The 52,764-nt window shown below is 60.4% G+C and carries 56 protein-coding genes, 1 tRNA gene and 3 pseudogenes (1 of these 60 only partly in view); 30 read left to right on the top strand and 30 right to left on the bottom strand.

The features are described 5' to 3' along the window. The 3 genes and pseudogenes from J3P79_RS08520 to J3P79_RS08530 all read left to right on the top strand — a co-directional run. Positions 1 to 221, top strand: partial view of a ribonuclease E inhibitor RraB gene (locus J3P79_RS08520; RefSeq protein ID WP_039593689.1) — the 3' portion only. Its footprint begins 121 nt before the window's first position; 221 of the gene's 342 nt are visible here — the last part of the coding sequence; the start codon falls outside the window, past its left edge; it ends in the stop codon at positions 219 to 221. A 288-nt stretch (positions 222 to 509) separates the two neighbouring features. Further along, positions 510 to 641 (top strand): annotated as a pseudogene (locus J3P79_RS08525) (hypothetical protein); the annotation flags it as partial. Beyond that, positions 624 to 773: pseudogene (locus J3P79_RS08530) on the top strand (transglutaminase family protein); the annotation flags it as partial. The pseudogenes J3P79_RS08525 and J3P79_RS08530, both read left to right, overlap by 18 nt. A gap of 47 nt (positions 774 to 820) precedes the next feature. Here J3P79_RS08530 and J3P79_RS08535 read toward each other — a convergent pair. Next, positions 821 to 1,633, bottom strand: coding sequence for a c-type cytochrome (locus J3P79_RS08535; RefSeq protein WP_434609667.1), 813 nt, complete (start codon positions 1,631 to 1,633; stop codon positions 821 to 823). A 611-nt stretch (positions 1,634 to 2,244) separates the two neighbouring features. Here J3P79_RS08535 and J3P79_RS08540 point away from each other — a divergent pair. The 3 genes from J3P79_RS08540 to J3P79_RS08550 all read left to right on the top strand — a co-directional run bounded on the left by J3P79_RS08540 (position 2,245) and on the right by J3P79_RS08550 (position 6,437). After that, complete coding sequence (locus tag J3P79_RS08540) at positions 2,245 to 3,450, top strand: acetyl-CoA C-acetyltransferase (RefSeq protein WP_434609669.1); 1,206 nt, start codon at positions 2,245 to 2,247, stop codon at positions 3,448 to 3,450. Positions 3,451 to 3,475: 25 nt separating this feature from the next. Then, positions 3,476 to 5,620, top strand: a complete 2,145-nt coding sequence (locus J3P79_RS08545; RefSeq protein WP_434609671.1) for a 3-hydroxyacyl-CoA dehydrogenase NAD-binding domain-containing protein — start codon at positions 3,476 to 3,478, stop codon at positions 5,618 to 5,620. Between the two features lie 85 nt (positions 5,621 to 5,705). Next, a complete protein-coding gene (locus tag J3P79_RS08550; protein ID WP_434609673.1) occupies positions 5,706 to 6,437 on the top strand; it encodes an amidotransferase in 732 nt (243 codons plus the stop codon). On the opposite strand, the gene J3P79_RS08555 is transcribed toward J3P79_RS08550, so the two are convergent. The 3 genes from J3P79_RS08555 to J3P79_RS08565 form a co-directional block, all read right to left on the bottom strand. After that, positions 6,415 to 7,386: a magnesium and cobalt transport protein CorA gene (locus J3P79_RS08555; protein ID WP_434609675.1), complete on the bottom strand. Its 972-nt coding sequence runs from the start codon at positions 7,384 to 7,386 to the stop codon at positions 6,415 to 6,417. The genes J3P79_RS08550 and J3P79_RS08555 overlap by 23 nt on opposite strands. A 136-nt stretch (positions 7,387 to 7,522) precedes the next feature. Next, positions 7,523 to 8,245 (bottom strand): 1-acylglycerol-3-phosphate O-acyltransferase, encoded by a 723-nt coding sequence (locus J3P79_RS08560; protein ID WP_434609676.1) that lies wholly within the window; start codon positions 8,243 to 8,245, stop codon positions 7,523 to 7,525. Between the two features lie 187 nt (positions 8,246 to 8,432). After that, complete coding sequence (locus tag J3P79_RS08565; RefSeq protein WP_434609678.1) at positions 8,433 to 9,122, bottom strand: crotonase/enoyl-CoA hydratase family protein; 690 nt, start codon at positions 9,120 to 9,122, stop codon at positions 8,433 to 8,435. Between the two features lie 307 nt (positions 9,123 to 9,429). Here J3P79_RS08565 and J3P79_RS08570 point away from each other — a divergent pair. The 3 genes from J3P79_RS08570 to J3P79_RS08580 all read left to right on the top strand — a co-directional run bounded on the left by J3P79_RS08570 (position 9,430) and on the right by J3P79_RS08580 (position 11,410). Beyond that, positions 9,430 to 9,519 (top strand) — tRNA-Ser (locus tag J3P79_RS08570). A gap of 233 nt (positions 9,520 to 9,752) precedes the next feature. Further along, positions 9,753 to 10,775, top strand: coding sequence for a UV DNA damage repair endonuclease UvsE (uvsE, locus tag J3P79_RS08575; RefSeq protein ID WP_434609680.1), 1,023 nt, complete (start codon positions 9,753 to 9,755; stop codon positions 10,773 to 10,775). 152 nt (positions 10,776 to 10,927) lie between these two features. Beyond that, positions 10,928 to 11,410 (top strand): nuclear transport factor 2 family protein, encoded by a 483-nt coding sequence (locus tag J3P79_RS08580; RefSeq protein ID WP_434611405.1) that lies wholly within the window; start codon positions 10,928 to 10,930, stop codon positions 11,408 to 11,410. On the opposite strand, the gene J3P79_RS08585 is transcribed toward J3P79_RS08580, so the two are convergent. Beyond that, positions 11,382 to 12,359, bottom strand: coding sequence for a DMT family transporter (locus tag J3P79_RS08585; protein ID WP_434609682.1), 978 nt, complete (start codon positions 12,357 to 12,359; stop codon positions 11,382 to 11,384). The genes J3P79_RS08580 and J3P79_RS08585 overlap by 29 nt on opposite strands. A gap of 172 nt (positions 12,360 to 12,531) precedes the next feature. After that, positions 12,532 to 12,643: pseudogene (locus tag J3P79_RS08590) on the bottom strand (nucleotidyltransferase family protein); the annotation flags it as partial. An 87-nt stretch (positions 12,644 to 12,730) separates the two neighbouring features. Here J3P79_RS08590 and J3P79_RS08595 point away from each other — a divergent pair. Continuing rightward, complete coding sequence (locus J3P79_RS08595) at positions 12,731 to 13,219, top strand: GNAT family N-acetyltransferase (RefSeq protein WP_434609685.1); 489 nt, start codon at positions 12,731 to 12,733, stop codon at positions 13,217 to 13,219. 54 nt (positions 13,220 to 13,273) lie between these two features. Beyond that, a complete protein-coding gene (locus J3P79_RS08600) occupies positions 13,274 to 13,429 on the top strand; it encodes a hypothetical protein (RefSeq protein WP_434609687.1) in 156 nt (51 codons plus the stop codon). Here J3P79_RS08600 and J3P79_RS08605 read toward each other — a convergent pair. After that, positions 13,416 to 13,610 (bottom strand): hypothetical protein, encoded by a 195-nt coding sequence (locus J3P79_RS08605; RefSeq protein WP_434609689.1) that lies wholly within the window; start codon positions 13,608 to 13,610, stop codon positions 13,416 to 13,418. The two genes, J3P79_RS08600 and J3P79_RS08605, sit on opposite strands and share 14 nt — an antisense overlap. 18 nt (positions 13,611 to 13,628) lie before the next feature. Next, positions 13,629 to 14,315: an HD domain-containing protein gene (locus tag J3P79_RS08610; protein ID WP_434609691.1), complete on the bottom strand. Its 687-nt coding sequence runs from the start codon at positions 14,313 to 14,315 to the stop codon at positions 13,629 to 13,631. A gap of 243 nt (positions 14,316 to 14,558) precedes the next feature. Here J3P79_RS08610 and J3P79_RS08615 point away from each other — a divergent pair, with 243 nt between their 5' ends. From J3P79_RS08615 to J3P79_RS08635, 5 genes are all read left to right on the top strand, one after another. After that, positions 14,559 to 15,731, top strand: a complete 1,173-nt coding sequence (locus J3P79_RS08615; protein WP_434609693.1) for a zinc-dependent alcohol dehydrogenase — start codon at positions 14,559 to 14,561, stop codon at positions 15,729 to 15,731. Between the two features lie 289 nt (positions 15,732 to 16,020). Further along, positions 16,021 to 18,210, top strand: coding sequence for a response regulator (locus tag J3P79_RS08620; RefSeq protein WP_434609695.1), 2,190 nt, complete (start codon positions 16,021 to 16,023; stop codon positions 18,208 to 18,210). A 659-nt stretch (positions 18,211 to 18,869) separates the two neighbouring features. Then, entirely contained in the window at positions 18,870 to 19,280 is a 411-nt protein-coding gene (locus J3P79_RS08625) for a glycine zipper domain-containing protein (RefSeq protein WP_434609697.1), read from the top strand. Between the two features lie 121 nt (positions 19,281 to 19,401). Continuing rightward, positions 19,402 to 19,575, top strand: coding sequence for a hypothetical protein (locus J3P79_RS08630; protein WP_196304790.1), 174 nt, complete (start codon positions 19,402 to 19,404; stop codon positions 19,573 to 19,575). A gap of 39 nt (positions 19,576 to 19,614) precedes the next feature. Then, a complete protein-coding gene (locus J3P79_RS08635) occupies positions 19,615 to 19,818 on the top strand; it encodes a hypothetical protein (RefSeq protein ID WP_434609699.1) in 204 nt (67 codons plus the stop codon). 62 nt (positions 19,819 to 19,880) lie between these two features. On the opposite strand, the gene J3P79_RS08640 is transcribed toward J3P79_RS08635, so the two are convergent. After that, positions 19,881 to 20,369 carry a hypothetical protein gene (locus tag J3P79_RS08640; protein ID WP_434609701.1) on the bottom strand — a complete coding sequence of 163 codons (489 nt, stop codon included), beginning with the start codon at positions 20,367 to 20,369 and terminating at the stop codon, positions 19,881 to 19,883. 112 nt (positions 20,370 to 20,481) lie between these two features. Between J3P79_RS08640 and J3P79_RS08645 the strand changes: the two genes are divergently transcribed. After that, positions 20,482 to 21,177 (top strand): HAD-IA family hydrolase, encoded by a 696-nt coding sequence (locus J3P79_RS08645; protein WP_434609702.1) that lies wholly within the window; start codon positions 20,482 to 20,484, stop codon positions 21,175 to 21,177. Positions 21,178 to 21,216: 39 nt separating this feature from the next. Here the strand turns inward: J3P79_RS08645 and J3P79_RS08650 are convergent, their stop codons facing one another. Continuing rightward, positions 21,217 to 21,969: a 3-oxoacyl-ACP reductase family protein gene (locus J3P79_RS08650; protein ID WP_434611408.1), complete on the bottom strand. Its 753-nt coding sequence runs from the start codon at positions 21,967 to 21,969 to the stop codon at positions 21,217 to 21,219. 120 nt (positions 21,970 to 22,089) lie between these two features. Between J3P79_RS08650 and J3P79_RS08655 the strand changes: the two genes are divergently transcribed. Next, positions 22,090 to 23,013 (top strand): LysR family transcriptional regulator, encoded by a 924-nt coding sequence (locus J3P79_RS08655; RefSeq protein WP_434609704.1) that lies wholly within the window; start codon positions 22,090 to 22,092, stop codon positions 23,011 to 23,013. Between the two features lie 75 nt (positions 23,014 to 23,088). Here J3P79_RS08655 and J3P79_RS08660 read toward each other — a convergent pair whose 3' ends face one another. Together J3P79_RS08660 and J3P79_RS08665 are read right to left on the bottom strand one after the other, a co-directional pair. After that, entirely contained in the window at positions 23,089 to 23,817 is a 729-nt protein-coding gene (locus tag J3P79_RS08660) for an aspartate/glutamate racemase family protein (RefSeq protein ID WP_434609705.1), read from the bottom strand. A 95-nt stretch (positions 23,818 to 23,912) separates the two neighbouring features. Further along, a complete protein-coding gene (locus J3P79_RS08665) occupies positions 23,913 to 24,656 on the bottom strand; it encodes a phosphoadenylyl-sulfate reductase (RefSeq protein WP_039593713.1) in 744 nt (247 codons plus the stop codon). A gap of 174 nt (positions 24,657 to 24,830) precedes the next feature. Here J3P79_RS08665 and thrH point away from each other — a divergent pair, with 174 nt between their 5' ends. After that, the gene (thrH, locus tag J3P79_RS08670) at positions 24,831 to 25,448 is read left to right on the top strand and encodes a bifunctional phosphoserine phosphatase/homoserine phosphotransferase ThrH (RefSeq protein WP_434609707.1); all 618 of its coding nucleotides are present in this window, start codon (positions 24,831 to 24,833) and stop codon (positions 25,446 to 25,448) included. Between the two features lie 42 nt (positions 25,449 to 25,490). Here the strand turns inward: thrH and pabB are convergent, their stop codons facing one another. From pabB to J3P79_RS08690, 4 genes are all read right to left on the bottom strand, one after another. After that, complete coding sequence (pabB, locus tag J3P79_RS08675; protein WP_434609709.1) at positions 25,491 to 26,834, bottom strand: aminodeoxychorismate synthase component I; 1,344 nt, start codon at positions 26,832 to 26,834, stop codon at positions 25,491 to 25,493. 171 nt (positions 26,835 to 27,005) lie between these two features. Next, positions 27,006 to 27,992, bottom strand: coding sequence for an alpha-L-glutamate ligase-like protein (locus tag J3P79_RS08680; protein WP_039593716.1), 987 nt, complete (start codon positions 27,990 to 27,992; stop codon positions 27,006 to 27,008). Continuing rightward, a complete protein-coding gene (locus tag J3P79_RS08685) occupies positions 27,992 to 29,524 on the bottom strand; it encodes an inactive transglutaminase family protein (RefSeq protein WP_434609710.1) in 1,533 nt (510 codons plus the stop codon). The genes J3P79_RS08680 and J3P79_RS08685 overlap by 1 nt, the downstream gene beginning before the upstream one ends. Before the next feature lie 5 nt (positions 29,525 to 29,529). Next, entirely contained in the window at positions 29,530 to 30,066 is a 537-nt protein-coding gene (locus tag J3P79_RS08690) for an ATP-dependent zinc protease family protein (RefSeq protein WP_434609711.1), read from the bottom strand. A 277-nt stretch (positions 30,067 to 30,343) separates the two neighbouring features. Between J3P79_RS08690 and J3P79_RS08695 the strand changes: the two genes are divergently transcribed. From J3P79_RS08695 to prpF, 5 genes are all read left to right on the top strand, one after another. Continuing rightward, positions 30,344 to 31,057, top strand: a complete 714-nt coding sequence (locus J3P79_RS08695; protein WP_434609713.1) for a GntR family transcriptional regulator — start codon at positions 30,344 to 30,346, stop codon at positions 31,055 to 31,057. Then, the gene (gene prpB / locus J3P79_RS08700; protein WP_434609715.1) at positions 31,054 to 31,944 is read left to right on the top strand and encodes a methylisocitrate lyase; all 891 of its coding nucleotides are present in this window, start codon (positions 31,054 to 31,056) and stop codon (positions 31,942 to 31,944) included. The genes J3P79_RS08695 and prpB overlap by 4 nt, the downstream gene beginning before the upstream one ends. A 41-nt stretch (positions 31,945 to 31,985) precedes the next feature. Continuing rightward, complete coding sequence (prpC, locus tag J3P79_RS08705; RefSeq protein WP_434609717.1) at positions 31,986 to 33,113, top strand: bifunctional 2-methylcitrate synthase/citrate synthase; 1,128 nt, start codon at positions 31,986 to 31,988, stop codon at positions 33,111 to 33,113. Positions 33,114 to 33,312: 199 nt separating this feature from the next. Further along, on the top strand, positions 33,313 to 35,904 hold the full coding sequence (gene acnD / locus J3P79_RS08710; protein ID WP_434609719.1) for a Fe/S-dependent 2-methylisocitrate dehydratase AcnD: 2,592 nt from the start codon (positions 33,313 to 33,315) through the stop codon (positions 35,902 to 35,904). Between the two features lie 53 nt (positions 35,905 to 35,957). Next, positions 35,958 to 37,148, top strand: a complete 1,191-nt coding sequence (gene prpF, locus J3P79_RS08715) for a 2-methylaconitate cis-trans isomerase PrpF (protein WP_434609721.1) — start codon at positions 35,958 to 35,960, stop codon at positions 37,146 to 37,148. Between the two features lie 58 nt (positions 37,149 to 37,206). Here prpF and J3P79_RS08720 read toward each other — a convergent pair whose 3' ends face one another. From J3P79_RS08720 to soxR, 10 genes are all read right to left on the bottom strand, one after another. Further along, positions 37,207 to 38,100, bottom strand: coding sequence for a metal ABC transporter substrate-binding protein (locus J3P79_RS08720; RefSeq protein WP_434609722.1), 894 nt, complete (start codon positions 38,098 to 38,100; stop codon positions 37,207 to 37,209). Beyond that, positions 38,101 to 39,000, bottom strand: coding sequence for a metal ABC transporter permease (locus J3P79_RS08725; RefSeq protein WP_434609724.1), 900 nt, complete (start codon positions 38,998 to 39,000; stop codon positions 38,101 to 38,103). It abuts the gene before it with no gap. Then, positions 39,000 to 39,752 carry a metal ABC transporter ATP-binding protein gene (locus J3P79_RS08730; RefSeq protein ID WP_434609726.1) on the bottom strand — a complete coding sequence of 251 codons (753 nt, stop codon included), beginning with the start codon at positions 39,750 to 39,752 and terminating at the stop codon, positions 39,000 to 39,002. Before J3P79_RS08730 ends, J3P79_RS08725 begins: the two co-directional genes overlap by 1 nt. Beyond that, positions 39,749 to 40,678: a metal ABC transporter substrate-binding protein gene (locus tag J3P79_RS08735; RefSeq protein WP_045156551.1), complete on the bottom strand. Its 930-nt coding sequence runs from the start codon at positions 40,676 to 40,678 to the stop codon at positions 39,749 to 39,751. The genes J3P79_RS08730 and J3P79_RS08735 overlap by 4 nt, the downstream gene beginning before the upstream one ends. 36 nt (positions 40,679 to 40,714) lie before the next feature. Further along, positions 40,715 to 41,290 (bottom strand): DUF6162 family protein, encoded by a 576-nt coding sequence (locus J3P79_RS08740; RefSeq protein WP_434609728.1) that lies wholly within the window; start codon positions 41,288 to 41,290, stop codon positions 40,715 to 40,717. Further along, a complete protein-coding gene (locus J3P79_RS08745) occupies positions 41,287 to 41,613 on the bottom strand; it encodes a hypothetical protein (protein ID WP_434609730.1) in 327 nt (108 codons plus the stop codon). Before J3P79_RS08745 ends, J3P79_RS08740 begins: the two co-directional genes overlap by 4 nt. Further along, positions 41,610 to 42,152: a thiamine pyrophosphate-binding protein gene (locus J3P79_RS08750; protein WP_434609732.1), complete on the bottom strand. Its 543-nt coding sequence runs from the start codon at positions 42,150 to 42,152 to the stop codon at positions 41,610 to 41,612. Before J3P79_RS08750 ends, J3P79_RS08745 begins: the two co-directional genes overlap by 4 nt. After that, positions 42,149 to 43,363 (bottom strand): PepSY-associated TM helix domain-containing protein, encoded by a 1,215-nt coding sequence (locus tag J3P79_RS08755; RefSeq protein WP_434609734.1) that lies wholly within the window; start codon positions 43,361 to 43,363, stop codon positions 42,149 to 42,151. The genes J3P79_RS08750 and J3P79_RS08755 overlap by 4 nt, the downstream gene beginning before the upstream one ends. A 247-nt stretch (positions 43,364 to 43,610) precedes the next feature. Continuing rightward, positions 43,611 to 44,069, bottom strand: a complete 459-nt coding sequence (locus J3P79_RS08760; protein WP_434609736.1) for a VOC family protein — start codon at positions 44,067 to 44,069, stop codon at positions 43,611 to 43,613. Between the two features lie 109 nt (positions 44,070 to 44,178). Continuing rightward, positions 44,179 to 44,643: a redox-sensitive transcriptional activator SoxR gene (gene soxR / locus J3P79_RS08765; RefSeq protein WP_434609738.1), complete on the bottom strand. Its 465-nt coding sequence runs from the start codon at positions 44,641 to 44,643 to the stop codon at positions 44,179 to 44,181. 82 nt (positions 44,644 to 44,725) lie between these two features. On the opposite strand from soxR, the gene J3P79_RS08770 reads away from it, so the two are divergent. The 5 genes from J3P79_RS08770 (at position 44,726) to J3P79_RS08790 (ending at position 49,370) form a co-directional block, all read left to right on the top strand. After that, positions 44,726 to 45,139 carry an antibiotic biosynthesis monooxygenase gene (locus tag J3P79_RS08770; protein ID WP_434609740.1) on the top strand — a complete coding sequence of 138 codons (414 nt, stop codon included), beginning with the start codon at positions 44,726 to 44,728 and terminating at the stop codon, positions 45,137 to 45,139. Between the two features lie 68 nt (positions 45,140 to 45,207). Next, positions 45,208 to 45,474: a hypothetical protein gene (locus J3P79_RS08775; RefSeq protein WP_434609742.1), complete on the top strand. Its 267-nt coding sequence runs from the start codon at positions 45,208 to 45,210 to the stop codon at positions 45,472 to 45,474. Positions 45,475 to 45,571: 97 nt separating this feature from the next. Further along, positions 45,572 to 46,186, top strand: coding sequence for a LysE family translocator (locus tag J3P79_RS08780; RefSeq protein ID WP_434609743.1), 615 nt, complete (start codon positions 45,572 to 45,574; stop codon positions 46,184 to 46,186). Positions 46,187 to 46,347: 161 nt separating this feature from the next. Beyond that, positions 46,348 to 47,502: a cysteine desulfurase family protein gene (locus tag J3P79_RS08785; RefSeq protein WP_434609745.1), complete on the top strand. Its 1,155-nt coding sequence runs from the start codon at positions 46,348 to 46,350 to the stop codon at positions 47,500 to 47,502. A 59-nt stretch (positions 47,503 to 47,561) separates the two neighbouring features. After that, positions 47,562 to 49,370, top strand: coding sequence for an aminopeptidase P family protein (locus J3P79_RS08790; RefSeq protein WP_434609747.1), 1,809 nt, complete (start codon positions 47,562 to 47,564; stop codon positions 49,368 to 49,370). Positions 49,371 to 49,379: 9 nt separating this feature from the next. Here the strand turns inward: J3P79_RS08790 and J3P79_RS08795 are convergent, their stop codons facing one another. Both J3P79_RS08795 and J3P79_RS08800 read right to left on the bottom strand, forming a co-directional pair. Next, positions 49,380 to 49,970: a 2-hydroxychromene-2-carboxylate isomerase gene (locus J3P79_RS08795; RefSeq protein ID WP_434609748.1), complete on the bottom strand. Its 591-nt coding sequence runs from the start codon at positions 49,968 to 49,970 to the stop codon at positions 49,380 to 49,382. A gap of 33 nt (positions 49,971 to 50,003) precedes the next feature. After that, positions 50,004 to 50,732, bottom strand: a complete 729-nt coding sequence (locus J3P79_RS08800; RefSeq protein ID WP_434609750.1) for an SDR family oxidoreductase — start codon at positions 50,730 to 50,732, stop codon at positions 50,004 to 50,006. A gap of 88 nt (positions 50,733 to 50,820) precedes the next feature. On the opposite strand from J3P79_RS08800, the gene J3P79_RS08805 reads away from it, so the two are divergent. Next, positions 50,821 to 51,390, top strand: a complete 570-nt coding sequence (locus J3P79_RS08805; protein ID WP_434609751.1) for a TetR/AcrR family transcriptional regulator — start codon at positions 50,821 to 50,823, stop codon at positions 51,388 to 51,390. Positions 51,391 to 51,397: 7 nt separating this feature from the next. Here the strand turns inward: J3P79_RS08805 and J3P79_RS08810 are convergent, their stop codons facing one another. Together J3P79_RS08810 and rhtA are read right to left on the bottom strand one after the other, a co-directional pair. Beyond that, positions 51,398 to 51,679: a hypothetical protein gene (locus J3P79_RS08810; protein ID WP_434609752.1), complete on the bottom strand. Its 282-nt coding sequence runs from the start codon at positions 51,677 to 51,679 to the stop codon at positions 51,398 to 51,400. 166 nt (positions 51,680 to 51,845) lie between these two features. Next, entirely contained in the window at positions 51,846 to 52,733 is an 888-nt protein-coding gene (gene rhtA / locus J3P79_RS08815) for a threonine/homoserine exporter RhtA (RefSeq protein ID WP_434609754.1), read from the bottom strand. Positions 52,734 to 52,764 lie beyond the last annotated feature (31 nt).

Here is a 52,764-nt window from a genome sequence, read left to right on the forward strand (position 1 = left end):
GGGCGCGCAGGGCGGCAGGTCATTTTCGGGGGGAATCGTTGAATGCGCAGATCAGCGCTAGGGACGATGGAGCCTGGTCGCTCGAACTGAGCCGGGTGATGTACGCCACTTATGATGACATCGGCGACTTCGAGTTGAACTTTGAAGCCGTGGTCGAGCCCTTGGGTGGCATTATCGAGGGGTGGGGCGTCAAGCAGGAGATCCGCCGCCTGCAGGCCTGATACCTTTTCCCTGCATCACAGCAGCGGCTGACCTTCGTGTCGGCCGTTTTCATGTCTGGCATGTCATCTGTTTCGCCAGCGCTAATCGCTACGGCCTCTCCATCTTGACTGTGTTCAGGGATAGCGACGTCTTGCGCCGCAATGCAGCGTGGAACGCGGGACAGGGGCGATTGCCGCACCCCGACGGGCCTGGCCACTCGGATGATCAAGCAAGCCGTTGATCTACAGCGTTTATGCCGCTGGCACGGGCCTTGCGACGCCTGAGCCAGGGTGACAAGGAGTACGGGCATGATCCGCACTGGTTTTGATGAAATGTACGATGCCGACGGCCAGGTCCGCTCCCACTATCGTGCGTTCGCCCGTTGGCTGGTCGAAACACCCGACGAGCTTCCTGCACAACGGCGACGCGAGGCTGACCTGAAGTTGGCGGTGGGCCTGGATTACCTCGACGCCTGCCCGCTGCGTGGCATGCGCCGAGGCGGCGGGTATGAACAAATGCACGCAAAAGTGCTGGCGACGCCCGCGCCGGTGATTACGGCGCAGCAGCAGTAACGGACGGAGCTTGTGGCGAGGGAGCTCGGCCCTCACCACGCAAGCAACTACTGTTTCAACGGCTGCTTGCGTCCTGCCATGTGCTTCAGATACCCGACCAACTGATCCAGCTCCGGATCGGGCAACACCGCCGCGGAGAATCCCGGCATTTTGCCCTGGGGCCAGTGGCGCAGGCCTTGAGGGTCACGGATGTAACGCTTGAGGAAATCTTGCGAGAAGTACTCCGTAGGGTTGAAGGGAATGTTCAGGTCGGGACCGAACTGCGCGTCACCGGCGCCGTTGAGACGATGGCAGGCCAGGCAGTTTTTCTGGAACAACTCGAAGCCTTTGTTGACCGGATCGTTCTTGGCCAGGCTCGGCGAGGGCAGTAGGGCCGGAAAACGATCGGCCACCGCTGACAGGCGCTTGATACTTGCCACTGCGTAGGGCCATTGCTCGGGGCTGATAGGGCCCGCTTGCGGATCGGTCCACACCAGATAGAACGGGCCGGCGCTTTTCTTACCTTCCCCCAAGGGCGGCCAGGGTTTGGCCGGGTCCTCGATTGCCAGCCACGCGCGGGCGCCGTTCGCATTGAGCAGTGGCGCAGCGGGCATCTCGGCCGCGAAACCGTCCAGGGCCACGGCTTGCAGATGATCGTCAGGTTTAATCCCGGTCAACAGCGAGGCCAACGGCACGGCGCGATAGGTCATCGGTTTCTTGTAGGAAACGTCTTCGTTGACCTGGACCGTTTGCGCTTCAGGATGCTTGAGCAGCTCTTCGGTTTGCCAGATGCGGGCGCCCGCGCCCAGATCCAGCGCCAACTGCGCCGCGTATAGAGGGCTGCCGATCAGCAGCGCCCCAATGACGATAAATGCTTTCAAATGAATCGCCTTCCATGTCGAGAGGGAGCGCAAAGGTTGGCACAGCCACCGTTGCCGGACAACGAACCCTCTCACATTTATTGGGCGAAGCAACGTCTGATGATGCGGACACCGCGCGTCTGGTTCAGCCGATCACTTTGGTGATATTCGGCAAGATCAACAGCAGCGTCGTGGCGAAGAGAATGAGTCCGGCTTGACGAACTTTCGAATGTTTGAACATGGCTGACCCGCCTTTTTTGTTATTTCCTGAGGCCAGCCTGAGTAACTCCATGACGGCTGGCGATGCACTTCCTGTGTGACAAGCGCCTCGGCAAAACCCGACGACTTTCTTGTACAAGGTTTACATTAGGGGCCACAGTCCACTTGGCTTAGATCCAATTAATATCAGTTTCTCGTCTGAAACTATCAAAAAGACATGAGGCCTATTGCCAGCTGCTTGCCGGCCCTTTTGCTAGACAGCTTGCTTACCTGAAACGGTTAACCCGATAGCTCGCTACCGTTCGTCTGAGCGTGCCTGTCAATGCCATTGAGCCTTGAGGTCATTGCATCCGCGGCCGCTGGGCTTAAGGTTGGAGATGTTTTGGATTAGCCAATGGCGGCTTGAGGATGTCATGACCGAAGCGATGATTTTTGACGCATTACGCACGCCTCGCGGCAAGGGTAAATCTGATGGCGCCCTGCACACCGTCAAGCCAGTGACCCTGGTCAGCGGGCTGTTGACCGCGTTGAGCCAACGCACCAGCCTGGACACTAGCCAGGTAGACGACATCGTGCTCGGCTGCGTGACGCCGATTGGCGACCAGGGTGCCGACATTGCAAAGACCGCGGCCCTGGTGGCTGACTGGGATGTCAGCGTGCCCGGCGTGCAGCTCAACCGCTTTTGCGCCTCGGGCCTGGAGGCGGTGAACCTGGCGGCGATGAAGGTGCGCTCCGGTTTCGAAGACCTCGTGGTGGCGGGCGGCGTCGAGTCCATGTCACGGGTGCCGATGGGCAGCGACGGCGGCGCATGGGCGCTGGACCCGCAGTCCAACCTGCACGGTCACTTCGTTCCCCAGGGCATCGGCGCGGACTTGATCGCCACCCTGGAGGGTTTCAGTCGCGAGGATGTCGATGCCTTTGCGTTGCAGTCCCAGCAAAAAGCCGCGCGGGCGCGGGGGAACGGTTCGTTCGATAAATCACTGGTGGCGGTGCGGGACCAGAACGGCATCGTGCTGTTGGATCACGACGAATTCATCCGCGCCGACTCGACGCTCGAAGGCCTGGGCAAACTGCGGCCAAGCTTCGAAGCGATGGGCCAAATGGGGTTCGACGCCACGGCACTACGCGTCTACAGCCATGTCGAGCGGATCAATCATGTGCACACCCCGGGCAACAGCTCGGGCATCGTCGATGGCGCGGCGCTGATGCTCATCGGCTCCCAGGCCAAAGGCCACGAGCTGGGCTTGCAACCCCGGGCGCGGATTGTCGCCACCGCCGTCACCAGCACGGAGCCGACCATCATGCTCACCGGTCCTGCCCCGGCGACCCGCAAGGCCTTGGCGAAAGCCGGGCTGCGGGTCGAGGACATCGACCTGTTCGAAGTCAACGAAGCCTTCGCCTCGGTGGTGCTCAAGTTCATCAAGGACATGGCCATTGATCCCGCCAGGGTCAACGTCAACGGCGGCTCGATCGCCATGGGCCATCCGTTGGGCGCCACCGGGTGCGCAATCCTCGGCACGCTGCTCGATGAACTGGAGGCGCGTCGCCTGCGCTATGGCCTGGCGACGCTGTGTGTTGGCGGCGGCATGGGTATTGCCACTGTCATCGAACGCCTCTGAGCCCCGACTTCAAGGAACACATTTCATGACCGATGCCATTCGTTACGAAACCGGCCCGGACCGGATCGTCGTGCTGACCCTGGACATGCCGGGGCAGGCCGCCAACACCATGAACGCGGTGTATCGCGAGGCGATGGCCGCCTGCGTTGCTCGCCTGAACGCCGAGAAAGACTCCATTGCCGGCGTGATCATCACATCCGCCAAGCAGACCTTTTTTGCCGGTGGCGACCTGAACGAGCTGGTCCAGGTCGACAAATCCCAGGCCCAGGCCTTTTACGAAACTGTGTCTGACATCAAGGCGCAACTGCGCGCGTTGGAGACCCTCGGCAAACCGGTGGTCGCCGCTATCAACGGTGCAGCCCTGGGCGGTGGCTGGGAAATCTGCCTGGCTTGCCATCATCGGGTGGCGTTGGATCACCCGTCGGTGCTGGTCGGCCTGCCGGAAGTCACCCTTGGCCTGTTGCCGGGCGGCGGCGGAGTGGTGCGGATGGTGCGCTTGCTGGGGCTGGAAAAGGCGTTGCCGTATTTGCTCGAAGGCACGAGGGTCCGTCCGCAACAAGCGTTGCAGGCCGGCCTGATCGATGAGCTGGCGGCCGATCGCGACGAGCTGCTGGGCAAGGCCCGGGCATGGATCCTTGCCAACCCGAGCGTGGCCCAGCCGTGGGACAGGAAGGGCTATCGAATCCCCGGGGGCGCGCCGTCCGACCCGGCCGTCGCGCAGATGCTGGCGATCGCGCCTTCGATCTTGCGGAACAAGACCCAGGGCTGCCTGCCGGCACCGGAGAAGATCCTCTGTGCCGCGGTGGAAGGCGCGCAGGTTAGCCTTGATGCGGCGCTGCTGATCGAAACCCGTTATTTCACTGAGCTGGCGACCGGACAGGTAGCGAAAAACCTGATCGGCACGTTCTGGTTCCAACTCAACGAGATCAAGGCTGGGGGCTCTCGCCCCCAGGGCTATGCGCCTTTTCTGACAAAAAAAGTCGCTGTGCTCGGCGCCGGGATGATGGGCGCGGGTATCGCCTATGTCACGGCGGGGGCAGGCATTGACGTGGTGCTCAAGGACGTCGATCTGGCTGCAGCACAGAAGGGCAGGGCGCGCGCTGCGGCACTGCTGGACAAGAAAGTCGCCCGCGGCCAACTCACCGCGCAACAGCGCGACGCCACGTTGGCGCGGATCCAGCCGAGCGACAGCGATGCGGATCTGGGCGGTTGCGACCTGATCATCGAAGCCGTATTCGAAGACCGCGCCCTCAAAGCCAGCGTGACGGCCGCAGCCCAGGCGGTGGCCGGGCCGGACGCGGTTATCGCCTCCAACACCTCGACCTTGCCCATTACCGGCCTGGCGAGGGCGGTGCCGGACGAGGGCAAATTCATCGGCCTGCATTTCTTCAGTCCGGTGGAAAAGATGCCCTTGGTCGAGATCATCCGGGGCGCCCGTACTAGCGACGAGACGCTCGCCCGTAGCTTTGATTTTGTCCGGCAAATCGACAAGACACCGATCGTCGTGAACGACAGTCGCGGTTTTTTCACTTCACGAGTGTTTGGCACCTTCACCCACGAAGGTATCGCGATGCTCGGCGAGGGCGTGAGTGCACCAATGATCGAAACCGAGGCACGCAAGGCCGGCATGCCAGTCGGGCCGCTGGCTGTCTGCGACGAAGTTTCCCTCAGCCTGATGAGCCATATCCGCTCGCAGGCCGCCAAAGACTTGCGAACAGAAGGGAAAACACTGACCGAGCACCCCGCATTCGCCGTGATCGACCTGCTGCTCGAAGAGTACAAGCGGCCGGGTAAAACGGCCGGGGCCGGTTTTTACGAGTACCCCGCCCAAGGGCAGAAATACCTCTGGCCGGGGCTCAAGGAGCGTTTCGAGAAATCTGCCGGGCAACTTCCTGCCCAGGATATCCGGGATCGCCTGCTGTTCATCCAGGCTTTGGAAACCGTCCGCTGCGTCGAGGAGGGCGTTGTCACGTCGACGGCGGATGCCAATATCGGCTCGATCTTCGGCATTGGATTCGCGGCCTGGACAGGCGGGGCCTTGCAGTTCATCAACCAGTACGGTCTGCAGGCGTTTGTCGCCCGTAGCCAATACTTGGCGGAACAATATGGGGAGCGTTTTGCCCCGCCCGCGTTGTTGCTGGAAAAGGCCGCCACTCAGGCGCTGTTCTGACCGCGCATGGGGCTTGCCTTGGGACGGTGTTTCAGGGCAGGCTCTGGGGTGTGCAATATTCCCATCATCGTGTCAGGTATTTTTTATGTCCCTACGCATCTGCATTCTGGAAACCGATATCCTGCGTCCGGAACTGGTCGACCAATATCAGGGTTACGGACAGATGTTCCAGCGCCTGTTTTCGCAGCAGCCCGTAGCGGCCGACTTTGTCGTATACAACGTGGTACAAGGGCAATACCCAAGCGATGATGAGCAGTTCGACGCTTACCTTGTTACCGGCAGCAAGGCGGATTCCTTTGGGACCGATCCGTGGATACAGACGCTCAAGACCTACCTCATGGACCGCTACCAACGTGGCGACAAGTTGCTGGGCGTCTGCTTTGGTCATCAACTGCTGGCGTTGTTGCTGGGCGGCAAGACCGAGCGCGCCAGCCAGGGCTGGGGGGTGGGCACCCATCGCTACAAACTCGCGGCCAAGGCCCCGTGGATGAGCCCGGTGATGGAGGAGTTGACCTTGTTGATCAGCCATCAGGATCAGGTCACGGAACTACCGGAAAACGCCACCGTCATTGCTTCGAGCGATTTCTGCCCGTACGCGGCCTATCACATCAATGATCAGGTCCTGTGCTTCCAGGGCCACCCGGAATTCATCCACGATTATTCCCGCGCCTTGTTGGAGATTCGCCAGCAACACCTCGGCGAAAAAATCTACAGCCAGGGCGTGGCGAGCCTCGAGCAAGAGCATCACGGCACCACCGTGGCCGAGTGGATGATGCGCTTTGTCGCCCACAAGCCTATAACCACCCCGACCGCTTGAAGCTTGCCCACAGCGCGGTACATCCGACCCCGATGAACCCGAGCACCAGGAAGTACCCGTAGTGCCAGGTTAGCTCCGGCATATTCTCGAAGTTCATCCCGTAAATGCCGGCCACCGCCGTCGGAAACGCCAGGATCGCCGCCCATGCGGCGAACTTGCGTTGCACCACGCTCTGGCGTGAGGCTTCAAGCAGCACGCCGATTTCAATGGTCTGGCTGGCGATGTCCGCCAGGGTCGCCAAGTCTTCCATCTGCCGCGTGACGTGGATCTGCACATCGCGGAAATACGGGCTCATGTTCTTGTCGATGAAGGGGAAATCCAGGCGCTGCAGCTCTTCGCTGATCTCTACCATGGGCGCTGCGTAGCGACGCAGGCGCAGCACGTCGCGGCGCAGGCTGTGGAGGTTCTGGATATCCCGTTCATTCAGGGCGCTGCACAACACGTTGCGCTCCAGCTCGTCGATCTCGGCATGAATGGCTTCCCCCACCGGCTGGTAGTTTTCAATGACGAAATCGAGAATTGCATAGAGAACGAAATCCTCGCCGTGCTCCAGCAGGATAGGACGAGCCTCGCAACGCTGGCGGACATGGGCGTAGGACGCCGAATGTCCGTTGCGGGCGGTAATGATGTAGCCCTTGCCGGCGAAGATGTGGGTTTCGATGAACTGCAGCTTGCCGTCCTTGCGCACTGGCGAATACGTGACGATGAACAGCGCATCACCGAAGGTTTCCAGCTTGGGGCGGCTGTGCTTCTCCATCGCATCTTCAATCGCCAGTTCATGCAGGTTGAACTGGCGTTGCAGGTTGGTCAGCTCCAGGGTGCTGGGCTCTTCGAGGCCGATCCACACGAAGTGTCCGGGCTTGGCAGCCCAGGCGCTGCCTTCGTCGAGGGTGATATTGGTGACTTTCTTCCCGGCGCTGTAAACCGCAGCAGCAACAACTCTACCCATGATGATGGTTCACTTCTTCTTGGAAATTTGGCAGTGGCAGGCAGCGTCCAGCTTAGCGCGCCACGCTGATTGAGAGTCAGCAAAATCCGCTGAGTTCGCCGCAAAAGAAAACCCGCCGTATGGGCGGGTTTCCTGTTCAGCCGATCTGCAACTGCCGGTCCATCGTGTCGATGCACTCGCGCATCTGCTCGCGGCATTGGGCGATGAGGCGGGGCATGTCATCCATGCTCAGGCCCGTTGTGGGAATTGCCGGCAGAGAGCGTATGAGAATGTCGCCACTGCGCCAGCGATTAAGCTGCATATGCTTGATATAGGTGCTGACGCACACCGGGATGATCGGCACCCCGGCCGCAATCGCCATCTGGAACGCGCCTTTCTTGAATGGCAGCAACTCCTCGCCCAGGTTGCGCGTGCCTTCCGGGAACACCCAGATGGAGGTGTCCTCGTGCTGCAAGGTGTGGGTGGTGGTCAGCATCGACTTGCGGGCCTTGATCGCATTGCCGCGGTCAATCAACACGTTGCCCGCCAGCCAGAACAACTGACCGAACAGCGGCACCCATTTCAGGCTCTTCTTGCCAATGCACACGGTACGACGCGGTACCACGTTGCCAAAGACAAACAGATCGTAGTTGGATTGGTGATTGGCGATGATCACGCTGCTATGGGCCTTATTCATCAGCGTGTCGACTTCGGCTTTGACTCGCAGGCGCAAGATCCACATCGCAGGGATTGCATACAGCCTGGCGCATAAACGGCTGTTGTCAGGATTGAACGGCCGGCAAACACCGAGAATCACACCCAACACACCCGCCAGGATAAAGTGCAGGCCCATCAACGACATACGCAGTGCAAACAACATCAACAAGGCCCATTGGGACAAAAGGTGGCGCAGTGTACGGATGTGCACTGTTTTCAGCAATTGTCCCTATAGAGGTAGGAGATAGACGATGTTTAAGCTGATGTTTCGAAACGCTGCGCAACAAGCGGCTTAGAGCGGTTGCCGATTCTCAAGCCGCAGGTGTCGTAGACCTTGCTTCAACCACGGTTCAGCCCATGTATTCCTGATCCAGCAATATCGCGCTGTCCAACGCATCCAGCAGCGCCTTGCGAACCTTCAGCTTGGTATTTTTATGGGCGGTCATGTTGATTTTCTTTAACTGACGTGCCGCTTCCAGCGCCGCGGCCTGCAATTCATCCGGCGACACCACTTTGTCGAAGAAGCCCGCGTCCACGGCGCCCTGGGGGGTGAACATCTCACCATTGATGACCGAACGGTGGAACGCCGACTTGCGCAACCGATCCCGGGCCAGCTCGATGCCCGCGTGGTGCATGGTCATGCCAATCTGCACTTCGTTCAGACCGATGGTGAACGGTCCCTCGACACCAATGCGGTAGTCCGCCGACAACAACAGGAACGCACCCTTGGCCACGGCATGCCCAGGGCAAGCGACAATGACAGGGAAGGGGTGGGACAACAGGCGACGGGCCAGGGTCGAACCGGATGCCACCAGGCTCACCGCTTCCTTGGGGCCGGCGGTCATCACTTTCAAATCGTACCCGCCCGACAGAATCCCCGGCTGCCCGGTAATGATCACCACCGCGCGATCGGCCACCGCCTGGTCCAGCGCGGCATTAAACGCGACGATCACATCAGGCGAAATGGCATTGACCTTGCCGTTGTTCAAGGTCAGGGTCGCGATACCGTCTTCGAGATGGTAGGCAATCAAGTCGCTCATGACGCTATTCCTTGTAAGAAAGATAAAGCAGACGTTACCCACCGTCGCAGGCCAGGTAAAGCACCGTGACTGACTCACCGGTCAGCCTCGCCCCTCTCAAACGGCCTTGCCCGCCCCTCAGGCCGCGCGCGCTTCTATTCTTCGGTACGCAGACAAAGCCAGAGTTTGGCCGGTTTGCCATGCTCCGGTCCGATTGAAACGCTGGCCAGCCTTAACCGCATGAAAATTCTGAAAAAAACCTTTGCCATCGCAAAGCCTTTCGACTACATTAGCGCGCCTCGACAGACTGAACAGTTTGCCGAGATACGGTGAAGTGTCCGAGTGGCTTAAGGAGCACGCCTGGAAAGTGTGTATACAGGAAACTGTATCGAGAGTTCGAATCTCTCCTTCACCGCCACATTCTACAAACACAAACCCCTGATTTTCCTAGAGAAAGTCGGGGGTTTGTGGTTTTTGGTGTCTGGAAAAAGGCGATATGGGACCAATCTGGGAACAGCCACGCCTCGGTTCTGGTGGTACTGCCTAAGATCCCGAACAGTTTCCAGGAAAGCTGTTTCAAGGACCCATCAAAAAGGACGACTCGCTCCCCAGGATGTCTACCGCCAACACGGACAACGGCCAGGACCTCCCATGACCCACCCCCGAATTGGCTTCGCCTGCCAATACCGACATCCTGATCGCGGCCTTCCGGCGGCTGCGCTTAAGACGATCGAAGCCCCCTTCAATCCGCGCACCACTACGTTGCGCTGGATGGACAGCGTCTCTCCACAGGTCGCCCGCGACAAGCTGTTGGAAATCGTCACGCACAACCTCGACGCGCAGTTGCGCCTTATCGCCTACGTCGCCGAGCTGCCCCCGACCCTGCGCATGCTTCGACTGAGCAGCGATCTGTTGCCGTTCTACAGTCATCCGAAAGTGAGCGCGTTCTATCAGGACCCTGCCATTCAAAGCCAACTGGAAAAACGCTTCGGCGCGATTGGTGCGCTGGCGCGTTCAGCGGATATCCGGCTGTCCTTTCATCCTGGCCAATATTGCGTGTTGGGTTCGGATAAGCCGCCGGTGGTGGAGAACAGCCTCGCCGAGTTCGAATACCACGCCGACATGATCCGAATGATGGGCTTTGGTCGGCGCTTCCAGGATTTCAAATGCAATGTGCACATCGCCGGGCGGCTAGGGGGCGAGGGGATACGTTCGGTCTGGCCGCGGTTGTCAGAGGTGGCGCGCAATTGCATCACCTTCGAGAACGATGAAAAGACCTACGGCGTGGATGACTGCCTGCAACTCGCCGATCTGGCGCCCGTCGTGCTGGATATCCATCACTGTTGGATCAACGAGAACGATTACATCGCGCCGGATTCCCCACGAGTCGATCGTATCATCGAAAGTTGGCGTGGCGTACGGCCCACCATGCATTACTCGCAACCACCGGAGCGACTGCAGGAGTTGGGTTTCGATGCAGACGATAAGCTTGAGATGGAAGCGTTGTTGAAGGTGGTGTCCAAGCGAGACCTATACGGCCACAGCGCGCAAATGTGGAATCGCTGGACGAACCAGTACGCCCTCAGGTTTCTGGACCGGTTCGACATAATGTTGGAGGCCAAGGACAAGAACGTGGCAGCGCAGGGGTTTTATGAGGACGTTGTCCGGCGTTAATCGAATGACAAAATACGGGCTAGCCCAGCACCAGACAGCATCAGGCAACCCCACAGCAGTATCGAGCAAAGACCTTTTCTCATGGGCCGTTAAGGTTTTCTTGAAAGAACGTCTCAACTTAATTGCTGTGGGAGAACATCATGACCAGGTGGATGAGTTTGGCTTGGCAAGCCCAAATGCTCGCACTGTCTTTCATATTCTCAGCTGGCAGCGGCTGGGCTTCGGAAAGCGTTCAAGACACTAATACGGATCTGGTTCGCCAGGCTTTTGCGAATTGGCAGCAGGGCAAAGGCACGGTTTTCGACCTGCTGGCGCCCGATGCGAAATGGACGGTGGCTGGGACAAGCCCCGTGTCCGGTGTCTACACCAGCAAGGCTGAGCTGGCCCGAGCCGTGCGCCCGATCACTGCTCGGTTGGCTACGCCGATTGTCCCAACGGTGCAAAGCATCATCGCTGAGAACGACGTCGTGGTTGTTCTCTGGCGTGGCACAGCCACAGCACTTGATCACAAGCCCTATAACAATACTTATATGTGGCACATGACACTAAAGGACGGGCAGATCATACAAGTGACGGCATTGTTGGATACTTATGTCCTGGATGAGCTCATGCGTCGGGTGACGCCAGCGCAATAACTTTTACAGGATCCCGCGTCGTCAGGATGATCCGCACCCCCATGACCACCCCAACCAGCACAGCCGCAAGCCCCGACGTTTCCAGAAGCGTCGGCAGCCGGCCTTGAAACCACAAGCCAAGCAGCGTCGCGAACAGCGACTCCAGGGCGATCAATTGCCCTGAAAGCACCATGGGCAAACGCCGGGACGCGGCGTTCCAGGCCCAGGCGCCGACAAAGGATGACATCAACGCGATCACGAAACCCCAGAGATATAAATGCCCCGCAACGGAAACGCTGAAACCCAGGCTCGGCAGTTTGAGCAGGTCGAGCGCTTGTACCACCGGTAACAAGCACAAGGTGCCTAGGCCGGCGCCAGTCATCATGAGGCCGGTCCACGCGCCAGACGCGTGGGCTGGCAGCGTGAGCAAGGCGCGCTGGTTCAACCAACTGAATGCGAGCCACAAGATCACGGCTCCGATTGAAAACAATAATCCCATCAACCACGATCCGCCGCCTGCAACGGGTTGATGGAGCGCGCCGAGATTCGACAGCAGAAGTCCAACCGTCAGGAACACCAGTGGGATCGCCAGTTTGCGCCACTGGAGGGTCTTGGACGTGGCATTGCCCAGCAGCGCCAGCAACACTGGCACCATTCCAATGAAGGCCGGGGTCAGCACCGGCCCGCCGAAAATGATGCCGGCGGCGATGCACGCGCTATAGCCGAGGTAGCCGATCACACCCAGGCTTGCGGCGAGAAGCACTTGATTACGACGCAGGCGCCGAAGCTGGGCCCGGTAGAGCAACACGACACCCAGGCCCAGGGCTCCGGCAATCAGGAACCTCACGATCAACAGGTCATGGATCGAGTAGGCACCGGTGACGTAGGGCGCGATGAAATTCAACGCCCAGCTCAGTGTCGCGACGATTGCGAGGGCCAGGCCGGCGATGAGGTTTGAGGGCGTTTTCACTGTCAGGCAGATTCTCCGATACACCACCAATGAACGTCGATTTCATCATCGCTATGCGGTTCAATGTAGTGAGCGCCTCCAGTGTAGGTCGTGAAACGATGTGATTGGAGACGATGAACTTCGGCTGAGCAGATTTGGATTTCAGCTTTGACGCCACGGGTTGATCGGAAAGTTATTCGTTGTTTTCCAAGATCCTGAGCCAAGGCCAGCGAGCCTGATAACTCTTCGCCTTCTCATCGAACAAGCCTGGCTGGGGATTCTTTTGGATTGATACGAAGAACACCTAATCGATCCGGTCCTGGCGCCCCGACAGGCGCTTGAGCAAAATCAGCTGGGCTAAGATACCAAGCAAACGATCTCAGGGACGCCCAATGATATTGAAAAGCAGGCCAGTGACGGCTGATGACATCAAGACCATCTGTAGCTTTGCGCTGGATGCACAGGAGCTGTTTTATATGTTCCCGAAAGCGCAATACCCTCTGACTGAAGCTCAGCTTTCTGGCGCTATTATTCAACGATTCGATTCTACGGTCGTCGAGGCCGGGAACCGTGTCGTTGGTTTTGCTAACTTCTATCGGGCCGAAACCGGTGGGGTTTGCTGTATCGGTAATGTCATCGTCGCCCAAGAGGCACGAGGTAAAGGCGTTGCAACCTTTCTTGTGGAAACGATGACGGCCCTGGCGTTCGATCGCTACGATGCCGGTGAGGTGCAGATATCGTGTTTCAATGAAAACACGGCTGGCTTGCTGCTTTATCCAAAGTTGGGCTTTTTGCCTTTCGCTGTCGAAGAACGAGTTTCTCCAGATCATCGTAGAACCGCACTCATCCATATGCGTCGCAGTAAAACGGGCCGAGCATAGGCCTGAACTTCGTTATCCTGATCACGTCGTCCCAGTAAGGAATGCTCATAGGCATTGGAGTTGCTGGAACACATCGCCAAGACGGTGGTCGACGCTGGCGGCATCACCCACCCGCTCGACCAGTACGGGTCGCTATCCCTTGAGCTTCCTGGGATCAGCCATTCGTACCACATGACCGATCTCAATGTTCATCACCTCACCCGCTGGTAAAGATGAGCAAGGCTATGAGCATCGCGAGAAGTGCGAGCATCACAAAGCCGCCGACGACAACCGCCCAACCCCAGGCAAAACCGCTCTCTCCCTTGAAGCGGCCACCACTGAGTAGGCGAAGGATGAAAACGCCAATCCGATGTGCCAACGTGTTGATCAGGAAATCAAAAATGTAATCCATTTTTTCGGTCCTGGCATTTCAGTCGAGACGGCCAATGGCACGTGCAAGATTGGCGCGTGCCTGCTGTTCGAATGCTTCGAAGTACGCTGCGGTCGTATAAATGCGCCCGCGTGACAGGAAGCCTTCAAGAATCTGACGGCGCTTTTGGCGGTATACAGGCAGTGGAACAAACTGATACTCGCTGCGAATTTGCTGATCGTATTCCTCGAATCGCTCGAACGATGCCCCAAGGATCGCCAGATCCGTGTCCACCAGCACCGCTTCGTCTGTCGACGCCGGGGCGCCGTCGTGTCGCGTCACCATGACGAGGTCGTAAAGCCTGCGTCGCGTTTCATCGCCCAAGCCGCCATCACGTGCCACGTCGTCCAGCCATTGCGCACTGCGCAGCTCGTTGTCGCTGCGCAGAGGGTCGTAGATCGCATCATGGAACCATAGCGCGAGGTCGACTTCGGCGGGGGCTTGGCAGGCAGCGTTGACGCATCGGCGCACCTCAAGGCACTCCTTCAAATGCTGGAGGTTGTGGTAAGCGCGATGCGGCTCGCTGTAGTGTCGGATGAGTGTCTCGTACGTCTGTTGTGACGCATATTCAACGCCCAGCTCCGCCCAGACGCGGGCCCATGCGGCGAAACCTGTGCCATCAGCCACCTCGACGTCGCCGTGTGTGTCGGCTGGGAATAAACCACTCCCTTCTGGCGAACCCGTCATCGTTCCTCCTGCGCATCGAAAATGAAAAAAGGCGACACCAACAAGCTTGGACCCAGATACATCCTGGCGAATCCATGTACAGGGTGCTTTCAACCGAGTATCGGCACAACCGCCTATCGCGTCCTACCGATGCGCGCAGACAAGTTTTGAACTAGTCGGGTTTTCCTCCAACCGAAAACATCAGTAGGTGCGCATAAGGTTTTCATGGCAAGCGCACCGACTCTGACCAGGAGGTATACCAAAATGAAAGCGTTGCGCTGGCATGGTAAAAAAGATATCCGCTGTGATGACCATCTGCCCGATCCCACGATAGAACACCCACGGGACGCCATTATCAAGGTGACCTCGTGCGCTATTTGCGGCTCGGACCTACACCTGTATGACGGCTTCATGCCCGGCATGAAGCATGGCGACATCATGGGCCATGAGTTCATGGGTGAAGTGGTGGAGGTGGGATCGGCCAACAAAAAACTGAAAATCGGCGATCGCGTGGTGGTGCCCTTTACGATTTGCTGCGGTGAATGCGATCAATGCCGCCGGGGTAACTTCTCGGTCTGTGAACGCAGCAACCGCAACAAGGACCTGGCCGACAAGGCCTTCGGCCACACCACAGCAGGGCTATTTGGCTACACGCACCTGACCGGCGGCTATCCTGGCGGTCAAGCCGAATACGTGCGGGTGCCTTACGCGGACTTCACCCCCGTCGTCATCCCGGACGGCCTCACCGATGAGCAGGTACTCTTTCTCGGGGACATCTTTCCCACCGGCTGGCAGGCGGCCGTGCAATGCGATATCCAGCCAACCGACACCGTGGCCATCTGGGGTGCTGGCCCGGTGGGACAGTTTACCGTGCGCAGCGCGGTGATCCTGGGAGCCAGGCAGGTGGTTTGCATCGATAACGTGCCCGAGCGGCTGGAGATGGCCAAGGCCGGGGGCGCCATCCCCATCAACTTTGATGACGAAAGTGTCCTGGACCGCTTGGCCGAGCTGACGGGGGGCAAGGGGCCAGAGAAATGCATCGACGCGGTAGGCATGGAATCCCATGCGACTCGTTCGTTCGACTCCATCTACGATCGGGTCAAGCAAGCGGTGATGCTGGAATCCGACCGCCCCCACGTGTTGCGGGAAATGATGTACGTGTGCCGCCCCGCTGGCACCCTGTCCATCCCCGGTGTGTATGGCGGCTTGATCGACAAGATCCCGTTCGGCGCCGCCATGAACAAGGGCCTGACTTTCAAGATGGGGCAGACCCACGTGAACCGATGGACCGACGACCTGCTCCAGCGCATCCAGGAAGGACAGATCGACCCGAGCTTCGTCATCACCCATACCGTGAGCCTTGAGGATGGTCCGGAAATGTACAACACCTTCCGCGACAAGAAAGACGGCTGCGTGAAGGTCGTGCTCAAGCCTTGAACCCTCCGCTCCCACGTTGCCCCCGAGAAAATGCTGAACCCGTGGCGAGGGAGCAAGCTCCCTCGCCACGATTCGGCATGACCCTCGCCTACGTCAGGGCTATTCCCTATGACATGTAGGAAATTGCCGTAATCCTTCCACCCATTATTTCCAATTACTGCCCATTTGCAGCCCGACACTTCCCACAATCCAATCGCGCTTTCCCACTAAGCTCTGGATAATATGCCTCGGCTTGAGGTCACAAGCGCTCCCCCTCCATTGTTTTTGGCGGCTGAGAAGGATCGAACGCATGACAGATTGGCTCCAGAGCTATGGAGAAATGGCTGAACGGGTGCGAAGCCATGATTGGGAACGCACGCCGCTGGGGCTGCCTGAACAGTGGCCCGATGTACTGAAGACGACAGTGGCGCTGAGCTTGGCCTCGCACTTTCCCCAGGCAATTGTGTGGGGACCGGACTTGATCACGTTATACAACGACGCGTTTGCGCCCATTCTTGGCAGCAAGCCCGAGGCGTTGGGGCGGCCGTTCAACGAGGTCTGGCGAGAGGCCTGGAGCGATATCGGACCGATCGTGGAAGCGGCGTTCGATGGGCAAGCGACCTATATCGAAAACTTTCCGCTGGTCATCGAACGCGGTGGCGGGCCCGAGCAAGCCTATTTCACGTTTTGCTACAGCCCCATCCGGGATCAGTTCGGCAAGGTCGTGGGCATGGTGGACACGGTCACCGAGACGACTTCCACAGTACTCATGACCCAACGCCTGGCGGTGCTGGATGCGATTGGCAGCGCCGTGGCAAATGCCACGGACCCGCAAGCCATCATGGCGACCACTGCGCGCATCCTCGCGGCGCACCTCAACCTGTCCAATTGCGCCTATGCGGATATGGATGAGGACGAAGATGGCTTCACGATTCGTGGTGATTGGGCCAGAGCTGGCTCGCCCAGTATTATCGGACACTACCATCTGGCGGATTTCGGCCGGCTGGCGGTCACCAACCTGCGGGCCGGCAAGCCATTGGTGATCAACGACAACCTGGCGGAGCTGGCGCCTGAGGAAGCGGCCGCGTTCCAGTCGATAGGGATCGCGGCCACTATCTGCGTTCCGTTGATCAAGGACGGTCGCTTGACCGCCCTGATGGCGATCCACGACAAAACGCCGAGAATCTGGTCCCCCAACGACCTCACGTTGCTGTTGGAGGTCACCGAGCGATGCTGGGCTCACATCGAGCGTGCCCGTGCGGACGTTGCGGTGCGTGAAGGCCTGGCGGCCCTGGCCGAGCTGAACGCGACCCTGGAGCAGCGGGTAGAGGAGCGCACCACGCGGCTAAAACAGACCGAAGCTGCGCTTCGCCAGTCGCAAAAGCTCGAGGCCATCGGTCAGCTCACCGGTGGTGTCGCCCATGATTTCAATAATTTGCTGACGATCATCCGCTCTTCGGTCGACTTCCTGCGGATGCCCAATCTGTCCAATGAGCGACGGCAGCGCTACATGACAGCGGTTTCCGATACGGTAGAACGGGCTTCGAAGCTGACCAGCCAGTTGCTCGCGTTTGCGCGGCGCCAGCCGTTAAAGCCGGAAATCATCGACGTGGGCAAGCAAGTGCAGAGCCTGGGGGACATGCTGGAAACCGTGACCGGGGCTCGCATCCACGTCAAGGTCCAGCTGTGCGACCGGCCTTGCTACATCCGCGCAGACCTGAGCCAGTTCGAAACAGCGCTGATCAACATGGCCTTGAACGCCCGGGATGCCATGAACGGTCAGGGAACGCTCTGGTTGAGGCTTGATTGCGGCCACAGCATGCCGCCGATCCGGGGCCATGCCGGGGCGGGGCAAGCCTTCGCCGCCATCGCTCTTGAAGACACCGGCACGGGAATCACTCCGGACATACTCGAGCACATCTTCGAGCCGTTCTTCACCACCAAGGAGGTGGGTAAAGGAACAGGGCTGGGGTTGTCACAGGTGTTTGGTTTTGCCAAGCAGTCAGGTGGCAACGTCGATGTGTCTACTGTCGTCGGGAAGGGCACGGTATTCACGCTGTATCTTCCGGAAGTCGAGCCTGAGGAAGTACAGGCGCCCGGACGGGAGGAAACCGCGCATTTGGTCCTGGAAAAAGGCCAGCGTCGGGTATTGGTCGTGGAGGACAATCTTGAAGTGGGCCGTTTTGCCAATCAGATCTTGCAAGACCTGGGGTACGAAACGGCATGGGCGACCAACGCCGAGCAGGCGCTCGAAATGATTGGCCCGGATGCGGCGCGGTTCGACGCGGTATTTTCCGACGTCGTAATGCCCGGCATCAGCGGCATTGCCCTGGCCAGGGAATTGCGCAAGCGTCGCCCGGATTTGCCTGTGGTGCTGACGTCTGGCTACAGCGAGGAGCTGGCCCGCAGCGGACATGAGGGTTTCGAATTCTTGTCCAAACCTTATTCCGCGGATCAGGTTTCCAGGGTGCTGAGCCGGACCATACTGGGTGCGGATTAAGTGTTTCTTTTTTGAAACAGTGGGTTCCGTTCGTCAGCCTGGGCTGTTGGCGGACATGCAGTCTGTTGATGACCGGCTAGTCTCATTGGCGTGAAGGTCGATATTTCCAGGCAATCGGTTGTTGCCGGTATCGGCCTCGTCGAAAGGGGAAATGCGATGGGAGCACCATACAGCGAGGAAAATGGCGCCGCGTATCCGGTCAACGAAGGTTTACAGTGTGGTCAGTCGGCTTATCGATCAGATTTTGGCGACGAGCCCATCAAGTCCATCAGGACGAAAGTACCCAAAGTGCAGCGAGGGGAAAAAGCCAAGTTCCTGCCCCGTATACCCATCAGGAAATAATCGTCAGCGCAGCCCCGTCACCGAATGGGGCTTTTTTTCGCACATCGGTTTGTAAGAACAGGACGTTTCCTAAGTGTTTTTTATTTTTTTCCTACAGACAATTGCTTTCACGTTTCTTTCACACTCGGCCACGTAGTCTGAGCTCATCCGTTAGAAAGCAGTACCTGCCCGTTTCCCCAGCGGGCTTTTTTTTGCCTGTCATAAAACTACCTCCCTGTTTGTGGTCCAACCGTCATGGCTGTTGCGGTTTGGCGTACACTCGCGCCCGCGCGCGCCGGCCCTTTTTCCCCGATGCGGCATTCTTGAGGTTTTTTATCATGCGTTTGACTTTGTCCACCTTGGTGCTTGGGCTTGTGCTCGCTCAGGGCGCGATGGCCGCTGGCGACGGTACTGCTGCGGTCGGCGGTGGTCTCGGCGGTGTGCTGGGTAATGTGGTCGGCCAGCAGATGGGCGGCAGCACGGGCGCCGCGATTGGCGCGGGCGTCGGCGGTGCGGCCGGCAGTGCGGTGGGGGCTCGCAAGGGCAGCCGTACGGAAGCAGCCATCGGTGGTGGCCTGGGTTCGGCGGGCGGTTCGATCGTCGGCAACCGTTTGGGAGGATCGACAGGATCCACCATCGGCGCGGGTATCGGCGGTGCTGCCGGCGGTGCGTTGGGCAGCAATCTTTCCAACGATAATGATGGCCATTCGAGCGGCAAGAAGCACAAACACAAGAAAAAGCATCGCTGAGTGATGCACGCATTAGGAAAAACCGGCCTGGCGCCGGTTTTTTCTTATTGGCATCTGGCCGGAACGTTTGCGTTCCCATCGCCTCGAATTCATACATTCACTTGCGATTGTGAGGTCTGCCATGACGCCGGAAACCGAAGGCAAGGAAGAAAAAGGCCCGTCGGGTGTTCCCTTCATCAATGATCCTGGCGTCAACGATCCGGGTAACGAAGACCCCGGCTCCCTGATGGATGATGCCCAGGTTCCCTTGATCGAGGATGAAGATGCCGAGCTTGAGGACGAATCCTACGACTGAGCCCTCTTGCTCCGATAACTGCGCTACCAGGAGGTTGAAATGACTGCCGATACACCTGTTCCCGACGATGAAACGCCGGAATACCCGCTACGCTCACCGACCGACCCGCTGAGCCGCGATCAGCGGCCACCTGATGATGAAGACAGCGGCGTCGAGCAGGTGCCAAGCGACGACCCGGATGTCGAGGCGGCTCCGGACGACCCGGATATTGCCGGTGACGACGCTTCGGGCAAGCCCAGCTGATCACTTCCGCCCGTCGCTTTTGCGGCACCATCGGCGCGCCAGGGTTGCCAGACATCAGGTAATCATCTGAAAAGGAGATTGACCATGATGAAGGCAAACCTGACGGCCCTGGCACTCGCTGGAGTTCTTTCTGCCAGTTCAATGGCAGCTCTAGCACAGTCTTCGGATAACGCGCCCGTGGACAAGGGAGGCATGCCACCCTCGACCCAGATGGACGCCGGATCCACCACCGAGACTACCGGCAACGCCTTGCCACCCGGCTCCGTCGGAGGAGGCAACGGCGGTGATGCCAGCGGCAGCAGCACCAGTCCGGGAACCGGCAGTGGTTCCACCAGCGGTGGCAGCACGATGGGTGGCGGTTCCGGTGCCGGCAGTGGAACCGGTAGCAGCGGCGGCAGCGGCAGCGGCAGCTCAAGCGGCGGCGGATCGGGCTCCGGTTCAGGGAGTTCCGGCGGTTGACGCACCAACCGACCGCTGATCATCCAATCCAGAGGTGGCGAGGGGGGGCTTGCAGCAGCCAATCCCTCGCCATCGTCACGAAAATTTCCCATTGCCGGAACCGAGCGCGCCTCGCTATTCTGCTGAATCCTTTAAGGCGAACACGCTGCGCCGGGCGCACCTGAGCCATCCCTGGAATTTTGTGTTGATAACGGATCAGATGCGATGAATGCACCGCTGAAAAAGTTTGGCCCGATCAAGGCCGTGATTTTCGACATGGATGGCTTGCTGCTGGACACCGAAGGCATCTATACCGAGGTCACCTCCATCATCGCCGAGCGCTACGGGCGTACGTTCGACTGGAGCGTCAAGCAGAACATCATCGGGCGCGGCGCCACGGACCTGGCCAATTACGTTGTCCAGGCGCTGGAATTGCCGATTACCCCTCAAGAATTCCTGACCATTCGCGAACCCTTGATGCGCGAGCGTTTTCCCCACGCCCTGGGAATGCCTGGCGCTGAAGAACTGGTGCGGCATCTCAAGGCTCACGACGTTCCGATTGCGGTGGGGACGAGTTCGGCGCGCCAGTCGTTCGAGTTGAAAACCACCCTGCATCGGGATTGGTTCGCGTTGTTCGACTGCATCGTGACGGCAGATGACCCGGAAGTCGGTGCGGCAAAACCGGCGCCGGATATCTTCCTCACCGCGGCCCGACGCCTGGGCGTCGAGCCTCGCGATTGCCTGGTGTTCGAGGACTCGCCGTTCGGTGTCACGGCGGCGAAAGCGGCGGGCATGACTGCCATCGCTATCCCGGACTCGGCCATGGCCGACGAAAAGTACGCCCACGCCGACGCGATCATCCGTTCGCTCAAACTGTTCCAGCCAAGCCTGTGTGGTTTGCCGGAACTGGAGTGGGCTTGAGGTAAAGGGCTGCTGGACAGCCCTGCGGCTTGGCTTGGGTCAGGCGCCGAAACCACCGTCGATGGTCAGGCTGGCCCCGGTGATGTAGGCCGCTTCCGGGCCCGCAAGGTAGGCAACGAAGCTGGCGATTTCCTCTACCGTGCCATAGCGACCCACTGCCATCAGGTCTATCAGGCTGGAGGCGAAGTCGCCATCGGCCGGGTTCATGTCGGTGTCCACCGGGCCGGGCTGCACATTGTTGACGGTGATTCCCCGTGGGCCGAGGTCCCGCGCCAGGCCTTTGGTCAGGCCCACCAGTGCGGACTTGCTCATGGCATACGTGGCGCCGCCGGCGAAGGGCATGCGATCGGCGTTGGTGCTGCCGATGTTGATGACGCGTCCACCTTCGCTCATGTGTCGCGCAGCGGCCTGGGTGGCGACGAATACGCTGCGCACGTTGATGGCCAGGGTCTGGTCGAAATCTTCCAGCTTGAACTCGTCCAGCGGCGCCATCGCCAGCACGCCGGCATTGTTCACCAGGATATCCAGCCGGCCGAAGGCTTCGACTGTAGCCGACACCGCGTTGCGGATGGCCTCGGCGTCGGCGCTGTCGGCCTTGATCGCCAGGGCTTTGCCACCGGCTGAAGTGATGCTGTCTTGCAGTGCTTCGGACTTGGCGGCGGAGCTGACGTAGGTGAAGGCTACTGCCGCACCTTCCGCCGCCAGGCGCTTGACGATAGCGGCGCCGATGCCGCGGGAACCGCCTTGGATCAATGCGACTTTTCCGCTCAGTGCCTGCGTGCTCATGTTGATGTTCTCCAAAGGTGCCGGGCGAGATGCCGCGGTGATGGGGCGAGTATCGAGACTGGGCGACCTGCTGTGTAGACCCACATTGTTATAGTCTGTGTAAACCAAAAGTTTATAGTGGGCGTCATGGAGAGTTTCAGCAGTATCGAATGTTTTGTTCGCAGCGCCGAAGTCGGCAGCTTTGCCGAGGCTGCTCGTCGCTTGGGTCTGACGCCCGCGGCAGTCGGCAAAAGCGTGGCAAAGCTGGAAGCGCGCCTGGGGGTGCGGCTGTTCCAGCGCAGCACTCGAAGCCTGACGTTGACAGAAGCCGGCCAGCTTTTCCTGCGGGAAGTGGGCAGCAGTTTCGCTACGATCCAGAACGCCGTCGCCAACCTCGCCAGCGCCGGTGGCCAGCCCGCCGGCACTCTGAAGGTGAGCATGGGCACGGCGTTTGGGCGGTTGTACGTCGTGCCGTTGTTGGGAGAATTTCTGCGGCGCTATCCGGCCATTAGCCCGGACTGGCATTTTGATAACCGCCAGGTAGACCTGATCAGCCAAGGCTTCGATGCGGCCATCGGTGGTGGGTTTGAACTGCCTCAAGGCGTCGTCGCACGAAAACTTGCCGTGGCCCACCGGGTGTTGGTTGCGTCCGGCGACTACTTGCGGAAACATCCCGGGATAGTCGAGCCTGAGGATCTGGCGCAACATCGCGGCATCTTGATCCGCTCGCCACAAACCGGGCGGGTCCGCTCCTGGCAATTGACCAGCCGGAACCAACAGCATAGCCCGCTCATGCTTAAGCCAGACATGACCATGAGTGACTCCGAGGCCGATTGTGCCGCCGCAGCGCAGGGGTTGGGCATCGGTCTGGTCAGTATGCCGATAGCCGGTCCCTTCCTGCACAGCGGCGCAGTGCAACGGGTATTACCGGACTGGTACGTTGATGACGGTAACATTTCGATCTATTACGCCGAGCACAAATTGCTGCCAGGCAAGACCCGGGCCTTTGTGGATTTCATCATCGAACAGTTTGCCGAGCAGGGGTTGGCCGAACGGTTCAGTGCCGTTTGAGCCAGGCTCCGGACCGAGTTGGCTGTCATCGCGAGCAAGCTCGCGATGGGCGCGAAGCGGTCTAACGCTGGAAACTCACCGCCCAAACCGCCCCGGCCAGCCAACGATGTTCTTCGGCCGAGGCGTCGCATAGGTGCGCACTTTCGAGGTGGACAGCCCCAGCCGGACCAGCGCTTCGGCAATCGTCACCGCGGCCGCTACGCCGTCGACCACCGGTACGCCGGTGCGCTGGCGGATCTGCTCATCGAGCCCGGCCATGCCGCCGCAACCCAGGCAGATCACTTCCGCTTTGTCCTGCCTGACCGCCAGTTCGGCTTGCTGCACGATGGCTTCAACCGCCCGTTGCGGGTCCTGCTCAAGCTCCAATACCGCCAGGCCGCTGGCCCGAACCGAGGCGCAACGGTCGAACAGGCCGGAGAGTTTGAGACGGTCTTCGATCAGCGGCACGGTGCGATCCAGCGTCGTGACCACCGAATAGGCATGGCCCAGGAACATCGCGGTGCTGGCGCCAGCGTCAGTGATGTCCACCACCGGCACGTCGAGCAATTCCTGCAAGCCTTCGCGACCATGCTCGCCGTAACCCGCCTGGATCACCGCATCGAATGGCTGATCGTAGGACATTACCCGATCCATCACGGCAATGGCTGCCAGGTAGCTTTCGAAATTGCCTTCGATGGAATCGGCACCGAAATGCGGCGTGAGTCCGATGATCTCTGTGCCCGGCGCGGCGACGGCTTGGGCCTGTCGAGCAATGGCCCGGGTGATGGATTCGGTGGTATTGACGTTGACGATGAGAATTCGCATGAAGGGTCCTTCCTGTCGCTTTAACAAGGATTCTGCGCGGACGTCCCCGTAGTGGACGTCGCGCTGCGTAACGAACCGCTACAACGCCGGGACGATCAAACAGTCTTGGATTTGGCGATGATGTTGCCGGCATGCAGCCCGCATTCTTTTTGCGTGGCTTCTTCCCACCACCAGCGGCCTTCGCGCTCATGTTGGTTCGGCAGGACCGGGCGGGTGCACGGTTCGCAGCCGATGCTGATGAAGCCGCGCTCATGCAAGCTGTTATAAGGCAGCTCGAGCATGCGGATATAACCCCAGACTTCTTCGCTGGTCATCTGTGACAGAGGGTTGAATTTGTACAGCGTGCGCTCCGGCGTGGAGAACGCCGTGTCGATTTCCAATACCGCCACCTGGCTGCGGGTACCCGGGCTCTGGTCGCGGCGCTGCCCGGTGGCCCAGGCACGAACGTCAGTCAGTTTGCGTCGCAATGGCTCGATCTTGCGAATGCCGCAGCACTCGCCGTGGCCGTCCTTGTAGAAGCTGAACAGGCCTTTTTCCTTCACGAAGGGGTCCAGTTTCGTATGGTCGGGCGAGATCAATTCGATGTCGATCTTGTAGTGTTCGCGCACCTGGTCGATGAAGCGATAGGTCTCCGGGTGCAGGCGGCCGGTGTCGAGGCTGAAAACCTTGACGTTCTTGTTCAGTTTCCATGCCATGTCCACCAGCACCACGTCTTCGGCGCCGCTGAAGGATATCCACAGGTCATCGCCGAATTCGGCGAAGGCCAGTTTGAGGATGTCCTGGGGGGACTTGTTGGCATAGGTCGTGGCGAGTTCCACGACGTCAAACGATGGGCTCATCAGGGCGGTTTCCTACAGGTCGGTGGCGCTGGGCGCTCTATATGGGGCTGATGTTAACAAAAGGAGCCGGGGCTGGCGCGTCCCTGTGCGTTGCGCGTGCTTCGACGAATGGCTAGAGTCGGCAAGCCTTTTATTCGCTCAACCGATAAACATCAGAAAAAATGGGAGTGTCTTGTGGAAATTGCCTGTCTCGACCTGGAAGGTGTGCTCGTCCCGGAGATCTGGATCGCCTTCGCTGAAAAAACCGGGATTGAATCCCTCAGGGCTACCACTCGGGACATCCCCGACTACGATGTGCTGATGAAGCAACGGTTGCGCATCCTCGACGAGCATGGCCTCAAGCTCTCTGACATCCAGGAAGTCATCGCCACGCTGAAGCCGCTGGACGGTGCCGCCGAATTTGTCGATTGGCTGCGCGAACGGTTCCAGGTGGTCATCCTCTCCGACACCTTTTATGAGTTTTCCCAACCGCTGATGCGTCAGTTGGGCTTTCCGACGCTGCTTTGCCATCGTCTGATTACCGATGACGGCGGGCGAGTGACCGGCTACCAGTTGCGTCAGAAAGATCCGAAGCGTCAGTCAGTCCTGGCCTTCAAGAGCCTGTACTACCGGGTGATTGCGGCGGGGGATTCCTACAATGACACCACGATGCTGGGCGAAGCCGACGCCGGGATTCTGTTCCATGCGCCTGAAAACGTGATCCGCGAGTTTCCGCAATTCCCGGCGGTGCACACGTTTGCCGAGCTGAAGCAGGAATTCATCAAGGCCTCGAACCGCTCCTTGAGCCTGTAATTGCTCTCAATGTGGGAGCGAGCAGGCTCGCTCCCTCAGGGATTACAGGCCTTGCAAGGTGTCGAGCAACACCCGGACCTTGGTCATCGATTCCTGATACTCCGCCTGCCAATCCGAATCCGCGACAATCCCGCCGCCGCCCCAGCAACACACCTGCCCATCCTTGACCAGCAAACTGCGGATGGCGATGGAGCTGTCCATCTCCCCGCGCACGTCAAGGTACAGCAACGAGCCGCAATACAGCCCGCGTCGGGTCGGCTCGAGTTCGTCGATGATTTGCATGGCGCGGATTTTTGGCGCACCGGTGATCGAGCCGCCAGGGAAGCTGCCCGCTATCAAGTCCAAGGCGTCTTTATCGTCGGCCAGTTCACCGGTCACGCTACTGACCAGGTGATGCACATTGGGGTAGCTTTCCAGACTGAACAACTCTGGCACGCGCACCGAGCCGATGCGGCAGGTGCGGCCCAGGTCGTTGCGCAACAGATCGACGATCATCAGGTTTTCCGCGCGGTCCTTGGGGCTGGCCAGCAGTTCGGTGGCGTGGGCCGCGTCTTCCTCGGAGGTTGTGCCACGGGGGCGGGTGCCCTTGATCGGCCGGGTTTCGACGTGGCCTTCGCTGACCTTGACGAAGCGCTCCGGGGACAGGCTCAGTATCGCGTCACCCTCCGCCAGGCTCTGGAAACCCGAAAACGGCGTCGGGCACGCCGCCCGCAGCGCTTGATAAGCGGCCCAGGGATCGCCCTGGCATTGGGCGCGGAAGCGCTGGGCAAAGTTGACCTGATAGCAGTCGCCGGCCTGGATGTACGCCTGGATGCGTTCGAATGCCTGTCGATAGGCTTCGGCGCTGAGGTCCGGCGTCATAGGGCCTTCAAGATTGAACGGGGAAATGGGCGCCGGGGTTGGCTGGCTGAACAGCGCGATCAGACGCTGGCGTTCGCCTTCAGCGCAATGGGGGTGGAAGATCAACTGGCTGGTAGCGGCGCGGTGATCCGTGATCAGGGCCCAGTCGTACACGCCAAAGCGTGCATCGGGCAATTGCAGGTCGTCCGTGGCGTAGGACGGCAACGCTTCCAGATGTCGGCCAAAGTCGTAGCTCAAGTAGCCGATCAGGCCGCCGGCGAAGGGCAATTGCACTGTCGTCGGCAGTTGCGCGTGGCCCAGTTGCGTCAGATGCATACGAAGCCGTTGCAGGAAAGCGCTGCCACTCTCGTCCGGCAACACCGTCAGTTGTTCCAACGGCCAAGCGCTGAGCAAGTCGTAACGCCCACGTACGGCGCTTGGCCGGCCGCTGTCGAGCAGCACGCTGCCGGGGGCATGACGGATCGCCGCGAAGTATTCGGCGGGGTTGGCGTGGTAGGGCAGCGGGTGTACGGAACAGGTTGGCATGGGCGGGGCGGATCGGCCGTTCAGGCGGGGGAGCGATTGTAATCCCCCGTAGGATTTGCTCCTAGAGGGGTGTCGGAGATGGGCAAGTATGGGGGAGACGATATCTGCTGTGTGAACACCTGTGGCGAGGGAGCAAGCTCCCTCGCCACAAGTTTCACGCTCCAAACTTCATCAACCCTCAACCGGCGGAATATGCCCAAACAACTCCTGGGCGAACGCCACGCGCTCCTCCACGGTTTCGATAACGCCCCGGGCCTTGAGCTCTTCCAGGCGTGCTTCTACGGCGTGTGTGCGCAGGGTCAGGCCGCAGTCGTTGGCAATCTGGATGTTCAGCCCCGGCCGGGCGTTCAGCTCCAGGATCAACGGACCTTTTTCCTGGTCCAGCACCATGTCGACGCCGATGTAGCCCAGTCCGCACAGCTCATAGCAACCGGCGGCCAGCTTCATGAAACCGTCCCAGTAGGGCAGTTGCACGCCGTCCACCGCGTTGGTGGTGTCGGGGTGTTTGGTGATGATGTTGTTCAGCCAGGTGCCGCGCAGGGTCAGGCCGGTGGCGAGGTCGACGCCCACACCGATGGCGCCCTGGTGCAGGTTGGCCTTGCCGCCGGACTGACGGGTCGGCAAGCGCAGCATGGCCATCACCGGATAGCCCATCAGCACGATGATGCGGATGTCCGGCACGCCTTCGTAGCTGATGCTCTTGAAGATCTGGTCCGGCGTCACGCGGTATTCGATCAGCGCCCGGTCACGATGCCCGCCCAAGGAATACAGGCCGGTGAGGATGCTCGACACATGGTGCTCGATTTCCTCATGGCTGATGATCTTGCCGGACACCGTGCGGTAGCGGCCTTCGAAGCGGTCGGCGATGACGATGATGCCGTCGCCGCCGGCGCCCTGGGCCGGCTTGATCACGAAGTCGGTGCGCCCGCCGATGATCTCGTCGAGCTTGTCGATTTCCTTCTCGGTGGAGATCACCCCGTACAGCTCCGGCACATGGATGCCGGCGGCGATCGCCCGTTCCTTGGTGATGATCTTGTCATCGACGATGGGGTACAGGCTGCGCTTGTTGTACTTGAGCACGTAGTCGGCGTTACGACGGTTGATGCCCATGATGCCCCGGGCTTCCAGCGCCTTCCAGGTCTTCCAGAGGCCGAACATCAGGAGTCAGCCTTGACGAAGGCCTTGAACCGCACCAGCTCGGTCAGGCGGTAGCCGCGATAACGACCCATGGCCAGCATGAAGCCCACCAGGATCAGGAGGATTGCCGGGAAGGTGAATACGAAATAAACCAGTTCCGGCACGCTCATGATCAGGTGCGCCAGCGACGCGGCGAACAAGGTGCCGATGGCGACTTTCATCGCGTGGCCGGCGCCACGTTCTTCCCAGGTAATAGACAAGCGTTCGATGGTCATCGTCAGGATCACCATCGGGAACAGCGCCACGGACAAGCCGCGTTCCAGGCCCAGCTTGTGGCTGAACAAGCTGATGGCGGCGATCAGCACCACCACGAACGTCAGCACCACCGAGAGCCTCGGCAGCATTTGCAGCTTGAGGTGCTCCAGGTAGGAGCGCAGCGACAGGCCCAACGTGGTGATCACCGTAAACAGGATGATGCCGAAGCCCAGTTGGGTCTCGCGAAAGGCCAGGGCGATCAGTACCGGAGTGAAAGTTCCGAGTGTCTGCAGCCCGATCAGGTTGCGCAGCACCAGGATCACCAATACGCCGATCGGGATCATCACCATGATCATGAAGGTTTGCTGGGTCTGCAGCGGCAGGCCGTAGAGCGAATATTCGAGGAAGTTGGCGTCGGTGTTCTCGTCCGTCAACTTGGCCAGGCGAATGGCGTTCATTTCGCTGTTGTTCATGCTGAAGGTCACGGTGGCTTTCTTGCCGCCATCGACAGTGATCAGGTTTTCATCGCCGGTCCACCACAGCAGGCGGTCGGTCGGCAGGCCTTGCTCGCCGGTATCCGGGTTGAAATACAGCCAATCGGTGCCGTTGAAACTGCGCAGCCACAGCTCGGGTGTCTGCGGTTGGTCGGCGACCAGGCGGATGGTGTGGACCTTTTCCACCGGCACGTGGGCGATGGACAGCACCAACTCGACGATCCTTGCCTTGTTGCTCGACGACGGGTCGCCGGCCAGCAACAGCTTGACGTTGTCGTCGTTGGGGTTGTTCACCCGCTTGATCGCTTCGCTGATGAAGGTCTCGACGTCGGCCGAGTGCTGGCGGATCGGCGCGAGCAGGGCTTCGGCGGCCAGTTTTTCCGGGCCTTCGACGGCGATGCTGTCGCGGAAGGTCGGGCCCTTGACCTTGGTTTTCTCGGCGCTGTAGCGCTTGGTCAGCACCAGGCGGTAATAAAGGGTCTGGTTGCCTTTGGCACGGCGGGCCGACCACGTCACCTTGCGATTGCCGTCGACCCGGTTCACCGCAACACCGTAATTATTGGAAATGAAACTCTCATTGAGGCTCACGTAGTCGCGGCTCAACGGCGGCACGAACATCTGGATCTTCACCGGATCCTTGGCGTTGGGCACGAATTCGACCTTGGCATCGATATTCCACAGGTCGTCGGTGGCGTCTTCGTTCACCGGAATGCCGAGCACGAAAATCTGATAGGCCGTCACCGACAGGCCCAGCACCACCAGGATGGCGATCAGCATTTTCAAATGGAGGGTAAGGGAGCGCATTGGAATTACTCTGCGATATGAGCGGCATTGGCGCAGGCGGGTTTGCCGGCAGCGTATTTGAGACTGGGGTCGACCAGCGCGTCGAAACGCTTGAGCGCCTCGGAGCCGATCAGCAACGGGTATTGGAAGGCGCTGCGGTCGGTCAGGTTCACTTCGATGCTGCGCAGGGCCGAGCCCATGCAGATGTCCAGTTCGATGACCGGCCGGGCCGTGTATTTCTTGCCTTCTTCCGGGTCGTAGTCACCGGCGCGGCGCTTGATCTTGCTGACACGCGCCAGCGGGCGTTCGATGGGGTGCGAATGGGCCGCGTCGATGGCCAGGTAGAAACGCACCCAGGATTCGCCATTGCGCTTGAAGCGCTTGATGTCGCGAGCGCTGAGCGAGGCCGTCTTGGCACCGGTGTCCAGCTTGGCGGCAACCTCCAGGTCGATGCCCTGCAGGGCCGCATATTCGTTGAGGCCGTACACGGTTTTTTCGCCCGCCGCGGCGAGCCCCGGCAGGCACAAGAAGCAAAAGGCAGCGGATAAGGGCTTGAGTGTCATAAATCCTGGTGCGCAGCGTTCCGTTTTTCGGTTCAGGCCCTGGCATTACTGCACAAGCTCCTAGGTCGCCTTCTCTATATAGGAGAGGGCAATTGCGGCGGCATTCTAGCACGGTGGTTTTCTGGCGCCACCGCTGGCCGGAGGCTACACCTCTTCATGCAGCCGGGTTATCGCGAGATCGCTTATTAGACGATTGTCGACAATATCGATTTTTACTTTGACGCATAGGGTGTTTTTGTTTAGTTTTTGGCGTATTGATTTTAAAGGTGTCGACAATATGCTCGATCAGCTCGAATCCCCTGTGATAGCTCAGGACGACTCGGAAACCCTGTCCGAGAACGTCTTCCGGCGCATCCAGGCCGCCATCGTCAAGGGCGAGATCGCCCCTGGCAGCAAGATCTCCGAGCCCGAGCTGGCACGTACCTACGGCATCAGCCGCGGGCCGTTGCGTGAGGCGATTCACCGCCTGGAAGGCCAGCGCCTGCTGGTGCGCATTCCGCACGTCGGAGCGCGAGTGGTCTCGCTGAGCCATGCCGAGCTGCTGGAACTCTACGAAATTCGTGAATCCCTCGAAGGGATGGCCTGCCGCCTGGCGGCCGAGCGCATGACCGTCGAAGAAATCGACGAGCTGCGCCAGGTCCTGGAAACCCACGAACGCGATGCGGCGTTCCAGGCCGGTGTCGGCTATTACCAGCAGGAAGGCGACTTCGACTTCCACTATCGGATTATCCAGGGCAGCGGCAACCGCACCCTCACGCAAATGCTCTGCGGCGAGCTGTACCAGCTGGTGCGCATGTACCGCATCCAGTTTTCCACCACGCCCAACCGCCCGCGCCAGGCTTTTGCCGAGCACCATCGGATTCTAGATGCCATCGCCGACCGGGACGGCGAACTGGCTGAATTATTGATGCGCCGGCACATCGGCGCGTCCAAACGCAACATCGCGCGTCATTTCCAGGACAGCGCCGCCACTGAACGAGGTGAGTCATGAGTTCCAGCAAGAGCACACCAGGCCAGCGTTTCCGCGAAGCGGTCGCCACCGAGCATCCGCTGCAAGTGGTCGGCGCCATCAACGCCAACCACGCGCTGCTGGCCAAGCGCGCCGGTTTCAAGGCGATCTACCTGTCGGGTGGCGGTGTGGCGGCCGGCTCCCTCGGCGTGCCGGACCTGGGTATCACCGGCCTGGATGACGTGCTGACCGATGTGCGCCGCATCACCGACGTCTGTGATCTGCCGCTGTTGGTGGACGTGGACACCGGTTTCGGTTCCTCCGCCTTCAGCGTGGCGCGCACCGTCAAGTCGATGATCAAGTTCGGCGCGGCGGCGATTCACATCGAGGACCAGGTCGGCGCCAAGCGTTGCGGCCACCGTCCGAACAAGGAAATCGTCTCGCAGCAAGAAATGGTCGACCGCATCAAGGCCGCCGTCGATGCCCGCACCGACGACAGTTTCGTGATCATGGCCCGTACCGATGCCTTGGCGGTGGAAGGCTTGGAATCGGCCCTGGACCGCGCCGCGGCCTGCATCGAGGCCGGTGCCGACATGATTTTCCCCGAGGCCATCACCGAGCTTGAAATGTACAAGCTGTTCGCCAGCCGCGTGAAAGCGCCGATCCTGGCCAACATCACCGAATTCGGCGCGACCCCGCTGTACACCACCGAACAACTGGCCGGTGCCGACGTGTCGCTGGTGCTGTACCCGCTGTCGGCGTTCCGGGCCATGAACAAGGCAGCCGAAAACGTCTACACCGCGATCCGCCGCGACGGCACGCAACAGAACGTCATCGACACCATGCAGACCCGCATGGAGCTTTACGATCGCATCGACTACCACACCTTCGAGCAGAAGCTCGATGCGTTGTTCGCGGCGAAGAAGTAAGGCGCGACTCCCTACAAATTCAAGAAAATGGAGACAGCAACATGGCCGAAGCAAAAGTACTCAGTGGCGCCGGGCTCCGTGGCCAGGTGGCCGGGCAAACCGCATTGTCCACCGTAGGCCAGTCGGGCGCCGGCTTGACGTATCGCGGCTACGACGTTCGCGACCTGGCGGCTGACGCGCAATTCGAAGAAGTAGCCTACCTGCTTCTATATGGCGAGCTGCCGACCCAGGCACAGCTGGACGCCTACACCGGTAAATTGCGCCAGTTGCGCGACTTGCCCCAAGCCTTGAAAGAAGTGCTGGAGCGCATTCCCGCCGACGCCCACCCGATGGACGTGATGCGCACTGGTTGCTCGTTCCTGGGTAACCTGGAACCCGAGCAGGATTTCTCCCAGCAGCACGACAAGACCGATCGTCTGCTGGCCGCTTTCCCGGCGATCATGTGCTACTGGTATCGCTTCAGCCATGAAGGCCAGCGCATCGAGTGCGTGACCGACGAAGTGTCCATCGGCGGCCACTTCCTGCACTTGCTGCATGGCAAGAAGCCGAGCGAGCTGCACGTCAAGGTGATGAATGTCTCGCTGATTCTCTACGCCGAGCACGAGTTCAACGCCTCGACTTTCACCGCCCGGGTCTGCGCTTCCACGCTGTCGGACCTGTTCTCCTGCATCACCGCAGCCATCGGTTCGCTGCGCGGCCCGCTGCATGGCGGCGCCAACGAGGCGGCGATGGAAATGATCGAGCGCTTCAGCTCTGCGCAGGAGGCCATCGAAGGCACCCTCGGCATGCTGGCGCGCAAGGACAAGATCATGGGCTTTGGCCACGCGATCTATAAGGACAACGACCCGCGCAATGAAGTGATCAAGGGCTGGTCGAGAAAACTCGCCGATGAAGTGGGCGACACGGTGCTGTTCCCGGTCTCCGAAGCCATCGACAAGACCATGTGGGAGCAGAAGAAACTGTTCCCCAACGCCGATTTCTACCATGCCTCGGCGTACCACTTCATGGGCATCCCGACCAAGTTGTTTACGCCGATCTTCGTCTGCTCGCGCCTGACCGGCTGGGCCGCCCACGTGTTCGAACAACGCGCCAACAACCGCATCATCCGACCGAGCGCCGAATACACCGGCGTCGAACAGCGCAAGTTCGTGCCAATCGAACAACGCTGAGCTGGAGGGTTCTAGCCGCAGGAACTGGATAGCCCCCGGAACCCTGTGGGAGCGAGCTTGCTCGCGATTGCGTACTGACATTCAACGTTGATGTCGACTGATACACCGCTATCGCGAGCAAGCTCGTTCCCACAGTGGCCGGGGTCGCTTCAAGTCCGGCGCCAACCCTTCTGAAACCACCGTGACCCGAGTCCTGACGATGAACACAGAATTTCGCAAACCGCTGCCTGGCACTTCGCTGGATTATTTCGACGTTCGCGCAGCCGTGGAGGCGATCCGTCCCGGCGCCTATGACGGCCTGCCGTATACCTCTCGCGTGCTGGCGGAAAACCTCGTGCGCCGCTGCGACCCGGCCACGCTGCGCGAATCGCTGCTGCAACTGATCGAGCGCAAGCGCGACCTGGATTTCCCGTGGTTCCCGGCGCGCGTGGTGTGCCACGACATCCTCGGCCAGACCGCCCTGGTGGACCTCGCCGGCTTGCGTGACGCCATCGCCCAGCAAGGCGGCGACCCGGCGCAAGTCAACCCGGTGGTGCCGACCCAACTGATCGTCGACCACTCGCTGGCGGTGGAAAGCGCCGGTTTCGATCCCCAGGCGTTCGCCAAGAACCGCGCCATCGAAGACCGCCGCAACGAAGACCGTTTTCACTTCATCAACTGGACCAAGAAGGCCTTCAAAAACGTCGATGTGATCCCGCCGGGCAACGGAATCATGCACCAGATCAACCTGGAAAAAATGTCGCCGGTGATCCAGCAGCGGGACGGCGTGGCCTTCCCGGACACTTGCGTAGGCACCGACAGCCACACGCCCCATGTCGACGCCTTGGGCGTGATCGCCATTGGCGTCGGTGGCCTGGAAGCCGAAAGCGTCATGCTCGGCCGCGCCTCTTGGATGCGCCTGCCGGAGATCGTTGGCGTCGAGCTGACTGGCAAGCTGCAACCGGGCATCACCGCCACCGACATGGTGCTGGCGCTGACCGAGTTCCTGCGCAAACAGAAAGTCGTCGGGGCGTGGCTGGAGTTTTTCGGCGAAGGCGCCAGTGCCCTGACCTTGGGCGATCGCGCGACGATCTCCAATATGGCGCCGGAATACGGCGCTACGGCGGCGATGTTCCATATCGATCAACAGACGATCGACTATCTGAAGCTCACCGGGCGTGAAGACCAGCAGGTGCAGTTGGTCGAGCACTACGCCAAGACCACTGGCCTGTGGGCCGACAGCCTTAAAGGCGCGCAATACGAACGTGGCCTGACCTTCGACCTGTCGTCGGTGGTGCGCAACATGGCCGGCCCGAGCAACCCGCACGCCCGGGTCGCGGTGTCGGACCTGGCTGCCAAAGGTATTTCCGGCCAGTGGGACGATGTGCCGGGGCAGATGCCCGATGGCGCGGTAATCATCGCCGCGATCACCAGTTGCACCAACACCAGCAACCCGCGCAACGTGATTGCCGCCGGCCTGCTGGCGCGCAACGCCAATCGCCTGGGCCTGGCGCGCAAGCCGTGGGTCAAGTCATCCCTCGCGCCGGGTTCGAAAACCGTGGCGCTGTACCTGGATGAAGCCGGCCTGACGTCCGAACTCGAGAAGCTGGGCTTCGGTGTGGTCGCGTTTGCCTGCACCACGTGCAACGGCATGTCCGGCGCGCTGGACCCGGTGATCCAGCAGGAAATCATCGACCGCGACCTGTACGCCACCGCCGTGCTGTCGGGCAACCGCAACTTCGACGGGCGTATCCATCCGTATGCCAAGCAGGCGTTCCTGGCCTCGCCACCATTGGTAGTGGCTTACGCCATCGCCGGGACCATTCGCTTCGACATCGAGAAGGATGTGCTGGGCGTGGTGGACGGTCGCGAGATTCGCCTCAAGGACATCTGGCCGAGCGACGAAGAAATCGAAGCCGTGGTGAAGGCGTCGGTGAAACCTGAGCAGTTCCGCCAGGTGTACATCCCGATGTTCGCCATCCAGGAAGACACCGGGCCGAAAGTGACGCCGCTGTATGACTGGCGCCCGCAAAGCACCTATATCCGTCGCCCGCCGTATTGGGAAGGCGCGCTGGCCGGTGCGCGCCCCCTCAAGGGCATGCGCCCGCTGGCGGTGCTGCCGGACAACATCACCACCGATCACCTGTCGCCGTCCAACGCCATCATGCTAGACAGCGCCGCAGGGGAATACCTGGCGAAAATGGGCCTGCCGGAAGAGGACTTCAACTCCTACGCGACCCACCGTGGCGACCACCTGACCGCACAACGGGCTACCTTCGCCAACCCGAAACTGTTCAACGAAATGGTCGTTGAGGACGGTAAGGTCAAGCAGGGCTCCCTGGCCCGGGTCGAGCCGGAGGGCAAGGTGATGCGGATGTGGGAAGCCATCGAGACCTACATGGAACGCAAGCAGCCGCTGATCATCATTGCGGGTGCCGACTACGGTCAGGGATCGTCGCGGGACTGGGCAGCCAAGGGCGTGCGCCTGGCCGGTGTCGAGGCGATCGCTGCCGAAGGCTTCGAGCGTATCCACCGCACCAACCTGGTGGGCATGGGCGTGTTGCCGCTGGAGTTCAAGCCCGGCACCGATCGCAAGACCCTGGGCATCGATGGCAGCGAAATCTATGACGTGGTCGGCGAGCGCACGCCGCGGGCGACGCTGACTTTGGTGATTACTCGCAAGAACGGCGAGCGCGTCGAAGTGCCGGTGACCTGCCGCCTCGATACGGCTGAAGAAGTGTCGATCTACGAAGCCGGGGGCGTGCTGCAACGCTTCGCCCAGGATTTCCTCGAGTCCGCGATCGCCGTTTAAATCGCTAGTGTGGCCGGTTCTCCGGCTACCCTTTTTTTCAGGAGTTGGAGCACATGGCTCACTCGCCTCAAATCAAGATCCCCGCGACCTATATGCGTGGCGGCACCAGTAAAGGCGTGTTCTTCAGCCTGCAAGACCTGCCCGAAGTCGCCCGCGTTCCTGGCGCGGCCCGGGATGCCCTGTTGCTGCGAGTGATCGGCAGCCCAGACCCGTACGAGAAGCAGATCGATGGGATGGGCGGCGCGACCTCAAGCACCAGCAAGACCGTGATCCTGTCCAAGAGCACCCGGGCCGACCACGATGTCGATTACCTGTTCGGCCAGGTGTCCATCGACAAGCCGTTCGTGGACTGGAGTGGCAACTGCGGAAACCTGTCGGCGGCGGTGGGGTCGTTTGCCATCAGCAGTGGCTTGGTGGAGCCCGGTCGGATTCCGCAAAACGGCGTGGCCGTGGTGCGGATCTGGCAGGCCAACATCGGCAAGACCATCATCGCCCGTGTGCCGATCACCGACGGCGCGGTGCAGGAGACCGGTGACTTCGAACTCGACGGCGTGACGTTTCCGGCGGCTGAGGTACAGCTGGAGTTCATGGATCCTGCGGCCGAGGAGGAGGGCGGTGGCGGCTCGATGTTTCCCACCGGCAATTTGGTGGACGACTTGGAAGTGCCCGGTGTTGGCACTTTGAAGGCGACGCTGATCAATGCCGGGATTCCAACGATTTTCATCAATGCTCGTGATGTGGGCTACACCGGCACCGAACTGCAGGGCTCTATCAATGGCGATCCCAAGGCGTTGGCGATGTTCGAAACCATCCGCGCACATGGCGCCTTGCGCATGGGCTTGATCAAGCACTTGGACGATGCCGCCCAGCGCCAGCACACCCCGAAAGTTGCGTTTGTCGCGCCGCCGGCGGATTACCTCTCGTCCAGCGGAAAAGCCGTGGCGGCGGGCGACGTCGATTTGCTGGTGCGAGCGTTGTCCATGGGCAAGCTGCACCACGCCATGATGGGCACCGCCGCCGTTGCCATCGGTACCGCCGCGGCAATTTCTGGCACTTTGGTGAATCTGGCGGCCGGCGGTATCGAGCGCAACGCCGTGCGTTTCGGCCACCCCTCCGGCACCCTGCGCGTCGGCGCCGAGGCCAGCCAGGACAATGGCGAATGGACCGTGAAAAAAGCCATCATGAGCCGCAGCGCGCGGGTGTTGATGGAAGGGGTCGTGCGGGTGCCGGGGGACGTCCTTTAACTCGAATTAACACGAACCATGTGGCAGCGAGCAGGCTCGCTGCCACAGGGGCCTGTTGTCAGCCTCCTGTCAGTGCGGTGACAACCAGCCCGACATTACTCTCCAGCTCCGCCACCGGGTCGGCGCCATCGGTGCTCAGCACCAACAATTGGCTACCGCTCTCGGTTATGGCCGCTTTCACAGCTTCGGACGGCTGGCGATGATGCAGCACCAGCGCGACGTCGTTCTCTTTCAATGTAGTCGCCAATTGTTTGAGGGCTTCGGGCGTCCACTCGGTGTCAGGGCGGGCGTCGGTGCTGATGCCATCCAGATTCAATCCACTGATCAAATAACCGAAATGCTCGCTCAGGCTGACCACGCTCAGGTTGTCAGCGCTGGCGAGGCGTTTTTCGCTGTCGGCGCTGAGCTTGAGCAGGCGTTGCTTGAGGGCCGCGAGGTTGGCGTCGATTTTCGTTTTATCCGCCGGGGCCAGGCGCACCAGGTCGGCGGCGATCACGTCGGCCATCCGCCCCAGGTTATGACTGGCCATCCACGGCTGGCTCGCCAAACCGTCGGCCATGCCCGGTTGCACGGCGATACCGGGCAGGGCGCCGTCCACCGGGCGGGCCGCGTCGACTTCGACGATGCGGATATTGCTGCGTCGGGCCATGGGGTACAGCGGATCGTCCGGCCATAACGAGCGCAGGCCGATCACAGCGTCGGCCTCGCGGGCCAGTTTGTTCAGCGCCGTCGCGCCACGGCCACTGAAGTAGGCGCTCTGGCGGGTGCCGGGCAGATTGTCCGGTGCCGCCCGCTCCAGGCTGACCTCGGTCCCCTTGAGCAAGGCCTCGCCCAACCCGTAGGTGACCGGCAACGATGCCAGCAGACGGACCTTTTCAGCGGCGAATGATGAAGTGACGGCCACGCCGCACAACGCGACGGCCAGGGTCAGTTGTCGCAATGAAAAAACCATTTATCCAAGATTCCCTTTGAGGCTGGGGACGACACCACGGGCGATAGCGCTCAGGGCGAAGGCGATGCCGGCTACCAGAATGATCGCGGCGCCGGATGGGATAGGCAGGTCGAACACAATGGGCGCGAGAATCCCGCACAGGGTGCTGACCGTAGCAATCAGCACGGAGCACCAGAAAAAACCTTTCAAGGATTGGCTGAGCAGGCGCGCCGCCGCCGCCGGAATCACCAGCAATGCCCCCACCAGAATGGCGCCGATGACTTTTACCGCCGCCACGGTGATCAGCGTCACCAGGACCACGAACAGGTAGTCCAGGGTCTTGACCGCTACCCCGCGCACCGCCGCCAGTTGCGGGTTGAAGCTGGCGAGCATGATGCGGTTGTACAGCGGCAGCGCCAGGGCCATCACCAACGAACCGACTACTGCGAGCACCAGCAGATCGTTGCCGTTGACCGTCAGCACTGAGCCGAACAATACGTTTTCCAGGATGTGCACGTTGATCTTTCCCGCCAGGATCAACAGCAGGCTCGCGCCCAGGGCCAGGGACACCGACAGGAAGACGCCGATCAGTGTGTCGGGCGCGAGGCCGGTGCGGTTGCGCAGGTAATTGAGCAGGATGCCGAACAGCAGGCAGTAGCCGAACAGGCTGCCGTATGGCCCGGTGTAGGGTTCGCCGAGCAGGATGCCGATGGCCACGCCGGTCAGCGCCGCATGGCCCACTGCCTCGGAGAAAAACGCGAAGCGCTTGACCACCACCAGCGTGCCGAGGCCGCCCAGCACCGGGCCGATCAACAGCCCGGCCAACAGCGCATTGACTACAAACCCGTAAGCCAGCGCTTCGGGCAGATATCCGGACGAGGCCCAGCCCTGGACCGTCAAACGAAAGGCTTCATAACTCATCAGGCTGCGCTCCCGTTCGTGCGTGGGTGGGTGGAAAACAGCGTCAGCAGCCGTTCCGGGGTCAGGGTCTGGTGTGGCGGGCCGTCGAACAGTACCCGGCGATTCAGGCCGGTGACCCGGTCGGCCAGGCGTCCGACGGCTTCCAGGTCGTGTTCGATCCACAACACGGTAATCCCGGCCTGGCGCCAGTCCTGCAACAACCGTTCGAACACCTGGATGCCGGCCTCGTCGAGGGCTGACATCGGTTCGTCCAGCACCAGCAATTGCGGCGAAGGAATCAAGCCCTGGGCCAGCAATACCCGCTGGCGCTCGCCGCCGGACAGGGCGCCCATGCGGCGCTTGCGCTTGTCGTGCATGCCGACCCGTTCCAGGGCCTGGCCGATGGCGCCGACGTAGTGTTTGCTCAGGCCGAGAAAGGCGGGTCGCCGCTGACACATTGCCGCCATGAAATCATCGACCGTCATTGGCAGGCCCCGGTCGAATTCCAGCGCCTGGGGGACGTAGCCGATCACGCCGGGCTCTCCTGGCCATTGCAAGCTCAGGTGTCCCTGGTGTGGCATTTGGCCGAGCAAGGTCTTGACCAGCGAACTCTTGCCGCCGCCGTTGGGGCCGACCAAGGCGTGGACGCTGCCGGGTTTCACCTGGAAACCCACGTGGTCGAGGATCGTGGTGCGCCCCAGCTCAAGGCTGATGTCGGCGAATTCGATCAACGGGCCGGCTTGTTGCTGGATAAGGGTTTGCTGCACGGTCATGCGCCGGACTCCTGGATCGCCCGGACCACGGTGTCGAGGTTGCCGGTCATCTCCTTCTCGTATTTCTCGGCGCTGTATTCACCGTAGGAAATGTGCGAAAGCGGGTACAGCTTTACGCCCGATTCACGCTGGATGGTGTCGACGTAGGTGGACGGAAAATCCATCTCCGAGAAGATCACTTTCACATCCAGCTCGCGCAGTTGATCGATGGTCTTTTTCAACTGGCTGGGACTCGGCTCGATGCCATGGGCCGGCTCGACCACGGCGGTCACCTCCAGGCCGAATTCGCGCAGCAGGTAATCGTAGGCGGCATGTACGGTGGCGACCCGCAGCTCGGCATTCGGCGCCTGGGTCAGCTTGGCCAGGGCATCGGCGCGCATCTGCCGCAGGCGCTTGCCGTAGGCGCGGGCGTTTTGTGTATAGGTCTTGGCGTTGTCCGGGTCGAGCTTGCCCAGCTCCCGGGCGATGTTGTTGACCTGGGCAATGGACGCGCTGATGGACAGGAACGTATGCGGGTTGACGACTTTGCCCGCGCCCCGGGCGGCAGTGCCGGTGGCGGCCAGCAGGGGCACGTTTTCGTTGGCTTCGATGACCTTCACGTCCGGCGTTTCGCTGGCGGCGATCATGCGGTCGGCGAAATCGTCGTGGCCGACGCCGTTTAGCACGATCACATCCAGGCCGCTGATGCGCTTGATGTCCTCGGCTCGCGGTTCATAGGCGTGAGGATTGAACCCAGCCGGGATCAACGGCACGACCTCGGCCTTGTCACCGACGATGTTCGCCACGTAACTGTAATAAGGGTGCAAGGTAATGCCGATGCGCAGGCGCTTGGGCGCTTCGGCGCTGGCCAGCGGGGCGAGCAGGCAGGCCAGCAGGCCAATCACCAGCAGGCGCAGGAATGGGCGACGTGGAGATGCGATAGACATGGGCAAGCGGTCTTCTCTTGAATGAGGGGCGTTGGGTCAATGCCGGTGCTGGCGAGTCACGCCGGCATCGAACTGCGCGACGATCTGCTGCCAACCGGCGGCGGACAAGGCGGCGTCGTCCGATGCGGCAGGAGCGGTCGCAGGATGGCTGCGGTTGAGCCAGATGTCCGGGGGCGCGTCGGGCGATTCGCTGATGCGCATCAGAAAGGAGCCAGCGACGGAAGGCTTGGCGCTAGCGCCAAGGTAGGCGTCGTCGCCCAGTAGTTGCCAGGCGTGGCCGCCGCGGCTGACAGAACTGGCATCCTGGGCGAACGGGGCAAAGCCTTCGTCTGCCAACGCTTGAGGGGCGGGAAGGGCTGGCTCGCTTTCGCGCAGGATGCGGATCTCGTCCAGCGTGACCCGCAGGTCGGCGTAGATCCCTTGCTCGGCGGCGCTGAGGTCGCGACGGGCATCCAGTTGGTTGTTTTCCAGGTGGGCGACCTCCTGGGTTTCGCCGTGCCAGGCCACCACTGACCCGGCCCCCAGCACGATTATCAGGCACAACAGCAGGACATAAAGGGTTTCATGGCCCGCGCCGGCGGGGCGGACAACCTGAAGGGTCGGTGTGCTCATGGGGCCTCGATGTCGGCTTGGTCGATTTCCACGACGTGGCCGGGGCCGGCGTCGAAGAGGACGTAGAATTCGGCATCCGGTTTCTTGAAGGTCAGCTTCGAGTCTGCGCCGAGCTTGCCGGGAACCAGGATGGTTTCGTCGTAACCAATCACATCCAGCGTCACCCCGGGGGCTCCACTGCCGTCGGAAAAACCACCGGTGCATTGGATCTGTTCGGCGTCGATGGCCTTGCACTCGCACATCGGGTTGTGAGCCAGTGCGCTGGTGCTCAAGCCTGCGCACAGCAGCAGCGCCAGGCTGTTGAGAGAGGCGCGAAAGGTCATGGTTGGGCTCCTTGGGTTTTCAGCCAGGCGACAGTGGCCGGGGACGCCTGGTTCAGGGGGATGGAGGCTTGATGCATCGAGCCGTCCCAGCCTTCGAGCGTTATCCACAACTCGGCGTCTGGCTGGGTCTTCTTGGGCACCGGCAACAGGGCGCCCATACGGTAGGGCGATCCGAAGAAAATCACCCCGGCGGCCCGCAGGCTGCGGGGCTTGCCGATGCGCAGGTAGGTGGCTTTCACCTGGCTGATGCAACGTTGGCACAAAGCGGCATTGAAGTGCTTCATGGGGCCGGCGGGGCCCTGGGTACGAGGGGCTTCGTTGCGAAATTCCGCCAGGCGCAGGCTCCACGGCCCCACTTGGATCTCGCCGACTTCCCGCTCGCCGAGCCCGCCGTCGCCTCGGAACAACGCCGCTTCCGACAGGTACTTGGGCATGAAGCCCAGGGGAATCAGCAGCAACAGCACATTGAGATGGAAACGCCATTTGTGCCAGAACCGGCCCAGGCGTGCAGATGATGTGGTTGTGGTGGACGGATTCACAGGTTGCCCTCCGGCGAGTCACGGTGGAGGGAAGGTTGCAATGGTTGTGCGATACGAGCAGGCCGGGCAGGTTTCTGGCTGCGCTTGACGGCGTTGGCGGTGGCCAGGGCCGTGCGTTTGGTCCAGATCAACAATCCGCTGAGGACCATCATGCTCAGGACCAGGCCGAAGAAAAACCAGATGAGCTTGATCCAGAGGCCGCCGAAGTCCCCGGTATGCAAGGGCCGCATGGATTCGGTGACGAACTCCAGGGCCGTACGGTCCGACAACAATCGCGAGGCGTCTACCTCGCCGTTGTAGGGATTGATGGTTGCGGTCTGGAACATCAATGGATACCAGCCCCGTCCGCCGATTTCGAGGTGGCTGTAGGCGTTACCGGGGAAACTGACGAAACTTGCCTCCAGCCCCGGGATTTGTTGCCGGGCGATTTCGATGGCTCGGTCCAGGTTCAATTGCGGTGGAGCGGTACCATCGGCCGACAGCGGAACGCTTTCACGGGCCACGACCGGGACGACGGGCGCGCTGGAGATGGAGATGCCATTGTCGGCCAGCGTGGCTTCGATCAGGAACCAGGTGCCGGTCACGGAAATGACCGCGATGAACCAGATCGACCAGATACCACTGAGCCGATGAAAATCGCCCCAGAAAATCCGCGCGCCGTGGCGGATACGCAAGGTCGGGCGCAGGAAACCTTTCCAGAAGCGTTTGTAGACGACGAGCCCGGTTACCAGTGACGCGAGCATCGGCAGGCCGAGGAAAGACACCAGGTACCAGCCCCAGCTGTAGCCGTTAGTGAACGGCACCAGCCACCAGCCATGCAAGGCGCGGGTAAAGCCCCTGAAATTGAACGCCGGAGCCGATCCCTGGATGACACCGCTGTAGGGGTTGACGTAGACGGTGTCCGGGCGCCCGTCGGGATACGTGACCTTGGCTTCCAGGGCAAAATGCGACTCATCCGGACGCACGATACTTTGCACCTGGGTCAGCGGCTGGGCTTGCTTGATGGCAGCCCTGACCTGATCGTAGCTAAGCAATGTGGCGTCATCGCTGGGCTTGCTGGCGCGCATCTCAGGGTTCGCCAGCCAGACGATCTCCTGGCTGACCACCGCCAGGGTGCCGGTGACACAGACGATCAAAACGAAAAACCAGATGGGCAACGCCAACCAGCTATGGACGAGGAACCAGAGTTTGGAGCGGGACTTTTTCGACATGATTGAACGTCTTGATTCGATGAAAGGTCCGGTGTCACGGGCTTCGCGACATGTTGAACCCTGGAAAAGCAGGCCGTGGCTTTTGCCGACGCGGCCTGCTGCATCTAATTAAGACGAACGAGTCACTCAAATCCTGAAGTGAAAGATGAAAGAAAATGTTTCGCGTTAGCGATAAGCGTTGAGTGTCTTCTTCAGACCGGGGCGTAAAATTCCCTCGTCACGGTCGAAGCTGCCTTGGGTAAACGCATCAGCCTTGCTGAAACATTTCCTTGGCGCGCTGCTCGATCTGTTCCTGAGTCAGGTCTTCCTTGTGCGTCGCCAGGAACCATAAATGCCCGTATGGATCTTTCAGCGTCCCGGTGCGATCACCGTAGAACTGATCCTTGACCTCGGAAATCACCGTACCTCCGGCACCGATCGCCTGGGCGAACGCGCTATCCACATCGTGGACATATAGATGCAGACCCACTGATGGAGATTGATCCGGATTGCTCAGCGGGCCCTGGTCACAAGGCGTGCCAAGCATGATCGGGTAATCGCCGATCCGCAGTTCGGCATGACCGATGCCACCGTCGGGCATGCTCAGGCGCATGACTTCGGTTGCGTTGAAAGCCTTTTTGTAAAAGTCGATGGCTTCGGCGGCTTTCTGGATGCCCAGATAAGGCGTGATGCTGTGATAACCCTCTGGAATGGATTTGACGCCCATGACGTTTCTCCTTGTTGTAATGGGGGATGAAGAGAACGAGTCTTTCGTCGATTTGGCCAACTCACTATAGAACGCCGCCCATGGGAGGGCTCGCGCCCCGACGAACGTCTTACGGCCCGTCCAACAAATGCGCCCCTGGCCCTCGCTTGCCCAGTACGTCGCCCTGATTGCGCAACGGGCAATTTTCCATCGAGAGGCAACCGCAGCCGATACAGCCGTTCAGCCGATCACGCAGGGCGATGAGTTGGTTGATGCGCTCATCCAGATTTCGGCTCCACTGCTCCGACAAGGTTTTCCAGTCGGCCGCGGTCGGGGCACGATTGTCTGGCAGGTTTTGCAGTGCCTCGCCAATTTCAGCCAGGGGAATACCCAGGCGTTGTGCGACTTTGATCAGCGCCACCCTCCGGAGCACTTCCCTGGGGTAGCGACGTTGATTGCCCTGGTTGCGGGTGCTTTTGATCAGCCCCTTGGTTTCATAGAAATGCAGGGCGGTGACCGCCACGCCGCTGCGAGCGGCGACCTGGCCGACGGTGAGCTCTTTGTGGACATTTATAGGATTTGTCACTGCAATCATCGCTTGACCTTGACTTAACTAGAGGTTTTACCCTGCAGGCCTTCGGATCGCAAGATTCGCCTTATCAAACGGGGGACCTTCCATGCATTTGCCAACCAACGAGCGCAGCTTTACTCAGTTGATTGAGTTCGATATCGAGCCTCAATGGCTACAGGCGCTGGTGACCGCCCTGTCGGAACATACCGAGCGCCTGGCGCGGGATTTCCCAGGCTTTCTCAGTGCCACTATCCAGGCCAGCGAGGACGGAAGGCGGGTGCTCAACTGCCTGCAATGGCAAACCCGCGAAGCAGGGGATGCGGCGTTTCGAAGTGTTGAACATGGCGAGGGAAATTTCTGGCGGCTGATTCAGCAGCATCGGGCCAAAGCGGTGACGTTCGGCTCTTTCCAGGTACTGCGCAACATCGAGCGCAGCCTGGACGGTGCTCTGCATTGCCCGTGGGTCAACCAAGCGCAACGAGGGATACGAGAGGGCGATACCCACTATCAAAAGCGTTGATTTCTGCCGTTCCGTGCCGGCGGGTAGCCTTTGTTCATCGCCCCACTACAGAACATTGGACGCCCGCCATGAATCGTATTCTTGCTGTCTTGCTGCTGTTGACCGTCACCGTGTTGAGCGGTTGCGCCTCGTCCTCTCCAGAGCTGCGTCCCTATACCGCCGAGGAAACCCGTGAGCTGGCCCTCGAGGCGTTGAATCGGCGGGGTCTTTCGTTCGAGGAATATCACGCCAGGAAAGCCGAATTGCTCGGCACATCGCAGAAGAACGTCGGCTTCGATGAGCGTGGCGAAATGAATGCCGAGCAGACCGTCCAATTGCCTGGCCGGCCAAGCTGAAGGACTGTACCGCTCGAAGTTTTGCCTAACTGTCCATGGGCGAGTGCCGGGACGTGGGGTAGGGTCATCACCTGACTGCCCGACGGATTGACCTGCCATGACCCTCTCGCTTGACCTTCTGCTGGGCTTCGCCCTGTTTGCCCTGGTGACCTCGATCACACCAGGCCCCAACAACACGATGTTGCTGGCCTCGGGTGTCAATTTTGGTTTCAACCGTACCATCCCTCACATGCTGGGTATCACCTGCGGCTTCTTTTCCCTGGTGCTGGCGGTGGGCCTCGGCCTGGGCGCGGTGTTCCAGACGTATCCGTTGCTCTACACCCTGTTGCGCTATGTCGGCGCGGCATACCTGATCTATCTGGCATGGAAAATTGCCCATTCCGGCCCGGTCTCGGACAGCGCTGCGGGCGACAACAAACCGATCAGCTACTGGGGCGCGGCGGCGTTCCAATGGGTCAACCCCAAGGCCTGGATCATGGCCATCGGTGCCATCAGCACCTATACACCACTGCAAGGCTATTTTTTCAACGTGGTGGTGATCGCGGCGGTGTTTGCCTTGATCAATCTGCCAAGCGTCAGCTTGTGGGTGGTATGCGGCAGCCTGCTGCGTAACTTGTTGCGTGATCGTCGGTGGCTGCGCCTGTTCAACTGGGGCATGGCGCTGCTGTTGGTCGCGTCGCTGTATCCGTTGTTGCTCGAAAGCATGAGCTGAGGGCTGAGCTTCGACGCGATGCCTGCTAAGCTCGCTGTTCCAGGAGCGTTCCTACGCACTTTTAAATGAAGTCTGACTTCTTTAAGGTCTTGATCAGGTAAAGCTTGTCTCGAACCCAACGAGGGCACCCTGGTCCCGGAACCGGCTCTGCGAGTTTCCTTATGAATAAGCGTCCTTTGTATTTTGATTACGCGGCCACCACGCCGGTGGATGAGCGGGTGATCCAGGTCATGGTCCAATGCCTGGGTTTTGACGGCAATTTTGGCAATCCGGCCTCCAGTTCCCATGCGTTCGGCCAGGAGGCGCGACGTGCGGTGGAGCAGGCGCGCGAACAAGTGGCCCGGTTGGTTGGCGCTCAAGCCGATCAGATCGTCTGGACTTCAGGTGCCACCGAATCCAATAACCTGGCCCTGAAGGGTGTGGCCCAGGCGCGCGGTGCGCGTGGGCACGTGATCACCAGCTTGATCGAGCATAAAGCAGTTCTTGATACGGTCCGGCAACTTGAAGAGGGCGGTGTCGCGGTGACGTGGCTGGCGCCGGGCGCCGATGGCCTGATCAGTCCGCAATCTGTCCGCGAGGCATTGCGCGAGGACACGTTCCTGGTGTCGTTAATGCTCGTGAACAATGAGTTGGGGACCGTCAACGACGCTGTCGCCATCGGTGAGATCGTTCGAGAGCACGGCGCGCTGTTTCACATGGACGCAGCCCAGGGAGCGGGGAAGATGAGCATCGACCTGGCCCGTTGGCCGGTGGATCTGATGTCTTTTTCTGCACACAAGATCTACGGTCCCAAGGGCATCGGCGTGCTTTACGTCGGCGATCGTGCACGGCCAAGGCTGTCGGCGCAGATCCATGGCGGAGGCCATGAAGGTGGATTGCGTTCCGGTACATTGGCGACCCATCAGATTGCGGCCATGGGGGCGGCGTTCGAACTGGCGTCGCAGTCATTCGACGAGGAACTCGCCAAGATCGATCGACTGCGCAATCGTTTGCTTGAGCCGTTGTTGACGTTGCCCGGCGTATGTATGAATGGCAGCCCGAGTTGCCGAATCCCCCATACGCTGAGCCTGACGTTCAATGAAGGCGAGTTCAACCCGGCGACGTTGGGCGCGTCGATTGCGTTTTCCGCGACGTCGGCCTGCAATTCGGCGCAAAACACCCCATCCCATGTCCTGCTGGCCTTGGGGCACGATGCACGTGCGGCCGGGCGGACCATCCGCTTGAGCCTGGGACGTTTCACCAGCGAACAGGATATTGACGAGGCGGTGCGGTTGATCAAGTCCGCCTGCGCCGCTGCCCCTGCATTTTGGGTGTAATCCTTTGAGCCGAACACGTTCGGCGTACGAACAATAAAATTGAATTAGCAGGAGTGATGATGAGTACCGAGCCTTCGACCCCAGGACAGATTCCCCAGCGCCTGGCCCGGATCCGCCAGTTGATGCGCGAAGAGGGCATCCATGCGCTGCTGGTGCCTTCGGCCGACCCGCATCTTTCGGAATATTTGCCGGGCTACTGGCAAGGTCGCCAATGGTTGTCCGGGTTCCATGGTTCGGTAGGTACTTTGATCGTGACCTTGGATTTTGCCGGGGTCTGGGCCGACAGTCGGTACTGGGAACAAGCCACCAAGGAGCTGGAAGGCAGCACGATTGAGTTGGTCAAGCTTGTTCCGGGTCAGCCCGGCCCATTGGATTGGCTCGGTGAACAAACGCCCGAGGGCGGTGTGGTAGCGGTTGACGGAGCCGTCATGGCCGTTGCGTCGGCCCGGACGCTGAGCAGCAAGCTCGAGTCGCGTGGGGCGCGGTTGCGTACCGATATCGACCTGTTGCATAAGGTCTGGACCGATCGTCCAGCCCTGCCGAATCAGCCCGTCTACGCCCATCTGCCGCCACAAGCGACGGTAAGTCGGGTAGAAAAACTGGCCAAGCTGCGCGAATCGCTAAAGGAACGCGGCGCCGATTGGCACTTCATTGCCACCCTGGATGACATTGCCTGGCTGTTCAACTTGCGGGGCGCGGATGTGTCGTTCAACCCTGTGTTCGTCTCCTTTGCCCTGATTGGCCAGCAACAGGCGACGCTGTTCGTTGCGTTGGACAAAGTCGATGCGGCATTGCGTGCAACACTTGAACAGGATGGCGTGACGCTGCGCGATTACAGCGAAGCCGCTGTCGCGCTGCGTGAAGTGCCAAGCGGTGCGAGTCTGCAGATTGATCCGGCGCGGGTCACCGTCGGCTTACTGGGTAACCTGGACAGTGGCGTCAAGCTGGTCGAAGGGCTCAACCCGACGACGCTGGCCAAATCCCGCAAGACCCCGGCAGATGCCGAGCATATTCGCCAGGCAATGGAGCAGGATGGTGCCGCTCTCTGCGAATTCTTCGCCTGGCTGGAAAGCGCCTGGGGCCGCGAGCGTATCACCGAGCTGACTATCGATGAGCATCTGACCGCGGCGCGCGAGCGTCGGCCGGATTTCGTCTCCCTGAGCTTCAATACCATCGCCGCGTTCAACGCCAACGGCGCGATGCCTCACTACCACGCCACGGAAGAAGCGCACGCCGTTATCGAAGGCGATGGCTTGCTGCTGATCGATTCTGGGGGGCAGTATCTTGGCGGCACCACGGACATCACGCGCATGGTGCCGGTCGGAGCGCCGACGCCAGAGCAGAAGCGTGATTGCACCCGAGTCCTCAAGGGTGTGATTGCCTTGTCGCGGGCCAAATTCCCCCGAGGCATTCTGTCGCCGTTGCTGGATGCCATCGCCCGTGCGCCAATCTGGGCCGAGCAGGTGGACTACGGCCATGGCACCGGTCACGGCGTCGGTTATTTCCTGAACGTCCACGAGGGGCCGCAAGTCATTGCCTACCAGGCCGCCGCCGCGCCGCAAACCGCGATGCAGCCGGGGATGATCACGTCTATCGAGCCGGGTACTTATCGTCCAGGTCGTTGGGGGGTGCGTATCGAGAACCTGGTGCTCAACCGCGAGGCGGGGAGCAGTGAGTTCGGTGAGTTCCTGTCCTTCGAAACCCTGACGCTCTGCCCGATCGACACCCGCTGCCTTGAGCCATCCTTGCTGACCCAGGACGAAAAAGACTGGTTCAATGCGTACCACGCCGAGGTCCAGCGTCGATTGAGCCCGTTGCTGGAAGGCGACGCGTTGCAATGGCTGAACACGCGGACCGCGGCCATCTGACACAAACGGTCAGGCCAGGGCTTCACGGACGAAGTCCAGCCGATCCTGGCCAAAGAACAATTCGTTGCCGACGAACATGCTCGGCGCGCCAAATACACCTCTACGGATGGCTTCTTCGGTGGCATCCTTGAGATGGTCCTTCACCTGTTGGTCGGTGGTCAGGGCGAGGACATATTCAGGATCGAAGCCACCTTCGTTCAGGATCGCCGCAACTGTCGCCGGATCGTTGAGGTTGCGGGCGTCCACCCACAGGGCGCGGAACAGGCAATTGATAAAAGCCTCGAAGCGGTCCGGATGGCGCAATTGCATGCCGGTTACGGCGCGCATCAGCAGCAATGTGTTGATTGGAAAATAGGGGTTGAGCTTGAACTCAACGCCATAACGGATGGCAAAGCGATTCAAGTCCTTGAACAGATAGGGCCCCTTGGCCGGCACGGTAACAGGCGAGGCGTTGCCAGTTGCCTTGAAGACGCCACCCAGCAACATGGGGCGGTAGATCAGTTCACTGTCCGTTTGTGCGCAAAGCGCAGGCAACTGGGTGTAGGCCAGATAGGTGGTCGGGCTGCCGAGGTCGAAGAAAAACTCTACGGATTTGCTCATGGGGACTGCTCTCTTATTGTTATGAGGGGAGGCTTACCAGCGTTCGCTCCAGGGGCGCAGGTCCAGCTCGAAGGTCCATGCGTCGCGGGGCTGGGTATGCAAGTACCAATAATTCTCGGCAATGTGTTCCGGATCGAGGATGCCGTCCTCCTCCTTGGCTGCATATTTTTCCGGGAAATTGTCACGGATGAACGCAGTGTCGATGGCACCGTCCACTACCACATGAGCCACATGGACGTTCATCGGGCCTAGTTCACGCGCCATGCTTTGCGCCAGCGCTCGTACACCATGCTTGGCCCCGGCAAACGCGGCAAACCCTGAGGCGCCGCGCAATCCTGCGGTAGCCCCAGTGAACAGGATTGTGCCGCGTTGGCGCTTGACCATGCGCCTAGCCACTTCCCGCCCATTGAGAAATGCGGAGAAGCAAGCCATCTCCCAGATCTTGAAGTACTTGCGAGCCGTCTCTTCCAGAATGCTGCACGGCACATTGGCGCCGATATTGAAGATGAATGCTTCGATCGGCCCGATCTGACTTTCTATTTGCTCGATCAGCGCGATGACTTCGTCTTCCTTGCGCGCATCGCAGGCGTACCCGTGGGCTTCACCCCCTTCGGCCCGAATACTGTCCACCAGCGGCTCAAGTTTGTCGGCGCTTCGACGCGTGACGCAGGCCACGAAACCTTCCCGGGCGAAACGCCTGGCTATTGCCCCACCCGTGGCATCGCCGGCACCAACAACCAGTACGACCTTCTTGTTATTCATGGTTAGCTCCATTGCTAAACGATCGTTAACTAAACGGACGTTATGTTAAGGTCGGGCGAACGTCAAGATGTACATCAGGGGCAAGACGATGCGTTATTCAGCCAACCACAAGATGGAAACCCGCGAAAAGCTGCTCGCGAGCAGCGCCACCTCCATCAAGAAGTCCGGTTTTGCCTCGGTAGGCGTTGATGGCTTGATGAAGGCAATCGGGCTGAGCGGTGGTGCGTTCTACAGCCATTTCTCATCCAAGGATGAGCTTTTCAGGGCCATTGTCGAAAGAGAACTCGCCCATAGCCTGGACCGTTTGAACGGTGATGGAGTCATGGACGCAGTGAAGCTGCAGCGTTGCCTCAAGCAATACTTGAGCATGGGCCACGTTGAACAACCCGAGGCAGGGTGTGCATTACCAGTATTGGGGGCAGAGATTGCACGTTCGGATATGCAGGTTCGCGAGGCGGCGCAGACTTGGATCTGCCGGCTGCATGGAGGTTGGGCGCGAATATTAGGGAGCGATAGCTTGGCGTGGTCGGTGCTGTCGCAATGTGTCGGGGCGCTGGTGGTTGCGCGCATGCTGGCGGCACCCGAGGTCCAGCGCGATGTCCTCAAATCCAGCTTTGACGAAATCAGTCGTCGAATCACCGACCGACCGCTTGACTGATCCCTGCTTATTTGCAGATGACGATCATGCTGCGACTGGTATACCCGGCGGGGTTGAGCCCGAAGGGATAATCTCCCGGCTCCTCGACGGTATCCCCAGATCTGGCGATCACCTTGTAGTTCTTTGGGGCGCATGAATTGGCAGCGGTGGCGGCGCACTGGTCCCAGGATGAAGTCAGGCCAGAGCAATTGATATGCAGGCCTTTTTTACCGCGCTTCATTTCGGTTTTCGATGTCGCCGCGCAGCCCGCAATTGCCAGTATGGCGATCAAGATCAAAATTCGTTTCATTCCCGTCCTTATACCGTCGTGGATCTTGTGTCTACGTACGGCTGTGTTCGCTCTCGCTTGAAGCGTTCATGACGTCCTGTATGAAAAAATCCATGTCTAGCATTAGGTTACGAGGCTAAACATGGCCTAAATGCGCGGTAAATACCAGAGCAATGATCAAAACTGATCAATCTGCTGCAATGGCGGGTTTGGCGGCATCGCCCATCGTCAGCGTTGCGCCGACTGAGGCAAGGATAATGCAGGTAATGGCGGCCCACTGCGCCAGCGATAGGTATTCCTGGAGGAACACCAGTCCCGACAAGGCGCCGATTGCGGGCTCGACGCTCATTAGCGTGCCGAACGTGCGGGCGGGAATTCGGGTAAGGGAGATCATCTCCAGGGTATAGGGGAGGGCAGTAGACAGAATGGCTACCCCAATGGCGATTGGAATAAGACTTGGTGTCAGCAGTGCGGCACCGGCGTGCACTATGCCAATAGGCGCGACAAACAGGGCGGCGATCATGACCCCTAGTGCAGCGGTCTGCACGCCGTTGTCCGCGCCGGCTTTCTGGCCAAACAAAATGTACAGCGCCCAGCATACGCCTGCGCCCAATGCATAGCCTGCTCCGATCAAGTCGATGCTGGCGCTGGCGGCTCCGGTTGGTATGAGCAGCAGCAGGCCGACCAATGCCAGGGCAATCCAGAGAAAATCAATGGCCCGACGGGACGCGTAAATAGCAACCGCCAGAGGCCCGGTAAACTCCAAAGCCACCGCAATGCCCAGGGGAACGGTACGAAGTGACATATAGAAAAGGAAATTCATGCCCCCAAGGGCCATCCCGTAGATCAACACGGTGCGCAAGGATTGGGCTGTTAGTTTGGCCCGCCACGGGCGTAGCAATAACAACATGATGATGCTGGCAAATATCAGCCGCAGGGTCGTCGTGCCTTGCGCGCCTACTATCGGGAACATGCTCTTGGCAAGGGAAGCGCCGGACTGGATGGAGGCCATGGCGATCAATAGCAGGGCAACCGGAAATAAAGAAGAGGCCAGGCTGCGATTGGGTGGAGTCATTGCGGGGTGTCATCCAATAAAAGGGGCAGGA

It is taken from the genome of Pseudomonas sp. R1-7, from assembly GCF_051132105.1.
GTDB lineage: Bacteria > Pseudomonadota > Gammaproteobacteria > Pseudomonadales > Pseudomonadaceae > Aquipseudomonas.

Excerpts from the sequence above, each read along its gene's own strand:
- J3P79_RS08780 (WP_434609743.1), top strand. The coding sequence starts at position 45,572 with ATGACCCTCTCGCTTGACCTTCTGCTGGGCTTCGCCCTGTTTGCCCTG.
- J3P79_RS08555 (WP_434609675.1), bottom strand. The coding sequence starts at position 7,386 with ATGGGTAGAGTTGTTGCTGCTGCGGTTTACAGCGCCGGGAAGAAAGTC.
- J3P79_RS08550 (WP_434609673.1), top strand. The coding sequence starts at position 5,706 with ATGTCCCTACGCATCTGCATTCTGGAAACCGATATCCTGCGTCCGGAA.
- J3P79_RS08730 (WP_434609726.1), bottom strand. The coding sequence starts at position 39,752 with ATGACCGTGCAGCAAACCCTTATCCAGCAACAAGCCGGCCCGTTGATC.
- J3P79_RS08695 (WP_434609713.1), top strand. The coding sequence starts at position 30,344 with ATGCTCGATCAGCTCGAATCCCCTGTGATAGCTCAGGACGACTCGGAA.
- J3P79_RS08540 (WP_434609669.1), top strand. The coding sequence starts at position 2,245 with ATGACCGAAGCGATGATTTTTGACGCATTACGCACGCCTCGCGGCAAG.
- J3P79_RS08565 (WP_434609678.1), bottom strand. The coding sequence starts at position 9,122 with ATGAGCGACTTGATTGCCTACCATCTCGAAGACGGTATCGCGACCCTG.
- J3P79_RS08720 (WP_434609722.1), bottom strand. The coding sequence starts at position 38,100 with ATGGTTTTTTCATTGCGACAACTGACCCTGGCCGTCGCGTTGTGCGGC.
- J3P79_RS08790 (WP_434609747.1), top strand. The coding sequence starts at position 47,562 with ATGAGTACCGAGCCTTCGACCCCAGGACAGATTCCCCAGCGCCTGGCC.
- J3P79_RS08740 (WP_434609728.1), bottom strand. The coding sequence starts at position 41,290 with ATGAGCACACCGACCCTTCAGGTTGTCCGCCCCGCCGGCGCGGGCCAT.
- J3P79_RS08760 (WP_434609736.1), bottom strand. The coding sequence starts at position 44,069 with ATGGGCGTCAAATCCATTCCAGAGGGTTATCACAGCATCACGCCTTAT.
- J3P79_RS08770 (WP_434609740.1), top strand. The coding sequence starts at position 44,726 with ATGCATTTGCCAACCAACGAGCGCAGCTTTACTCAGTTGATTGAGTTC.
- J3P79_RS08545 (WP_434609671.1), top strand. The coding sequence starts at position 3,476 with ATGACCGATGCCATTCGTTACGAAACCGGCCCGGACCGGATCGTCGTG.
- prpC (WP_434609717.1), top strand. The coding sequence starts at position 31,986 with ATGGCCGAAGCAAAAGTACTCAGTGGCGCCGGGCTCCGTGGCCAGGTG.
- J3P79_RS08805 (WP_434609751.1), top strand. The coding sequence starts at position 50,821 with ATGCGTTATTCAGCCAACCACAAGATGGAAACCCGCGAAAAGCTGCTC.
- prpB (WP_434609715.1), top strand. The coding sequence starts at position 31,054 with ATGAGTTCCAGCAAGAGCACACCAGGCCAGCGTTTCCGCGAAGCGGTC.
- J3P79_RS08810 (WP_434609752.1), bottom strand. The coding sequence starts at position 51,679 with ATGAAACGAATTTTGATCTTGATCGCCATACTGGCAATTGCGGGCTGC.
- J3P79_RS08625 (WP_434609697.1), top strand. The coding sequence starts at position 18,870 with ATGCGTTTGACTTTGTCCACCTTGGTGCTTGGGCTTGTGCTCGCTCAG.
- uvsE (WP_434609680.1), top strand. The coding sequence starts at position 9,753 with ATGACCCACCCCCGAATTGGCTTCGCCTGCCAATACCGACATCCTGAT.
- J3P79_RS08755 (WP_434609734.1), bottom strand. The coding sequence starts at position 43,363 with ATGTCGAAAAAGTCCCGCTCCAAACTCTGGTTCCTCGTCCATAGCTGG.
- J3P79_RS08635 (WP_434609699.1), top strand. The coding sequence starts at position 19,615 with ATGACTGCCGATACACCTGTTCCCGACGATGAAACGCCGGAATACCCG.
- J3P79_RS08645 (WP_434609702.1), top strand. The coding sequence starts at position 20,482 with ATGAATGCACCGCTGAAAAAGTTTGGCCCGATCAAGGCCGTGATTTTC.
- J3P79_RS08685 (WP_434609710.1), bottom strand. The coding sequence starts at position 29,524 with ATGCGCTCCCTTACCCTCCATTTGAAAATGCTGATCGCCATCCTGGTG.
- J3P79_RS08690 (WP_434609711.1), bottom strand. The coding sequence starts at position 30,066 with ATGACACTCAAGCCCTTATCCGCTGCCTTTTGCTTCTTGTGCCTGCCG.
- soxR (WP_434609738.1), bottom strand. The coding sequence starts at position 44,643 with ATGATTGCAGTGACAAATCCTATAAATGTCCACAAAGAGCTCACCGTC.
- J3P79_RS08785 (WP_434609745.1), top strand. The coding sequence starts at position 46,348 with ATGAATAAGCGTCCTTTGTATTTTGATTACGCGGCCACCACGCCGGTG.
- J3P79_RS08595 (WP_434609685.1), top strand. The coding sequence starts at position 12,731 with ATGATATTGAAAAGCAGGCCAGTGACGGCTGATGACATCAAGACCATC.
- J3P79_RS08745 (WP_434609730.1), bottom strand. The coding sequence starts at position 41,613 with ATGACCTTTCGCGCCTCTCTCAACAGCCTGGCGCTGCTGCTGTGCGCA.
- J3P79_RS08655 (WP_434609704.1), top strand. The coding sequence starts at position 22,090 with ATGGAGAGTTTCAGCAGTATCGAATGTTTTGTTCGCAGCGCCGAAGTC.
- J3P79_RS08800 (WP_434609750.1), bottom strand. The coding sequence starts at position 50,732 with ATGAATAACAAGAAGGTCGTACTGGTTGTTGGTGCCGGCGATGCCACG.
- J3P79_RS08680 (WP_039593716.1), bottom strand. The coding sequence starts at position 27,992 with ATGTTCGGCCTCTGGAAGACCTGGAAGGCGCTGGAAGCCCGGGGCATC.
- J3P79_RS08795 (WP_434609748.1), bottom strand. The coding sequence starts at position 49,970 with ATGAGCAAATCCGTAGAGTTTTTCTTCGACCTCGGCAGCCCGACCACC.
- rhtA (WP_434609754.1), bottom strand. The coding sequence starts at position 52,733 with ATGACTCCACCCAATCGCAGCCTGGCCTCTTCTTTATTTCCGGTTGCC.
- acnD (WP_434609719.1), top strand. The coding sequence starts at position 33,313 with ATGAACACAGAATTTCGCAAACCGCTGCCTGGCACTTCGCTGGATTAT.
- J3P79_RS08580 (WP_434611405.1), top strand. The coding sequence starts at position 10,928 with ATGAGTTTGGCTTGGCAAGCCCAAATGCTCGCACTGTCTTTCATATTC.
- J3P79_RS08775 (WP_434609742.1), top strand. The coding sequence starts at position 45,208 with ATGAATCGTATTCTTGCTGTCTTGCTGCTGTTGACCGTCACCGTGTTG.
- J3P79_RS08660 (WP_434609705.1), bottom strand. The coding sequence starts at position 23,817 with ATGCGAATTCTCATCGTCAACGTCAATACCACCGAATCCATCACCCGG.
- J3P79_RS08605 (WP_434609689.1), bottom strand. The coding sequence starts at position 13,610 with ATGGATTACATTTTTGATTTCCTGATCAACACGTTGGCACATCGGATT.
- J3P79_RS08725 (WP_434609724.1), bottom strand. The coding sequence starts at position 39,000 with ATGAGTTATGAAGCCTTTCGTTTGACGGTCCAGGGCTGGGCCTCGTCC.
- J3P79_RS08560 (WP_434609676.1), bottom strand. The coding sequence starts at position 8,245 with ATGTTGTTTGCACTGCGTATGTCGTTGATGGGCCTGCACTTTATCCTG.
- pabB (WP_434609709.1), bottom strand. The coding sequence starts at position 26,834 with ATGCCAACCTGTTCCGTACACCCGCTGCCCTACCACGCCAACCCCGCC.
- J3P79_RS08610 (WP_434609691.1), bottom strand. The coding sequence starts at position 14,315 with ATGACGGGTTCGCCAGAAGGGAGTGGTTTATTCCCAGCCGACACACAC.
- J3P79_RS08615 (WP_434609693.1), top strand. The coding sequence starts at position 14,559 with ATGAAAGCGTTGCGCTGGCATGGTAAAAAAGATATCCGCTGTGATGAC.
- J3P79_RS08640 (WP_434609701.1), bottom strand. The coding sequence starts at position 20,369 with ATGGGAAATTTTCGTGACGATGGCGAGGGATTGGCTGCTGCAAGCCCC.
- J3P79_RS08665 (WP_039593713.1), bottom strand. The coding sequence starts at position 24,656 with ATGAGCCCATCGTTTGACGTCGTGGAACTCGCCACGACCTATGCCAAC.
- J3P79_RS08620 (WP_434609695.1), top strand. The coding sequence starts at position 16,021 with ATGACAGATTGGCTCCAGAGCTATGGAGAAATGGCTGAACGGGTGCGA.
- J3P79_RS08630 (WP_196304790.1), top strand. The coding sequence starts at position 19,402 with ATGACGCCGGAAACCGAAGGCAAGGAAGAAAAAGGCCCGTCGGGTGTT.
- J3P79_RS08735 (WP_045156551.1), bottom strand. The coding sequence starts at position 40,678 with ATGTCTATCGCATCTCCACGTCGCCCATTCCTGCGCCTGCTGGTGATT.
- prpF (WP_434609721.1), top strand. The coding sequence starts at position 35,958 with ATGGCTCACTCGCCTCAAATCAAGATCCCCGCGACCTATATGCGTGGC.